The organism is Pseudomaricurvus alkylphenolicus (genome assembly GCF_011683955.1).
Classification (GTDB): domain Bacteria; phylum Pseudomonadota; class Gammaproteobacteria; order Pseudomonadales; family Cellvibrionaceae; genus Pseudomaricurvus; species Pseudomaricurvus alkylphenolicus.
Map to the genome: position 1 here is coordinate 57,113 of NZ_JAAQPI010000004.1, position 57,671 is coordinate 114,783.

Annotated in this window: 50 protein-coding genes (2 of these 50 running past the window's edge); 16 read left to right on the forward strand and 34 right to left on the reverse strand. The window is 54.7% G+C overall.

Translation table 11 applies throughout. From position 1 onward, the window contains the following. The 8 genes from HBA55_RS12135 to HBA55_RS12170 all read right to left on the reverse strand — a co-directional run. On the reverse strand, positions 1–256 hold the 5' portion of the coding sequence (locus HBA55_RS12135) for an AraC family transcriptional regulator (RefSeq protein ID WP_166991200.1). Its footprint begins 782 nt before the window's first position; only the first 256 of its 1,038 coding nucleotides appear in the window; its start codon is at positions 254–256; its stop codon lies beyond the left edge, outside the window. Positions 257–536: 280 nt separating this feature from the next. Beyond that, the gene (locus HBA55_RS12140) at positions 537–1,307 is read right to left on the reverse strand and encodes a transporter substrate-binding domain-containing protein (RefSeq protein ID WP_166991203.1); all 771 of its coding nucleotides are present in this window, start codon (positions 1,305–1,307) and stop codon (positions 537–539) included. Then, positions 1,277–1,696, reverse strand: coding sequence for a nuclear transport factor 2 family protein (locus HBA55_RS12145; RefSeq protein WP_166991206.1), 420 nt, complete (start codon positions 1,694–1,696; stop codon positions 1,277–1,279). Before HBA55_RS12145 ends, HBA55_RS12140 begins: the two co-directional genes overlap by 31 nt. A gap of 82 nt (positions 1,697–1,778) precedes the next feature. Then, positions 1,779–2,306, reverse strand: coding sequence for an ester cyclase (locus HBA55_RS12150; protein WP_166991209.1), 528 nt, complete (start codon positions 2,304–2,306; stop codon positions 1,779–1,781). Between the two features lie 164 nt (positions 2,307–2,470). Beyond that, a complete protein-coding gene (locus tag HBA55_RS38030) occupies positions 2,471–3,175 on the reverse strand; it encodes a LuxR C-terminal-related transcriptional regulator (RefSeq protein WP_166991212.1) in 705 nt (234 codons plus the stop codon). An 84-nt stretch (positions 3,176–3,259) separates the two neighbouring features. Beyond that, positions 3,260–4,009, reverse strand: coding sequence for an SDR family NAD(P)-dependent oxidoreductase (locus HBA55_RS12160; RefSeq protein ID WP_206019766.1), 750 nt, complete (start codon positions 4,007–4,009; stop codon positions 3,260–3,262). Between the two features lie 5 nt (positions 4,010–4,014). After that, positions 4,015–5,295: a histidinol dehydrogenase gene (hisD, locus tag HBA55_RS12165; protein WP_166991215.1), complete on the reverse strand. Its 1,281-nt coding sequence runs from the start codon at positions 5,293–5,295 to the stop codon at positions 4,015–4,017. Positions 5,296–5,695: 400 nt separating this feature from the next. Further along, positions 5,696–6,772, reverse strand: a complete 1,077-nt coding sequence (locus HBA55_RS12170; protein WP_166991218.1) for a cupin domain-containing protein — start codon at positions 6,770–6,772, stop codon at positions 5,696–5,698. A 503-nt stretch (positions 6,773–7,275) separates the two neighbouring features. Between HBA55_RS12170 and HBA55_RS12175 the strand changes: the two genes are divergently transcribed. Together HBA55_RS12175 and HBA55_RS12180 are read left to right on the forward strand one after the other, a co-directional pair. After that, positions 7,276–8,367, forward strand: a complete 1,092-nt coding sequence (locus HBA55_RS12175; protein WP_166991221.1) for an ester cyclase — start codon at positions 7,276–7,278, stop codon at positions 8,365–8,367. Between the two features lies 1 nt (position 8,368). Continuing rightward, positions 8,369–9,334 carry a nuclear transport factor 2 family protein gene (locus HBA55_RS12180; RefSeq protein ID WP_166991224.1) on the forward strand — a complete coding sequence of 322 codons (966 nt, stop codon included), beginning with the start codon at positions 8,369–8,371 and terminating at the stop codon, positions 9,332–9,334. A 206-nt stretch (positions 9,335–9,540) separates the two neighbouring features. On the opposite strand, the gene HBA55_RS12185 is transcribed toward HBA55_RS12180, so the two are convergent. Together HBA55_RS12185 and HBA55_RS12190 are read right to left on the reverse strand one after the other, a co-directional pair. Then, entirely contained in the window at positions 9,541–10,338 is a 798-nt protein-coding gene (locus tag HBA55_RS12185) for an HpcH/HpaI aldolase family protein (protein ID WP_166991227.1), read from the reverse strand. A gap of 111 nt (positions 10,339–10,449) precedes the next feature. After that, complete coding sequence (locus tag HBA55_RS12190; protein ID WP_206019768.1) at positions 10,450–11,565, reverse strand: LacI family DNA-binding transcriptional regulator; 1,116 nt, start codon at positions 11,563–11,565, stop codon at positions 10,450–10,452. 403 nt (positions 11,566–11,968) lie between these two features. Between HBA55_RS12190 and HBA55_RS12195 the strand changes: the two genes are divergently transcribed. Next, entirely contained in the window at positions 11,969–14,257 is a 2,289-nt protein-coding gene (locus HBA55_RS12195; protein WP_166991230.1) for a TonB-dependent receptor, read from the forward strand. Between the two features lie 205 nt (positions 14,258–14,462). Next, positions 14,463–15,482 carry an ester cyclase gene (locus tag HBA55_RS12200; RefSeq protein WP_166991233.1) on the forward strand — a complete coding sequence of 340 codons (1,020 nt, stop codon included), beginning with the start codon at positions 14,463–14,465 and terminating at the stop codon, positions 15,480–15,482. Here the strand turns inward: HBA55_RS12200 and HBA55_RS12205 are convergent. The 7 genes from HBA55_RS12205 to HBA55_RS12235 all read right to left on the reverse strand — a co-directional run bounded on the left by HBA55_RS12205 (position 15,463) and on the right by HBA55_RS12235 (position 22,343). Next, complete coding sequence (locus HBA55_RS12205; protein ID WP_166991235.1) at positions 15,463–16,377, reverse strand: helix-turn-helix domain-containing protein; 915 nt, start codon at positions 16,375–16,377, stop codon at positions 15,463–15,465. The genes HBA55_RS12200 and HBA55_RS12205 overlap by 20 nt on opposite strands. A gap of 18 nt (positions 16,378–16,395) precedes the next feature. Beyond that, the gene (locus HBA55_RS12210) at positions 16,396–17,484 is read right to left on the reverse strand and encodes an ester cyclase (RefSeq protein WP_166991238.1); all 1,089 of its coding nucleotides are present in this window, start codon (positions 17,482–17,484) and stop codon (positions 16,396–16,398) included. 39 nt (positions 17,485–17,523) lie between these two features. After that, positions 17,524–19,182, reverse strand: a complete 1,659-nt coding sequence (locus HBA55_RS12215) for a sodium:solute symporter family transporter (protein ID WP_166991240.1) — start codon at positions 19,180–19,182, stop codon at positions 17,524–17,526. 98 nt (positions 19,183–19,280) lie between these two features. Continuing rightward, on the reverse strand, positions 19,281–19,991 hold the full coding sequence (locus tag HBA55_RS12220) for an alpha/beta fold hydrolase (RefSeq protein WP_166991243.1): 711 nt from the start codon (positions 19,989–19,991) through the stop codon (positions 19,281–19,283). Positions 19,992–20,360: 369 nt separating this feature from the next. Further along, positions 20,361–20,879, reverse strand: a complete 519-nt coding sequence (locus HBA55_RS12225; RefSeq protein ID WP_166991246.1) for a MaoC family dehydratase — start codon at positions 20,877–20,879, stop codon at positions 20,361–20,363. Then, positions 20,876–21,316: a MaoC family dehydratase gene (locus tag HBA55_RS12230; protein WP_166991249.1), complete on the reverse strand. Its 441-nt coding sequence runs from the start codon at positions 21,314–21,316 to the stop codon at positions 20,876–20,878. Before HBA55_RS12230 ends, HBA55_RS12225 begins: the two co-directional genes overlap by 4 nt. 70 nt (positions 21,317–21,386) lie before the next feature. After that, positions 21,387–22,343 carry a LysR family transcriptional regulator gene (locus HBA55_RS12235; protein ID WP_166991252.1) on the reverse strand — a complete coding sequence of 319 codons (957 nt, stop codon included), beginning with the start codon at positions 22,341–22,343 and terminating at the stop codon, positions 21,387–21,389. A 153-nt stretch (positions 22,344–22,496) separates the two neighbouring features. On the opposite strand from HBA55_RS12235, the gene HBA55_RS12240 reads away from it, so the two are divergent. From HBA55_RS12240 to HBA55_RS12260, 5 genes are all read left to right on the forward strand, one after another. Beyond that, the gene (locus HBA55_RS12240) at positions 22,497–23,318 is read left to right on the forward strand and encodes a class II aldolase/adducin family protein (protein ID WP_166991255.1); all 822 of its coding nucleotides are present in this window, start codon (positions 22,497–22,499) and stop codon (positions 23,316–23,318) included. Positions 23,319–23,341: 23 nt separating this feature from the next. Further along, positions 23,342–24,283: a bile acid:sodium symporter family protein gene (locus tag HBA55_RS12245; RefSeq protein ID WP_166991258.1), complete on the forward strand. Its 942-nt coding sequence runs from the start codon at positions 23,342–23,344 to the stop codon at positions 24,281–24,283. A gap of 12 nt (positions 24,284–24,295) precedes the next feature. After that, positions 24,296–26,704, forward strand: coding sequence for a TonB-dependent receptor (locus HBA55_RS12250; RefSeq protein WP_166991261.1), 2,409 nt, complete (start codon positions 24,296–24,298; stop codon positions 26,702–26,704). A 626-nt stretch (positions 26,705–27,330) separates the two neighbouring features. Then, a complete protein-coding gene (locus HBA55_RS12255) occupies positions 27,331–27,492 on the forward strand; it encodes a hypothetical protein (protein ID WP_166991263.1) in 162 nt (53 codons plus the stop codon). Positions 27,493–27,730: 238 nt separating this feature from the next. Continuing rightward, positions 27,731–28,627: a PEP-CTERM sorting domain-containing protein gene (locus tag HBA55_RS12260; RefSeq protein WP_166991266.1), complete on the forward strand. Its 897-nt coding sequence runs from the start codon at positions 27,731–27,733 to the stop codon at positions 28,625–28,627. A 55-nt stretch (positions 28,628–28,682) separates the two neighbouring features. Here the strand turns inward: HBA55_RS12260 and HBA55_RS12265 are convergent, their stop codons facing one another. Beyond that, complete coding sequence (locus HBA55_RS12265; protein ID WP_166991269.1) at positions 28,683–29,075, reverse strand: Fis family transcriptional regulator; 393 nt, start codon at positions 29,073–29,075, stop codon at positions 28,683–28,685. 321 nt (positions 29,076–29,396) lie between these two features. Between HBA55_RS12265 and HBA55_RS12270 the strand changes: the two genes are divergently transcribed. Beyond that, positions 29,397–30,437: an ABC transporter substrate-binding protein gene (locus tag HBA55_RS12270; protein WP_166991272.1), complete on the forward strand. Its 1,041-nt coding sequence runs from the start codon at positions 29,397–29,399 to the stop codon at positions 30,435–30,437. Positions 30,438–30,448: 11 nt separating this feature from the next. On the opposite strand, the gene HBA55_RS12275 is transcribed toward HBA55_RS12270, so the two are convergent. After that, the gene (locus HBA55_RS12275) at positions 30,449–31,570 is read right to left on the reverse strand and encodes a citrate/2-methylcitrate synthase (protein ID WP_166991275.1); all 1,122 of its coding nucleotides are present in this window, start codon (positions 31,568–31,570) and stop codon (positions 30,449–30,451) included. A gap of 149 nt (positions 31,571–31,719) precedes the next feature. Between HBA55_RS12275 and HBA55_RS12280 the strand changes: the two genes are divergently transcribed. Together HBA55_RS12280 and HBA55_RS12285 are read left to right on the forward strand one after the other, a co-directional pair. Further along, positions 31,720–32,604: a LysR family transcriptional regulator gene (locus HBA55_RS12280; protein ID WP_166991279.1), complete on the forward strand. Its 885-nt coding sequence runs from the start codon at positions 31,720–31,722 to the stop codon at positions 32,602–32,604. Between the two features lie 209 nt (positions 32,605–32,813). Next, positions 32,814–35,864, forward strand: coding sequence for a ligand-binding sensor domain-containing diguanylate cyclase (locus HBA55_RS12285; RefSeq protein WP_166991282.1), 3,051 nt, complete (start codon positions 32,814–32,816; stop codon positions 35,862–35,864). A 27-nt stretch (positions 35,865–35,891) separates the two neighbouring features. Here the strand turns inward: HBA55_RS12285 and HBA55_RS12290 are convergent, their stop codons facing one another. The 8 genes from HBA55_RS12290 to HBA55_RS12325 form a co-directional block, all read right to left on the reverse strand. After that, entirely contained in the window at positions 35,892–38,099 is a 2,208-nt protein-coding gene (locus HBA55_RS12290; RefSeq protein ID WP_166991287.1) for a TonB-dependent receptor plug domain-containing protein, read from the reverse strand. A 54-nt stretch (positions 38,100–38,153) separates the two neighbouring features. Then, positions 38,154–38,939 carry a class I SAM-dependent methyltransferase gene (locus tag HBA55_RS12295; RefSeq protein ID WP_166991292.1) on the reverse strand — a complete coding sequence of 262 codons (786 nt, stop codon included), beginning with the start codon at positions 38,937–38,939 and terminating at the stop codon, positions 38,154–38,156. Next, on the reverse strand, positions 38,936–40,273 hold the full coding sequence (locus HBA55_RS12300) for a metal-dependent hydrolase family protein (RefSeq protein WP_338109405.1): 1,338 nt from the start codon (positions 40,271–40,273) through the stop codon (positions 38,936–38,938). The genes HBA55_RS12295 and HBA55_RS12300 overlap by 4 nt, the downstream gene beginning before the upstream one ends. Positions 40,274–40,345: 72 nt before the next feature. Further along, positions 40,346–41,128, reverse strand: coding sequence for a helix-turn-helix transcriptional regulator (locus HBA55_RS12305; protein WP_166991295.1), 783 nt, complete (start codon positions 41,126–41,128; stop codon positions 40,346–40,348). Between the two features lie 124 nt (positions 41,129–41,252). After that, positions 41,253–43,424: a TonB-dependent receptor gene (locus tag HBA55_RS12310; RefSeq protein ID WP_166991298.1), complete on the reverse strand. Its 2,172-nt coding sequence runs from the start codon at positions 43,422–43,424 to the stop codon at positions 41,253–41,255. A 17-nt stretch (positions 43,425–43,441) separates the two neighbouring features. Beyond that, positions 43,442–44,836, reverse strand: coding sequence for an amidase family protein (locus HBA55_RS12315; protein WP_166991301.1), 1,395 nt, complete (start codon positions 44,834–44,836; stop codon positions 43,442–43,444). A gap of 121 nt (positions 44,837–44,957) precedes the next feature. Then, positions 44,958–45,758: an acyl-CoA thioesterase gene (locus tag HBA55_RS12320; RefSeq protein WP_166991304.1), complete on the reverse strand. Its 801-nt coding sequence runs from the start codon at positions 45,756–45,758 to the stop codon at positions 44,958–44,960. Between the two features lie 118 nt (positions 45,759–45,876). After that, positions 45,877–46,359, reverse strand: coding sequence for an Lrp/AsnC family transcriptional regulator (locus HBA55_RS12325; protein ID WP_166991307.1), 483 nt, complete (start codon positions 46,357–46,359; stop codon positions 45,877–45,879). Positions 46,360–46,500: 141 nt separating this feature from the next. Between HBA55_RS12325 and HBA55_RS12330 the strand changes: the two genes are divergently transcribed. The 4 genes from HBA55_RS12330 to HBA55_RS12345 all read left to right on the forward strand — a co-directional run bounded on the left by HBA55_RS12330 (position 46,501) and on the right by HBA55_RS12345 (position 50,470). Beyond that, positions 46,501–47,676 carry a PrnB family protein gene (locus HBA55_RS12330; RefSeq protein ID WP_166991310.1) on the forward strand — a complete coding sequence of 392 codons (1,176 nt, stop codon included), beginning with the start codon at positions 46,501–46,503 and terminating at the stop codon, positions 47,674–47,676. A gap of 88 nt (positions 47,677–47,764) precedes the next feature. Further along, the gene (locus tag HBA55_RS12335; protein ID WP_166991313.1) at positions 47,765–48,868 is read left to right on the forward strand and encodes an aminotransferase class V-fold PLP-dependent enzyme; all 1,104 of its coding nucleotides are present in this window, start codon (positions 47,765–47,767) and stop codon (positions 48,866–48,868) included. Between the two features lie 111 nt (positions 48,869–48,979). After that, on the forward strand, positions 48,980–49,570 hold the full coding sequence (locus tag HBA55_RS12340; protein WP_166991316.1) for a nitroreductase family protein: 591 nt from the start codon (positions 48,980–48,982) through the stop codon (positions 49,568–49,570). A 45-nt stretch (positions 49,571–49,615) separates the two neighbouring features. Next, positions 49,616–50,470: a pirin family protein gene (locus tag HBA55_RS12345; RefSeq protein ID WP_166991318.1), complete on the forward strand. Its 855-nt coding sequence runs from the start codon at positions 49,616–49,618 to the stop codon at positions 50,468–50,470. Positions 50,471–50,571: 101 nt separating this feature from the next. On the opposite strand, the gene HBA55_RS12350 is transcribed toward HBA55_RS12345, so the two are convergent. The 7 genes from HBA55_RS12350 to HBA55_RS12380 all read right to left on the reverse strand — a co-directional run. After that, on the reverse strand, positions 50,572–51,918 hold the full coding sequence (locus HBA55_RS12350; RefSeq protein ID WP_166991321.1) for a 3-oxoacid CoA-transferase: 1,347 nt from the start codon (positions 51,916–51,918) through the stop codon (positions 50,572–50,574). A gap of 17 nt (positions 51,919–51,935) precedes the next feature. Beyond that, positions 51,936–53,018 carry a maleylacetate reductase gene (locus HBA55_RS12355; RefSeq protein WP_166991325.1) on the reverse strand — a complete coding sequence of 361 codons (1,083 nt, stop codon included), beginning with the start codon at positions 53,016–53,018 and terminating at the stop codon, positions 51,936–51,938. 15 nt (positions 53,019–53,033) lie between these two features. After that, on the reverse strand, positions 53,034–53,411 hold the full coding sequence (locus HBA55_RS12360) for a Rieske (2Fe-2S) protein (protein WP_166991328.1): 378 nt from the start codon (positions 53,409–53,411) through the stop codon (positions 53,034–53,036). Next, entirely contained in the window at positions 53,408–54,517 is a 1,110-nt protein-coding gene (locus HBA55_RS12365) for a hypothetical protein (RefSeq protein WP_166991331.1), read from the reverse strand. The genes HBA55_RS12360 and HBA55_RS12365 overlap by 4 nt, the downstream gene beginning before the upstream one ends. Next, a complete protein-coding gene (locus tag HBA55_RS12370) occupies positions 54,514–55,362 on the reverse strand; it encodes an intradiol ring-cleavage dioxygenase (RefSeq protein WP_166991334.1) in 849 nt (282 codons plus the stop codon). Before HBA55_RS12370 ends, HBA55_RS12365 begins: the two co-directional genes overlap by 4 nt. 28 nt (positions 55,363–55,390) lie before the next feature. Continuing rightward, positions 55,391–56,860 (reverse strand): aldehyde dehydrogenase family protein, encoded by a 1,470-nt coding sequence (locus tag HBA55_RS12375; protein ID WP_206019770.1) that lies wholly within the window; start codon positions 56,858–56,860, stop codon positions 55,391–55,393. An 81-nt stretch (positions 56,861–56,941) separates the two neighbouring features. After that, positions 56,942–57,671, reverse strand: partial view of a hydroxyquinol 1,2-dioxygenase gene (locus HBA55_RS12380; protein WP_166991336.1) — the 3' portion only. It continues 302 nt past the right edge of the window; 730 of the gene's 1,032 nt are visible here — the last part of the coding sequence; the start codon falls outside the window, past its right edge — the gene reads right to left on this strand; its stop codon occupies positions 56,942–56,944.

Genomic DNA, 57,671 nt, shown 5'->3' on the forward strand with positions numbered 1-57,671 from the left:
GGCCCAGGGCATTAAACGCGGTGTCGTGAATCTGGGAACCGACCCGAATGCCCAGCAATGGATCCCTGGTTACCTGCATCGCGGCGCGCCACAAGGCGCTGCTGCATTTGCCGGGTACGCGTCCATAAGAATCCGCCAGCAGAGCGCGGGTTATTTCGGCCTGCTCTAACAGGGGTGCGACGTCATAACCGCTTCTTTCGAGGTAGAGTACCAGAGACCGAACGTAGCAGCTGCTGACGGTAAGATGCTGTTTCATCAACGGTGCCCCCGGATTAACACTGTCATTTACGATATCCCTCTAAGTATCGGGTGAAGTCTGGTTTTTCTCCACTGCGGATGCGGAGGCATCCAGACTCAGATGCGCGCTACCCATATCCAAGTGCTCCAACCACCGGACCAATATTGATCTCAACTCAATATAATCGGTATTTGTGCCTAACAAGGAATAGAATTTCCCGATCATAGGCCAATTGAAATATGACTTCAAGGTAGGAATAGGAGTTTATTGAGCTTAACTCAATTAGTGCTTTAGAAATTTAATTGAAGGGGTACTCAAACCCCCAACGCTGGTACAGTTGCCTGACGGACTTACCGCCCTTGATCTCCGCCATCCGCTCATCCCACAACTTCCGCAGCGCCCTGCCACGAGCATTGCTGCCAAAAGCGGGATAGAGCTTTAGCTGCAGGAGCTCGCGACTTACCAGCCCCACCGCCTCCTCCCTGTTCTCAGCGAGAGTCGCGGTCATATCAAATTGATCGTCGAGAAAGAAGTCAATACGCCCGCGATGCAGCATTCTCAACATGCTCTTGCGTGTGCGCAACTCTACCTTTCTGATGGGAACATCGATATAGCGGTCGTAGGTATACCCCTTGATCCAGGCGACTTTCTTGTTGGCCAATGACGACAGCCCATCAAAACCCTCCAACCTGGATTCCAGGAACATGGCGCTCACTACGTCAAAATCAAAGTGATGCTCCGGGTAGATGGCGAACCGCTGCTCGTTCATGTAGGAGCCCAGCCAGGCGTCCGAGCGGCCGCGCTGAACGTGATGCACCGAGGCATCGTAAGGAAGAATTTGGGTATTTACCCGAATACCAACAGGCTCATAGACCAGACGAAACAACTCCCAGTAAAGGCCGGTGCCGTCACTGCGGGTGGCATCCTTCCAGGCTTCGCTGACCAGGTTGATGGAGTTGATTTGAAGGTTATGCGCCGCCTGCTGCTGTGCGGCGGCATCGACCAGCGGCCAGCACAGCAGCCAAAGCCAAAGGGGGACTAGGCCCAGCCCAGCTCGTTGAGAGTCCACGGGGCGTTCCACACTTTAACCATACGGCATACTTTACCACTGTCATCGAGTGTCAACAGGTACACATAGTGAGCGCGCGCAGTTTTGCCCGTTGGCGGTACCGGCCCGCCTTCACCGTTGTGGGTACCGGTAAAGGTGCCAAAGAACATGGCGGTGCGGGTGGATTCATCATAGGAAGAGGCATTGATCTCATAACTGCAGCCGGCCAGCGGACCGGAACCCAACCCTGCCATCCACTCGCAGTAGGCTTCTACGGTGCTGATATCCGTCAGCGGTTCGCATTGAGACTCAAAGGTTGCCCCGTCGGCAACATATTCTCGGCACCCTTCCCATCCCCTTAGACTTTCGCAAGCGTGGAAAAACGCGCTCGCCGTTGCAAATGCATCCATTGAATTGGCCTCCAGAGACCTGTTTGGTTGTTATCGCCAACGGCGACATCAGTTCAAAGATTAGTCTATGAAACGCCCGTTATCACTCTCCGTTTTGAACCGGCATTTTGCCGGAATCATTGCGCTCCCAGCCAAATCCATTAAAGGGGTCCACACCCAGCTGCTGCATCACATAGGGGAAGTCCACCATCACCCAGTTGTCGACAATTTTGCCGTCACGCACCTTCCAGAAATCCATGTATCGGATCTCCACGCGTTTGTGAGTGGGCTCAATGCCCATAAAGGTGCCTGAGTGCACCGCCTCCTGGCGTCCAAAAGCCGCACACCATTCCCCCTGGGTAATGCGCGCTTCGTCGATGCAGACCTTGTCGGAAAACGCCGCCTGAAACGGCCGCTGCCAATTGTCCTGAAACTCCTTTAGACCCTGTTTAAAACCGCAACCCGCATTGCCCATCCAACGGAAGCTTTCGGAAAAGAATCTCCCCATGTTATCGATGTCGTGGTCGTTCAGCCCATCCACCATTGCATCAATGGCATTGAGAGTATGCTCGGTCTTGCTCAGATCGTTGTCTTTGGTCAGATAACCTTGTTCGGGTCGGGCGCCTGCCATGCTTTGCTCCTCTCATTGAATCAGTGTTTTATCAGTTCTCAGCTTAGATCCTCCTGGTGATGACCAGTAGGGAGAATGCCCACCGGTTTATGTGTTTTTGCACCTTTAGCTGGCGCTCACCCATAAACCGGGCCGAAACGAGAGAAGCAATAATGCGATGGGCTTTAGCTGATGTCCGGCAAGACCCTGGACAGCAGCTCGGCGCGGGAACTGACGGAAGCCTTGCGGAACACGTGCTGGAGATGAGTTTTTACGGTGGCCATGGACAGGTTAAGTTCACTGGACAGCTGTTTGTTGGTGGCACCGGTCATCAGCAGCTCCAACACATCCAGCTCCCGGCGGGTAAAGCCGTATTTGTCTTTCAGGGATTGGCGCTGCCCCACGCGCTTTGGCAGGTACACAAGATTGAGCGAATATTCCAGAAACGGTTGCAACCCCCTTAGCAAAACCAACTCCTGCTCACTGAAGGGCTCCATGGATTCCTGTCGCAGGCAGCTTAGCACCGCAATGACCCTGCCCTCCTGCCGCAAAAACATATCCGCTACATAGCGGTGATCCCTGGGCTGCATAAAGTCCTGAAAATAGACCGTTTGGCGAAGCTGATGAAACGGCATCAAAGAATCGATGGTGACCACCCGATCTTGAGTTCCGTGAAATTTGCGGGGGTCGAGGGGATCGAGCGTCTTAAAGCGATCCTGGTATTCCCGTTCCATCTCTGCATCCATGTTATACAGCGCAACCCCCTGCTCACGCAGATCAGGATCGAGCAGATAAAAAACAGCGGAAGTGACGGGAATCAACTCGTAAATAAGCTTTAGGGCTTGCTGCTGGAATTGATCGGGAAAGGCGGAATGCTGGTTGGCGGTCACTGGTGTTCACTCAGGATCTGAAATCCTGGTCAGTATAGCGAACCGCCACCGGGAAGATATAGGAGGTTTAGATGAGTATCGGACTCAGGTCAGCGGCCGACCTCCATCCACCGGAAACACACATCCTGTGTTAAAGGTCATTGTCGTCGCCAGCGCGATCACTGCGTTAGCCACATCCTCGGCCTGGGCGATGCGCTTCAGTGGTGTTTTGTCTTTCTGCTCCTGCAGGTAAGCCGGGTCTGCGCGCTTGGCGTATTCGCCATCCACCCAACCCGGCGCCACCGCCACAACTCGAATGGCAGGCGCCAGGGCACGCGCCAAAGACATTGTCATCGAATTCACCGCTGCTTTGGAGGCGCAATAGGCAACGTTGCTGCCCACGGCGGTGGTACCGGCAATAGAGGAAATATTGACAACCAATCCGTCTTCGCTGCTTTCCAGCTGTGATCGGAACGCCCGTACGCAGGCGAAGGCACCCCGAACGTTGGTGGCAAAGATCTGGTCGATAACCTCATCGTCCAGCGCGTCCAGATCGTCGTGGGGCACAACGCGGGTCATCCCGGCGTTATTGATGAGTATATCCAGACCGCCAAAACTCTCGGCCACCTCTTTGGCAAGGTCCTGCAATGCAGCGCTGTCGAGAACAGGCGCCAGACGTGCGATATGACCGTCGCCGGGCAGCTCATCACACAGCGCCTGAGCCTTGTCACGACTGCTGTTGTAACCGGCGATAACACGAACGCCCTGCTGTGCCAACGCCCTGGCAATGGCTGAACCGATACCGCCCGCGGCACCCGTGATCAACGCCACCTTACCTTGCAAAGAGGTGCTCATAGCCTTTAGTCCTTCTTGTAACGTCTAACCCGGATATCCGCCTGTGCTTTGTGCCCTGCAAAGCCTTCCAGCGCGCAGAGCCTTGAGCAGTATTCACCGATCTCTACCGTGGCCTCCGGCGATACCTTCTGGTAGGTGCAGGTCTTGATAAACTTGCCCACCCAAAGACCGCCGGTGTAGCGAGCGGCCTTGTTGGTCGGCAGGGTGTGGTTGGTACCGATGACCTTATCGCCGTAGGAAACATTGGTTTCCTGGCCCAGGAACAGGGCGCCGTAGTTAGTCATGTTGTTGAGGAAGTAATCCGGATCCTCTGTCATCACCTGAACGTGCTCGGAAGCAATGTCGTCTGCCACCTGCACCATTTCTTCGTAGCTGTCGCAAACAATCACCTGGCCGTAGTCGGCCCAGGCCTTTCCGGCAATCTCTGCCGTTGGCAGGGTTTGCAGCTGGCGCTCGATTTCTACCATGGTGTCTTTTGCCAATTGCTCACTGTTGGTCAGCAGAATGGCCGGAGAGTTGGGACCATGTTCCGCCTGCCCCAACAGGTCGGTCGCGGCCAGCTCTGCATCGCAACCAATTTCGTCGGCAATCACCAGAGTTTCAGTGGGACCTGCCAGCAGATCGATACCGACCCGGCCAAACAACTGGCGCTTGGCTTCTGCCACAAACGCGTTACCCGGACCAACGATCATGTCGACACCGGCAATAGTCTCGGTGCCCAGCGCCATGGCGCCAACGGCCTGCACACCACCGAAGCAGTAAATTTCATCGGCACCGGCCAGCGCCATGGTAGCCACGATGGCCGGATTGGGCTCGCCATTGAACGGCGGTGCACAGGCAATCACACGGGGCACACCCGCCACCTTTGCCGTCGCCACACTCATATGGGCAGAGGCAACCAGCGGGTACTTGCCGCCGGGAATGTAGCAACCCACACTGTTCATGGGCAGGTTCTTATGGCCGAGAATCACGCCTGGACGGGTTTCCACTTCCACATCGAGCATGGATTCGCGCTGGATGCGGGCGAAGTTCTTTACCTGCTCCTGAGCGAACTTAATGTCGTTCAGGGTTTCTTCGGAGAGGCTGTCGATGCAGGCCTGGATCTGCTCATCGGAAAGACGGAACGACTCAGGTGACCACTTGTCGAATTTTTCCGACAGTTCGCGCACTGCCACATCACCGCGCTCAGAAATATCCTTAAGGATATTCTCAACGGTTTCTCGCACTTGAGTGCTGGTCTGCAGCGCTACTTCTTCGGAAATACCTTGTTTCAGGATTCTGGCCATCGATTGCTTCTCCAATATCTCTCGGTTATTCACGTTGTTGGGTAAAAAATCGGGTGCAGACAGGATCTGGGACCCGGAAACAGTTTTGCGTATAAGATTTTGGTACACACTTATTGAATTCGAATGCAACCTGTCTCGAAAAAAATGCGGCATTCCGAAACTAGCGGAGATGCCGCAAAAAACGATCAAGGAAGATTACAGACAATCACACAACATGGACTAGGAGTTAACCATGAATTGCATTCGGATTCATTATTTGTCAAACCAACACGACTGTCAAGCAAAGCGTCTATTGCCGAACTGCAAAAAAACTAATACACGCCTAAGACCGGCTTATAACAGGATGCCCGGCATACGCCGGGCATAACGAGGGTGTACAGTAACCCTGGACTGTCTGACTTCAGACACTCACCCCAAGCGAATCACCAACCTCGGGCGCCCAGCTGATGCCCGCGTGCAGATCACCACTGCTGGCAACATAGAGTACTCCGCGCTCATCGCCGATATTCTCTATACGTCGATACATGCCTGCAGGCACCGAAATGGTGTCTTCCGGGCCCACCTCAAACGATTCTTCCTCGCCATCGGCACCCATGGTGATCTTCCACTGACCTTCGCCCACTACCAATACTTGCTTCACATCGTATTTGTGACGCAGGAAGCCGTTGCCGGTTTCAGCAACAATGGCACCAAGACTGAACGAATGAGGATTAAGCACGCGAGCCTGAATCTCACCCAGCTCGTGACAACCCTCCCCGATCAGCGAATGATAGAGCTTCTTGCCGCCGTCGAGTGCGACATCGCGGAACGCTTCGGCATGCCCCTGAAACTGATCCACGTTGTAAACGCGAGCCTGCATTTCCGCGAGGCTGGTGCGGTTGTACTTCAGCAGCTCGGCTTCGCTCAATGGCTGCATCAAGTCCGACGCCTGCGGCATAACATCGCCGTTATTCACGTCCACCAGAGAGCTGTCGTGACGCAAATAAAATCCAAATTCCGCAGCACCCTCGATGACATCATTGGCCCAGGTCACAAAACCGGGATCGTCTTCGCCGAGAAACGACAACATAAAATTATCATCGCTGCCGACGCTCTCAAACGCGCGGAAGGTGCCGGTGGGAATGGAGATCACATCACCGGGCTTAAGGATGGCCTCACCATCCTTGCCATCGTAACCCCAGAAGAAGCGCCACTCGCCACGAAAAATAATAAAGACCTCTGCGGTCACGTGAGAGTGCAGCGAATTGATCTTGCCGGTTGGCAGAGAAACACCGCCTACATTAAAACCATGTGGCTCAACGATGTTAACCACCTGCTTTTCATTCTCAGCAACACCCGGCCCGATGATGCAGTAATTCATTTTGCCTTCGCGGCCAGGCAGGCGGGTATCCACAAAGGCCTCCGCGCAGGGGACATAGTCGGCTTTTCGAACCACTCGCTCAGCCAGGGTATGCAGGGTGTTGCTCGCGCTTGTCATATGGATAACTCCATTAATATCTCTCTCAATCAATACACAGACAGTGCCTGCGGTTTCTAACGAAAACAAATCCCACACAGAAATGCAGCCGAAGTCTCAAATTTGGCAATCAAAGTGGAAAATGGCCACGAATTGCTCATCTGATTCAGCCTGAATTCATCTCAGTGAAACCGTATGATTATCTAATAAGCAATTGTTTTAGTTGAAATTTATTTTCAAATCCTGGTCTTGCTGGCGTTTTCTGCGCCAAAAAGACTTCGAATGCAAAACAGTCTATCCCCAGCAACTTGGGTTTGGCAAGCGTTTATTGTCTCCGGACCAACATTCAAGGTCGCCAAGCGGCTCATTGACTTCGAATGCAAACAATGACAAAGTCCATCCTGATGCACCCTTCGCGATGGGGCTGCTACGCTGTATTACATTCGGTGGAGTTACGAGGCAACCGGCAACCATGAGCTGGAACGCTCATCCACTGAAATCATCAAGAGAGAGTTGAAACGGCTATGACTTCAGAAACCAACGTTAAACCCCTGCCCGTCTCGCAGGTACACATGAAAGATATTTCCGAGCTGCTGGCGCCCGGGCCCGGTCGCCGTCAAAGCATGCAAGGGTTTGACGACGAGTTTGTGGATATTGTTGACTACATCCTGCGCATCACCCACCGTATCTGGGAAGAAAAGAACGTTGGTCTGGTCTACGACTATTACTCCCACAACTGCCCGATTCATACCCTGGCGGGTGAAAGCTATGGCGCTGAAGCGGCCGTGCAGGGCACCATTAAAAGCCTGAATGCGTTTCCCGACCGTATTCTGTACGGCGACAATGTGGTCTGGGGCGGCAATGACAAAGAGGCGTTCTACTCCTCCCACCGCATTACCAGCACGGTCACCAACACCGGCGACAGTGAGTTTGGATCAGCCACCGGCAAGAAGGCCACCTTTGTCACCATCGCTGACTGTGTGGTGAAAGAAAATCGTATCGTGGAAGAATGGCTGATGCGGGACAATCTCAGTGTCGCTCTGCAGCTTGGTTTTAATCCTCACGATGTCGCCCGCGCTCAGGCCGAAGCGGATCGACAAAAAAGTGAACACTTTCACGACTGGCGCCTGGGCGAAATGGACAGAGTTCTGGCTCAGACCGCCCCCAAAGCCGTCGCGATTCCAGACAATCCCGCCGCAGATCCACAGGTGTATGCCGAAGCCGTTATGCAGGAAATCTGGAACCGCCGAATGTTTGGCAAGGTACGCGACGTTTATGCCCACAACGCCGTTTATAACGGTCCATCCGGACGCCATTTGCAGGGCCACGGCGAAATTATCGGCAATGTGGTTAACCTGCTGGCCGCGCTGCCGGATGCACGCATGAGTGTCGATCATGTGTGCGCCATTCCCTGTGGCGATGGAGGGACCGATATTGCCGTCCGCTGGACCCTGGCGGGCAACCATGAAGGCGGCGGCCTGTACGGAGCACCGACAGGGCGCCGGATTATGATTTTGGGCTCCAGCCACTGGCGTATCTTCGACGGCAAGATCCAGGAAGAGTGGACCGTGTTTGATGAACTGGCGGTATTGCGCCAGATTTACGGAGGCGGTTAATTTGAAGGCTGATTTGCAGCAGCCAATGCTGACGCTGGAAACACAGCTGCGAGAACAACAGGCGGTCGGCCGACTCTATGATACGGCCCTGCACAACGTGGTACTCCATCGGGATAGCGAAACCTTCTATGGACGCGAAGCGGTGGTCGCCGATTGGCTGACCGAATTGCACAGCTGCGGTGAACAACAGGTGCTGGAGAGCGAGGCGTTTTCCGCTCCAGCGCCTAACGCCAATGCGCAATTGGTAATGACCCACAGCCGGATTTCGGCGACGCATACTGGCGCAAGCGGTTGGCTGCCAAGGAGCACCGGGAAACCGATCAGCTATCGCAGCCAATCACTTTACCTGGTTGCCAATGAACGCATCGTCGAGCAATGGCGCTTTGAGGATCAACTCCATATTGCTCTTCAACTGGGGCTCGCCCCTGCCGACCTAGCCAAACGACTATCACCACTTAACGGCGGCCGTTGGCAATTGGGTGAAACGGCATCGGCTCAGGGGCAGACCGGCCCCCGAATCGCCGGCTTGCCCAAAGTTGACCACAGCGATGACATCGTCAGCCAGTGGGTCGATGCTTTCAATACTCATCGCTTGGATAGACTTGGTGAGCTTTATTGTCGGGATGCCGACTTGTCGGGTCCCGGTGGCCGGGAATTGATTGACCGAGCCGACATCACAAAGTTTTGGTTATCGCTGCAAGCGGCTATTCCGGACGGGCAACTGCTGACACAAAACATGGTGCGGGATACGGATAATGGGCGGATCGGATTGCTGTGGAGCCTGAGTGGATTTCATACCGGCCCCGGTTTAACCCCCACGCCTAGCGGCCAGCGCCTGAGACTTTCAGGGTTAACCCAGTGGCAACTCAATGATGGAGGGATTGCGAAAGAATGGACGCTGTTCAACGAGATTGATCTGTTGCGACAGATTCACTCCGGTTCCCGACAGACGCCAAACCGTTTATAGAAACAGCTAACCTCCGTATTCAATACTAGAAACCAAAAAAATACTGCCAACGCTTGTCGCCCTCTGAGCGGGCTGCTACAGGACTCCTTTCCCCCGTAGCAGCGCGCTCCGAGCGCGACCGATACGAAGCGCCAAATCCCTATCGCCCTCAAGCGGCAGCTACCGAGCGCAGTGCCAAATTGGCTTAGGCAAGCACTATCCTGCCTTCACCCCTTGGCAAACTCTTCAACCAACCTGTTCGCACCCTGCAGCATAAACGAGTGGTCAGAAGCCAGTAAGAATAAATTGGCGCCACGCTCACGCCATTGGGCGCAATCCTCGACGCGCGGCACAAACATGCCGACCGATTTACCCGCCGCCTTGCCAACAGCGCAAATGCGCTCAACCGCCTCAACCACCACAGCGTCATTAGGCGTCTCTGCGCCCAGCGCCACCGTCAGATCGATGCGGCCCACAAACAGGCAATCAATGCCATCTACGGCCGCAATTTCTTCAATGGCATCAACCGCCTCAACATCCTCAATTTGCGCAATCACTGAGGTCGCTGCCGCACTGTCTGCCAGGTGTGATTTCATCGATTTGGTGGTATACCCCGCGGCCCGTGTCGAGCCGGCGTAACCGCGGCCGCCACGACCAAATCGTGCCGCACGGGACAAGGCTTCTGCCTGGTCGGCGCAACACACATGCGGAATCACCACTCCGCTGGCACCGCAGTCCAATGCATTCAGCAATTGCGATTCCTCACTGGACGGCACTCTGACCAGGGACGGCTTGCCCGCTGCACGCATCGCCATCAGGCAGGCATCCAACTCCAACCGACCAAAGGGAGCGTGTTCGGCGTCCAGGCAAATGGCGTCAAGAGGGGTCATTGCCAACACTTCACACACAATTGCTGAGGGGGTTTTCAGAAAGGTGCCGATCAGAGGCTCGCCTTTTAGCAATCGCTGACGGAATTGGATGGCAGCGGATGTGGCATCTTGAGTTGGAACCGGGGCATCGGCCATGGCGGGCATTCTCCTGCAGATTCTTAGTGACTCCTATTTGAATGTACTTCGAATGCAAAATCAACCCATAAGACATCGCAGGAGCAGATTCGCCACCCCCGCTGTGATTTTCTATAGCTGCGCGGATTCTCCTTCCAGAAACACACCACTAAAGGTGCGCTTTTCCGGCGGCAATTCGGGGTTCTCCACCCGCTCCATCAGCATATTCACCGCCGCTTCGGCCATAATTTCCAGCGGTTGGTCAATGGTGGTCAAGCGGTAGCTGGCCCAGGCGCCGGTGGAGGTGCCATCAAAACCCACAACAGAGACATCTTCAGGAATCTTCAGCCCAAATTCGTGACGCGCCGCGTCCATACAACCAATGGCCATCACATCGTTAGCACAGAGTATCGCGTCGGGCGGCTTTCTTTTGCTCATCAGATGGCGAAATGCGATGCGACCACTGTCGTAACCATAGTCGCCCTCTTCCACCGGCACCTTGGTTACACCCAGCTCCTTTAAGCGATTCAGGGCACCTTGGGTTCGCTGATTGCTGACCACGGAATCCGCAGGGCCGCTGATAACCGCAAAATTACGATGCCCAGCGCCGTGCAGCTTATTCACCAGCAGACGCTCACCCTCTTCCTGATTACAACAGATTGCACTGACGGGGAAATCCTGGAACGAGCGGTTGTAGAACACCAGGGGAACCCCCCGCTCCTCAAAAAACGACACCTGCTCTTCGGACAGACGGGCCGCCGAGATCACACCATCCACCTGGTACTGCCAGACCTGGTCCAGCATTTTGTCCACGTCGCTTTCATGCTCCAGTGTAAACAACAGCACGTGTACATGGCGCTCATCAAAGCGTCGACTCAGCTGTACCAACAATTCAGGGTAGTTGAGGTTGGTCAGGTTATTGATGATCACCGCCACCATATTGGAGCGGCGGGTAATCAGGCTGCGAGCAATGGCATTGGGCTGGAAACCCAACTCTTTGGCCACCGTCATCACCTTGTCACGCATTTTCTTGGAAACGCTGGCGCCCGGCTTAAAACAGCGGGACACCGCCGACTGGGAAACACCGGCCACTCTAGCGACGTCGTAAGAGGTTACGCGCTTGCCGCTCTCCGTCATGCCCAGCTTGGGGCTTTTGGTGCCGCTTTTGCTGGCTCTGCCCCCGCGACGGGATTTTGCACTGGTTTTTGCACTGTTTTTAGCAGGCGGCTTGGCGGTGGATTCAGCCATTTTGACTCCTTGAATCAATATCCACTGAATCCTAATTCAAGCAACCCGGGTGTGCAAACCCTGTTGGCACCTAAGCCCCAAGCGGCAGATGATTTGTGCTTATTCCAACTCGTTAGAAGTGCTGGTTAAGCGCCTTGGAATACCTATATATAGACTCCGAAGACATTCACAATTCTTTTTAACTTACTGATATATATAATATTTTCAAACACATATACCACCAAAAGCTATAAAATTGCATTTTTTATTGCATCCGAAGTACAAATACGTCATAGTAATTTCCCGGTACGAGAGAACAAGTTTTCGACCAATGATTCCTGCTCCACGTCATAACGATCTAAGCTAATCAGTGGGGCGATCGCGGAATCCATCAAGATCCTTGGACAGCCAATTGGAGAGTCAAATGAACGTCACAGCCCTCAAACCCTTATGTCGCAGCATCGCCGCTCTGACAGCAGCGGCCGCCCTGATCCCCACCGCCTATGCCGCCGAAAGCAGTGGTTTTGATCTGGAAGAGATCATCGTTACCGCGCAGAAGCGTGAGCAAAATCTGCAGGATGTGGGAATTTCGGTTACCGCCCTCGACAGCACCGCGATGGAGCGGGCCGGTATTGAAGACATCAGCCGTATCGAACTGGTTACCCCAGGTGTAAGCTATGGCTACATCGGCTCCGACGCCAAGATTTCTATTCGCGGCGCCAACTCCAACAACACCTTTGCCGACAACTCTTCTATCGCCGGCTTTTTCGTTGACGGTGTTTACCGCCCTCGTGCCTCCCAGCAATCCCAGGCCTATTTTGACGTGGAGCGCATTGAAATTCTGAAGGGTCCTCAAGGTACCCTGTACGGCCGCAATACCTTTGCCGGCGCCATTAATCTGCACACCAATCGCCCCGATTTGGAAGAATTTGGCGGCGGCTTGAAGGCCAGTTATTCCCGTTTCAGCAAACTGACGACCGAGGGCTATATCAACGCGCCGGTCAGCGATAATTTCGGTTTGCGTTTTGCCTTTAACACCAAAGACAGTGACGGCTGGATTGAAAACAAAGGCGACGGCGAAGATCTCGGTCAGGATGAATCGCGCAACTTCCGCGTCTCTGCTCTGTGGGCGCCAAGTGACGCGGTTGAAGTGATGTTCCGCTATACCTCCATCAAAGAAGAAGGTATTACCGCCGGCATTTTTGCGGCGGAAGGTACTTGCCAGCCCATCAACGAAAGCGGCGTGACCGATGCCTATGGCTCTCTGGTCAATTGCGTTAACCCCTACCCCGAGACCAGTGGCAACTCCTTCTTTAACGAGCCCTGGGAAGTTTCCGCCGACGTGGATTCCAAGCGCGACAACGAAGAAGACAACGTCACGCTCGACATCAGCTGGGACATCAATGAAACCCTGAGCCTGCGCTCGATCACCTCTTACACCGACTGGGACAGCGCCTTTGATACTGATGGCGACTGGAGCAACCAGACCGGTTACGCCTATTATTGGGATGAGGAAGTTCAGTCCGTCACCCAGGAAATCCAGTTGATTTCGGACGGCGATGGCGCCCTGACCTGGACCGCAGGTCTCTACTACTCTGTTGACGATATCGGTTTCGGTTTCTCCCAGTTCCGCTCTGCTCCGTACAGCAACAGCACCTACGCAGACTGGCAGGACATTGAAACCACCACCGAGGGCGCCTTCTTCCAGGCGGAATACGACATCACCGACACCTTCCGTATTATTGCCGGCGTGCGCAATAACCAGGAAGAAAAAGATACCCGCACTTACGGCGCCTCTGCGGTTGACGCAGAGGGCAATCCACTGCCCGGTGTAAACGAAGATGGTACCGATGGTCGCCCGCGCGATATTTACCGCTACACCGTTCGCGAAGATCGCTCAGCCGTGCGTGAGTTTGATCTGGTAACCTGGAAGCTCGGCGGTGAGTGGGATGTGGCCGATAACGTGATGGCTTACGCCAGCGTGTCCACCGGCTTCTTGTCCGGTGGTGTGAACGCTGATGGCAGTGCCTTCGAACAGCAGGAATCCAAAGCCTACGAGATTGGTTTTAAGAGCCGCTGGGCGGACGACACCATCCAGTTGAATGTGTCCGCTTACCGTAACGAGTTTACCAACCTGACCACACAGCAGTTAATCCGTTTGGGCACTGGCGATATCACCATTACCGTCAACGGTGGCGAAATTGAAACCACCGGCCTGGAAGCCGAGTTTGTGTGGCTGCCGACCGAGAAGTGGCTGATCTCCGCCAACGCGTCCTTTATGGACAACGAGTATGGCAAGTTCGGCGCGGCCAACCCGTTTGTCGAGGCCAACGGCGAACCGCTGGGCTTTTTGGACCTGAATGGTGAAACCCCTCCCTGGTCACCTGACGTGACGCTGAGCCTCAGCATTGGTTATGACATTGATCTGGGTGATATGGGTCGCCTGACGCCCTTCCTGCAGACTTACTACAGTGATGAATTCAACACCGACGACGTGGTGACTTACAGCACCCAGGTGCAGGATTCTTACACTAAGACGGACTTCCGTTTGATCTGGACCTCTGCCGATGAGAACCTCAGTGCCGAGGCTTATGTCGAGAATATGGAAGACGAGGCGGTGCTGGCCAGAACCAACGTGGGCGGTTTTGATCTGGTGCAAACCAGTTATATGTACCCCCGTAATTACGGTGTCAAAGTTTCCTACAATTTCTGATCTTTCCTCAGGGAGTGCCCTAACAGACTATCGGGGCACTCCTGTTAAATGGGCGGCCATTGCTTATGGCTGCCCATCTTTTCTTCTTCTGTGGTCAAATACACATGCAGCGATGCATTTTCTCCATGGGATCACGACACCAGGCTAAGATAGTCTTATAGCTCACGGATAAGGTGTATCCAAGAATTTAGGGTTGAGTATTTCAATGAGCAAAAGCATCCACAATCTCAATAAAGAACGCCTGCAACAACTGCGCAGGGCACTCTACAATTTCGAACCGAGAATGGTACAGCGTGAACTGCAAAAGTGTTTCGCCACCGATGCCAAGGTGCAGCTGGCCTACCCATTCGAGAATCTGGAAGGCGCCGAGGGTTTGTTTGTGCAGGCCTATGAGCCACTGCATCAGGCGATCCCGGATCTGGAACGCCGCGATTATATTGTCATGGCCGGTAGCGCTGGTGACGGCACCGACTGGGTGGGCTGCGGTGGTTATTACACCGGCAGCTTTGAACAGTCCTGGCTGGATATTCCCGCCACCGGGCATCAGGTGGCGATGCGTTACCATGAGTTCTTTCGTATGGAACAAGGCCAGGTTGTCGAGGTGCAGGCGCTTTGGGATATTCCTGAGGTGATGATGCAGGCGGGCGCCTGGCCGATGGTACCCAGTCTGGGCCGTGAGTGGCATGTGCCGGGACCGGCGTCACAGGATGGATTGGTCACCTCGCCCTGGGACGCTGGGCAGGCCGATGCAAGCTTGAAGCTGGTCGGAGATATGCTGGCGTCTCTGGGTAACTATAAAGACGGCGGTGTGGAGGCCATGCAGCTGGAAAAATATTGGCATCCGCGCAGCAGTTGGTACGGTCCTTCGGGGATTGGCACGGGCCGTGGTATTCAGGGGTTCCGCAATTGGCATCAGATTCCGTTTTTGAATGCGATGCCGAATCGTGTTGGTTCTGTGGCCAAGGGGAAGGGGTATTTGTTCGGTGATGGGGATTATGTGGGTTTTACCGCCTGGCCCGGGATGCAGATGACGATCAGCGATGGGGGCTGGCTGGGGATTGCGCCGGCTAATCAGGAAGTGACCATGCGCAGTCTGGATTTCTGGCGCTGCGAGAATGGAATGATTCGGGAGAATTGGGTGTTGGTGGATTTGTTGGACGTGTATCGGCAGATTGGGGTGGATGTGTTTGCACGGATGCGGGAGTTTAATAAGGCTCGCCGCTAGCATTTGTAGGCAGACTTTTTCTAATCGTGCTTCGATATTGAGTGGGGCTGTACCCGGTTTCCGTACGAAAGGTTTTACTGAAGTGGAATTGGTCACAGAACCCCACCTGCTCGGCGATGTTAGCAATGGACTGCTCGCCATAGACCAACATGGACATGGCCTGTTCCATGCGTTTGTGATTGATGTATTTCAGCGGCGACTGGCCGGTAATCTGTTTGAAGAGACGGGAAAATCCGTTGCGGGATAAGGCACAGGCTTCGGCAAGTTCTTCTACTCTAAGGGGTTGATCAAGCTCCGTATCTATAGCTTTTAGTGCCGGTCCGATGCGGTGCATTTGCAAGAATCGGCGGCCGCTGTCTTCAAGGGGGGGTGACAGGGCCAGAATGTCGAAGCAAAGTTGAAGGGCGCTGCTTTGTTTGAGTATGAGCCACCGAAGAGTGTCGGCGCCAAACCCGTCAGCTTGGTTGAGCACAGCCAGACTGTCGGTGAGCGTGTCGATGGTGCCGAAGAGTTGTTGTGACCGTTCGGCAGAAAAACGCATGGGTACCTGGAAGAACGACAGCACGTCCAGGTTGTGAAAAAGGCTGAAGTGTATATGCAGGCCGGCCGCCACTGTATGCTGGTTGACGAGCAGCCGATGTTTGACCCCGGCGGGTATAAGCAACACTTCCCCTGCGCCGACTTTTTCTGTGTCGGCGTTTTCCAGCTCGCAGCCGTATTCACCTGTTTGAACATTCAGTATGACCGCGAAGGGCAGTACCCGCCATTCAGTATCAATGCAGTTGTCGCTGTACTGAGTCCACCAGTGGATGTTGCATTGCAGAGATTGTTGAATGCGTTCCAGCAGCGCCTTATCGGGCGCCGCTGCGGTGAGTGTATTCAGCCTTGACGTCATTGCACTCACCAACTTTGCTCAGGTGGTCCCAAGCGGGTTAACGATTCCAGTCGTACGTTGCAAAATATCCAGCCCCTGTTGCTTCAACCAATAGGGCAAATCGATCAACACCCAATTCTCGGCGAGCTTGTCGCCTTCTCTGCGATAGATATCGACGACGCGCATGTCAGCTTTGACGTCGCTGGCCGGAAGCCCCAGGAATCCTCCGGTTGGCGTATTACTGAGATTGGGCCAGCCGAAGAAGCCGGCGTAGTTGCCTTCGGCAAAGCGGGCGACGTGGCCGTTAAAGGTTTTACCACCCAGCCCGGTACGGAAGGGTCGCTGGTGTTGTGCCTGAAAGCCTTCGATACCAAAAGTTGCGCCGATACCTGCCGGGCCGTACCAGAGCATGTCTTCGCGCCAGGTGCGGGCCAGGTATTGCGGCGGGCAGAAGTCCTGGCCGCTCAAATTGAGTTGGTTTAGATCGTCAATCATGCGGTTAAGCAATTCTTGAGTGGCGACGCCTTCTTCCGGGTTCTGGTCTACAAACAGCATACCGTCGTGGGTACGGGGGCCGGGATAAACGAATGATGCACCGGTCTGTACGGGCAATGGGTTGATACCCAGTTGGTGCATCACGTCGATGATGTCGCAGAAGAATCCGCTGCGTACGATCTTGCCGTCCCGCACGCAGTTAAAGTCCGCGTAGCGAAGGAACGTCAATTTTCCGGAGGCCGGCAGTCCCAGCCAGTCTTGAGACAGAACGCCGGCAAAGTGACCCATACTGACCACCCAGACGTCACCGCTGGCGGTTTGATGAGCCGCCTGATCAATGTCCGCCGGCCAGGGTTGCTCTTTGCCATCGACATGTTCGAACACGTCATTGTAACCGGCAAAGAACACGTCTTCACGGCGTTGCATCGGCGACCAACTGCGCAACAGTGGTTGCCAAAAGACTTCGGAAACGGCACTGATTGAGTGCTGCTCCTCGAAGGGATAGACGCCATGCCACTGAATTGAGTCGCTGATATAGCGACCCAGAATATCCTCGACAGTGTCGGGGGTTGCGGATTCCAACTCTCGGTAGAACTCCCGCACCAGTGCCTTGGCGTGTTGAAACTGACTCATTACCTCTCCTATCTAAGATTTTTTACGCTGTTGTGCCAATTAGCCCAAGGTTCCGAACCAGGCCAGGAAACCCAGCGTGCACGCGAACAGCAGCGGCAGTGTCCAAACGACGGGTTCCACTTTGCCCGGTACCACATACCAGCCTTCTGACATCATGGGCTTGCCTTCGCGTTCAAACGCGAGAATCTGTCCCGGCACGCTGTGTTCGTGCCAGTCCTGCTGAAAACCGTCCAAAACCACACTGGCGATCCACGCGGCCGCGATATTGATGCCCCCGGCAATCACCACAAACCAGGGCCAGGCAATCTCGGGGCGCTCCGCACCCATAGCCAACCAGATTCCGTCAACGGCAGGGGCAATGGGGTCCAGCGGTGCAAAAAACATGAGGCCGACTAATCCCGCCACCACGCCAATCAACAAACCCCGCTCAGAGGTGTGTTTGGAGAAAAAGCCCATACCGAACATTGCCAGCTTCGCACCCACCAGATAGGAACCAACCTTGGAGATGACCTCAAGTATAGACCCGGTACTGCTGGCAAACTCGATCGCGATAGGAATAATGGCCAGCCCCCACAGCACGGTGAATACCCGTGACGCCCCCAGATAGTGTTTTTCGTTGGCATCTTTATGAAAGAATTTTTGGTAAAAATCGGTTACCGACACCGTCGACAGCGAGTTAAATGCCGACGATGTGGTGGACATGGATGCGGAGAGAATCGCCGCACCAATAATTCCCAGCAAGCCCGGAATCGCCAGCGCGTTGGCGAACACAAGGATAATTTCGTTAGGCTGTTTGAACGGCTTGCCTTCGTAATAAACGTAGAGCAGGGCACCGATCAGGAAAAATGAAAAATACAAAAAGAACGCAGCGTAACCCATCACCATATAAGACTTTTTCGCCTCACCAATATTCTTGGCGGCCAGCGCACGTTGCACCATAAACTGATTCGCGCCGTATACCGTTATGTGATATAGCGTCATGGCGAAAACGCCCGCCCAAATCGTTGGCGCTATCGATGGGTCCCAGTCCAGATTAATCGGATTGAGCTTTCCGTGTTGGTCCAAAAAGGTCAAAGCCTGCGGCAAGGCACCGATTTCCCCCAGCAAAGCCACCATGATAATTCCGGCGCCGATAATCAAAATGATGCCTTGCAACACATCCGTCCAGATAACCGCGTTCATACCACCCAGCATGGTGTAAGCCACCACAATTGTGGTCATCAACACAATCGCGAAGGTCGTACTCAACCCCGTGACAAACGTCACCACCACCGCGGTGGCAGTCATAATCGACGCCGCCCCCAGCGCCATGGTCACCATAAACAAAATACCCATCACCGCACGGGAGGCAATACCAAAACGGCGTTCCAGATAATCGTAGATCGACGCAACGCCGCTGTTATAAAAGAACGGGATAAAAAACACGATACAGGCGAACACCACCAGCGAATAATTGATATGAATCGCCAACGCCGCCATGCCATCGCCATATGCCCACGCAGGTCCACCCAAAAACGACAAGGCACTCACATAAGTCGCCACCACCGAAATACCGATGGCCCACCAGGGAGAACTGCGATCACCCAGATAATAGTCCTCCGATGTCGACACCCGGCGGCTCATATACCAACCCAGCCCCAGGTTCGCGATCAAATACGCAAACACCACCGACCAGTTCAGAAGACCAAATTCAGCCATCCCACTCTCCCCTTCTATCATCTTGGCGGCTTACCGCCTTGTCGTTATTACTGTGTAGTAGTGAAAAACTGTGGTGTCGAAAAACACCATAAACAGCATCAACCTGAATTCGAATGCAGCCAATGGCGCATCGCCTCGGTAACCGCCTCCGGCTTCTCCATGGTCGCAATGTGCCCACAACCTTCCACCACCACCAGAGACGCTCCCGGTATCAAATCCGCCATTTCCTCATGGCGATCAACCGGACAAATCACATCCTCAGCACCGCACAACACCAGCGTCGGACACCTTACCGACGCCAGTCCCGGTCGGCTGTCCGGTCGCTGCACCACAGCATCAATCTGATTGCGGAACACCTCCAGACCACCGTCCACGGCCATATCCACAATAGTCTGAATCAAAACCTGATCATTGCTTTGAGACTGCGCCAGATACAAGGGAATCAACTTCTGCCGCAGCAAAAGCTCCAGACCCTCTGAAGTGGCAATCTGCCATTGCTCCGCCTTGGCAGCCATGCCCTCCTCGCTATCAGCCCGGGCATTGGTATCCAACAACGCCAAATGGCTGATCCGGTGCGGAGCCCGGCGATACAACTCCAACGCCAGAATACCGCCGAAAGACAGCCCCGACAGCGCAAAACAAGGCGGCGCCTCGGCCAGAATCCGCTCCGCCAGAGCCCCCAGACTGGGCTCAGAGCCCACATCCACCACCACCGGCTCCGCCACATCCGCCAAATGCTCCACCTGATGAGCCCACAAGCGCTCATCACACAAGGTACCCGGCAACAGCAACAAAGGAATTTTGGCCACAAATCACTCCACATCAAAAAACGAAAAAATCAACAGCAACCAACTCATGCTGCCATTTTTTGACTTCGAATGCAAACAACAGGCAAATACCTTTTACATATTCATGATTCACAGCGAATTACCTATATCGCCCTTACAGGCAAAACCAACAATGAGGCAACACCCTACAAGAGCAACAGAAGTCAAGCGGCTGGGGGTTTCGCTTTCAGCGCATTAAAGAGCGCGCCGAACGAGTAAAAGAGACCGGCGCAGCCGGGCTCTTTTGGGAGAGAGGGCACCCCGGAGGGGCGCGCGACAGCGCTGAAAGCGGAACCCCCAGCTGCGGTAGTGGCACCAAACCTGGAGCCCGCTGCTACAGAGAAAAGGCCACTAACGAATTACCGCACCGGTTCCTTCCCCCCCCTCAGGCCGCCGCTCCGCCAAAATATCAATCACAAAACTGAACACCAGCTCGCCATACTGATTAAACGCCTCATTGCGGCTGCGAATCACCCCCCACTTTCCTCGCACCACCTGATCCGTCTTTTCAACAATCTCATAAGTAAACGTCAACGTATGCCCGGGCCGCACCGGCTTAATCCAGCGCAAATCCTGAAAACCCACACCCGCCCCATTACGGCGACCGTCCTTCACCCCAGTGGCATAGCGCTCCATATAAGTGACCATCATCTTCATCCAGATCGCACAAATATGCCAACCAGAGGCCACCAACCCCCGAAACGCAGAATCCCTCGCCAACTCCGGATCCACATGAAAAGGCTGGGGGTCATACTTATTGCCGAAATCGATAATCTCTTTTTCACCAAACGTGTGAGTCCCAAACACGTGAAACTCACCGACCGGAATATCCTCAAACCAACGGGTACGAATATAGGGCGTCTTATTCATTTGCGGGCCACCATCATCGTCGACGTCATCTCTATCACCGTCTTATCCTCCTGATTGCATACCGCCACCTCCAACTCCATCAAACCCATGGCGGGATTGCTTTTGGATTCACGGCATTCACTCACCTTGAAGGTGCCCTTGAGCGTATCCTCCGCAAACACCGGTTTGCGCCAACGCAACTCCGGCACACCGGGAGATCCCATCGACGCCAACCCTTCCCGTTTAAAGGTATCGGCCATCAACCGCATCATCAGCGCGCAGATATGCCAGCCGCTGGCGCACAATCCGCCAAAAATCGAATCATCGGCCGCCTGGCTGTTCAGATGAAAAGGCTGAGGATCAAACTCAGCGGCAAACTCCAGGATTTCCTCCCGGCTGATGGTAATACTGGCCGTCTCGAACGTCCGGCCTGGACTGATGTCTTCCCAGTAAATCATAAGCTAAACCCTGCTTGGCGAAGATACAGGCACTTTAAGTAGAGTGCCGTCTCGATTCAACCCACATTAATCAACGTTTATCCTCAGCCTGCAACCACGCCAGGGCACTGGAACTCATCGTCAGCTCCTCAATTTGACTGAGCGCGGAAACCACCCGCTGGCGAAACCAGCGATTGGCCGGATCCCGATCGTGACGCTGATGCCAATACATATGCAACTCCACCTCAGGCACCTCGAAGGGCAACTCCGCCATAGTAATCGGCAAGAAGGGCAACTGCTGCGCAACATAGCCTCGCGGCATGATCGACAACTTATCCGTTTGCGTCAGCACCTTGAGTGCACTGGCATAACTGCGACAACGCATCACCACATTACGCCGCACACCCCGCCCGGCCAGAGCCCGGTCCACCCACTCCATATCATCCTGCAGCGGTGTTACCAGAACCTGCGGCCAGGACAACAATCGCTGCTCCTCGTTCTGCCCTTGAAAATAGGGGTGGTCCTTGCGGCCCACTACCGCCAGTCGCTCCCGAAACAACTTCAGGTGATGAATCTGCTCAGGCAGCGATTGCAAAAGCTCGATGCACACATCCACCTCTCCCTGATGCAATTGGTCCAACACCTCCCTGGGAGAAGAACCCACTGACACCACCCCACACAGGGGAGCGGTATTTTCCAGTTCCATCATTAAGGGTGCCGACAATACCGTCTCCATGGCGTCACGCTGACTGAGGCGAAAGATCTGCTGATGGTTAGTGGGGTCAAAATGCTGTGCGGCCTCTACAGAGTGTCGCAGCTCCCGCAGGCCCCGCTTCACCGAAGCAATGATCCTCTCCGTCGTCGGCGTGGGCATCATCGAATGCCCCTGACGGGTAAACAGCGGGTCGTCATAGATATTCCTTAAACGCCCCAATGCATGACTAACCGCCGATTGGCTCAGAAACAGCGCTTCCGCAGCTCTGGAGGTGTTGCCCTGATCGTAGATCGCCTCCAGCACCGTCATCAGATTCAGATCCAGCTTACTCATCGGGTCACCCTCCGACCTTCCTTCAAACACTAACTATGCACGAAATTCATAATTTACCACGAATATAAATCATTGGAATCATTAATCCGGGCCAATTAGCATATTTTTCAAACAGATGTTCAACCAATCGGCCCCAGAGCGAAAGGACAACCCATGACCTCCAGCATCCAACAGGACCTGCAGCGCACTACCATCGGTAATCACAACGCCAATAGCACCCCCGGCATGTCACTGCCTCCGCAATCCTTTGCCTCGGCTACCGAGGAGCGCATCTATATCAAGCAGCGCCTCGCGGGTGCGTTCCGCATCTTTGGGCACCTGCAATTCGATGAGGGTGTTGCCGGCCATATCAGCGTACGCGACCCGGAACTTAGGGACCACTTCTGGGTTAACCCCGTGGGCATGCACTTCAGCCTGATCAAGGCTTCTGACCTGGTATTGGTTAACCATGACGGAGAAATCGTTGAAGGCAATGCACTGGTCAACACCGCTGCCTTTGCCATTCATTCGCGACTGCATGCTCACCGCCAGGACGTGAACGCCGTGGCCCATTCCCACTCACCCTACGGTCGCGCCTTCAGTGCATTGGGCAAGGAGTTGGCCCCCATTTCACAAGACGCCTGCATGTTCTATGGCAATCAGGCAGTCTATAAAACCTTCCAGGGCGTGGTGGAAGACACCACTGAAGGCGACGAGATCGCCACAGCCATGGGTGACAAACCCGCTGCCATTCTGCAAAACCACGGCATCCTCACCGTCGGAGCCTCAGTGGATACCGCCGTTGGATTGTTTATGGCGATGGAAAGCGCCTGTCGCAGTCAACTCTTGGCTGAAGCCGCTGGCACCCCCATCGAGGTGGATCTGGACACCGCGCTCAAGACCCGTGAGTACAACGCCACAGAACTGGTGAAGTGGGCCAACTTCCAGCCCATGTACCAGCTGATGTTGCACCGCGACCCCAGCTTCCTCGACTAAGGCATTGGCAGGTCTTAACCATTATGGATCTGGTCACTGATCTCCTGCCCATCATTCTTGCTGTCATCATGGCGGGCATGGGCATGACGTTGACGCCAGGCGATTTTGTTCGCCTGGTACAGCAACCCCGGAGTGTTTTAAGCATTCTCACCGCGCAAGTGGTGGGGTTGCCACTGCTTGGCATTGCCCTGGGAATCTGGCTGGACCTCTCACCGGCTCTGGCGGTGGGCCTGGTATTACTCTGCAGCTGCCCGGGCGGCACCACCTCAAATCTGTTTACCTTTCTGGCAAAGGGTAACCTCGCGCTCTCCATCACCTTGACCGCCAGTGCAGGTGTACTGGTCCTGGTATCCATTCCCCTATGGGTACACGCGGCCAGTGAGATATTCCAGCTTGATAGCGCCGCAGCCCAATTGCCTATGGGTGCAACCGTGCAGACGCTGTTCTTTATTACTCTGCTGCCCGTGATCTGCGGCATGTTGCTGCGCATCCACTGGCCTACCCTGGCCTATCGGCTGCAAGCCTACCTCAGCCGTGTCTCGCTGATGTTTATGGTTTGCCTGACCGCCGGGCTGGTGGCCGCAGAGTTGGAACAATTTAAAAATTACCTGGCACAAATCGGCATCGCGGTTGTGGCCTTAAACGCGCTGGCGGTGTTGCTGGGTCTGGCAACCGCGCTGCTGTTTCAACTGCCCACCAACCATTCCACCACCGCCATGCTGGAAGTCGGTATACAAAACTCCGCCATGGCCATCGTCATTGCCACCAGCCTGATCGGCAATACCGAGCTCGCGATTCCCGCCAGTGTTTACTCGTTAACGATGTACGCCTTTGGATTTGCCGTGGTGTTTTGGCGCCGGCGTTTTTCCAAAGACTCAAAGGCAACCGATAACAAGATCGCACTGCCGTCGCACGAATGCAGCAATTTCAACGCAACAACTTCAACGCAAAGCACCACCAGATAGAGAGAGATAACAATGAAAGCAACAACAATTGATAGCCGTCTGTTCCGCCAAACCCTGTTACCCGCCGCTCTGGTCGCATCAATAGCTGCGCCGGTTTCCGCCCAGGAGAACCAGGTGTGGGAGCTGGAAGAAATGATCGTCACGGCACAAAAACGCCCGCAGAGCTTACAGGATGTTCCCATCTCCGTCAGTGCCATCTCCGGCGACAAAATGGCCGAAGCCGGCTTGAATAATCTGGAAGGCCTGGCCACCTACGTGCCCAACTTCAGCATCAACCAGACCGGCATCAGCACCACCATCAGCATTCGCGGCATCAGCTCCGGAATTAACCAGGGTTTTGAACAGTCTGTCGGGATGTACGTGGACGGCATCTACCACGGTCGCGCCCAGCTGGCTCGTGCGCCACTGTTCGACCTGGAACGTGTTGAAGTGTTGCGCGGCCCCCAGGGAATCCTGTTCGGTAAGAACAGCATCGCCGGCGCCGTCTCCATGACCACTGCCAAACCCACCGACGAATTTGAAGCCTCGTTGACCGCCCTTTACGAACCGGATCACGGCGAAGTCGACTTGCGCGCCGTCGTCTCTGGCCCCTTGGGCAATAACCTATACGGTCGCCTCGCGGTGCTGGACCGCAGCATGGACGGCTACATGAGCAACAGCACTACCGGTGACGACGAACCGGATAAAGAAGAACAACTGATACGCGGTACCCTGGTGTGGGATATCACTCCCGACACCACCGCCACCCTTAAAGTGGAAAAAAGCACCTTTGACGTTAAGGGTCGCAACATCGAAGTCATGCACGACACTGCCAGTGAAACCGGTGCGGGATTGAGTACCGTGTACCCCTTCTTCTCGGGTGGCGTAGCGCTTGATGCCGATCAGGACTTCCGTCGCCAGGCCAACGGTGACTCCAGTAACAATGACACCGAAAATCTGGTGCTGACCCTGGAAACCCAGTGGGGTGAAAATACCATTACTTCCGTAACCGGCTACTCCGCTTACGAATATGACGAGTTATGTGATTGCGAATACACTGGTCTCAATACCTTTACCCTGGGCCTCGACGAAGAGTTCGATCAGTTCAGTCAGGAACTGCGTATCGTCTCCCCGGAAGGCAACACATTGGACTACATCGCAGGTGTCTTCTACCAACAGGCCGATCTTGAATTCCACGACGAGTTCCAGGTTCCCGAAGGCAGCGCTCTAACCGCTGTCAGCAGTACCCTGGCGGGCTACAACTCTCAGCGCGAGTTCGAACAAGACAGCGAACTCTGGGCCGCTTTTGCCCAGGTCACCTGGAACATCAACGAAACCCTGCGCCTGACGTTGGGCGGCCGCTACAGCAGCGAAACCAAAGAAGCCTCCCGCGACTTCTTTAGCAGCACCGCTGCCCCCAACCCCGTGCTGGTGGCCAACGTTACCGCTTTGGACTTCGCCGAAAATATTCTGCGCGCCGAGCCTCACTTTGTTGAAGACGAACGCGACGAGAACTCATTCACCCCGCTGGTCAATCTCCAGTACGACCTAAACGAAAATACCATGGTCTACGCCACCTGGACCACCGGCTACAAGTCCGGCGGCTTCGACGTGCGCAGCAACGCATCACCCGATCCCAGCATTGGCGTACCGGCGGCCATCACCTCCGCCACTGGCCAGCCACCCAGCCCCGTGGGCGTATTCGAATTTGAAGAAGAAGAAGCCTCCACCTTCGAACTCGGCACCAAAATGACCCTGGCTGACGGAGCCGCCGAACTCAACGTCGCTCTCTACCGCACCGAATTTGACGACCTTCAGGTCAGCATCTTCGACGGCGGCCTCGGCTTTAACGTCGGCAATGCCGCGCGCGCCAAAATCGAAGGCATCGAATTTGACGGCCGCTGGCGACTGACCGAAGCCCTGACACTCTCCGGCTCACTCGGTTACCTCGACTTCGAATTCGAAGACTACAAAAACGGTGAGTGCTACTTCCGCCAGGGCGAACTGGAACCCTCCACCGTCACCAATGCCGCACTCGACATGTGCAGTTTTGACGGTAAACGCCAGGCCTACACCCCCGAGTGGACCGGTAACCTCAGTGCCGACTACGCCACCAACCTGACCGACAGCCTTGAATTTCGCGCGGTGGTTGATTTGATCTACAGCGACAGCTATCTGACCTCGCCTTCGCTCGACCCTCGTACCGAGCAGGACAGCTACACCAAGATCAATGCACGCCTGTCACTGGGTAGCACCGACGGTAACTGGGAACTGGCACTGATTGGCAAGAACCTGACCGATGAATCCATCCTGACCTACTCGGCTGAAGTACCCACGTCATCGTTGCTGGTAAGTGCAGCGACCGGCGCGCAGGGTCTGGCTTATTATGGTTTCTATGATCGTCCTCGCAGTGTTGCTTTGCAGGCAACCCTGAGATTTTAAACTTTTGGCTACGATACGACAGGCGGCAAGGTGCCATAAGCTGCCGTTCGAATCGGCAGGGTTTTGCTCTCGCGTAGGTTGGATTAGCTCCGCTTCGCGGAGCGTAATCCAACGGTTCCACTGGAGCTGTTCGTTGGCTGCGGCCCGATTTTTAACACCCTGGGATGTTGCTGCAACAGGCAGTTTATAGGCGGCCGCCGCCAATTTAAACCTTCGGCGGATCGCCGGATTACGAAGCGCAAGGCGCTTCTAATCCGGCCTACATTCGTGCGGCCGTTGCGGACACTTGCAGTATCCAGCGCCTTTGCAAAAGAAGGCAAAAACGTGAAGCTAAGGGCCGCTTCGAAGGGAGCACAGAGGTCCAATTAAGAAACCAATTATCGATGACAAAGGGCCGATTCGGGGATAGCCATATGGGAGCATCTTCGCCATGGATGGCGAAGCAGAGCTACAGGGATGTATTCATGCGTCTCCCAGATGGCTATCCCCGAAGCGGACCGCAGCGAACTATAAAAGAAAACGGCTCCCTTTGAAGCGGCCCGCCACGATCTATCTAGCGCACGAACAGCACACCAAATCGAACCTGCGATGAGATCCAGCTTAGCTTAAACCTGAACTTGACGAATATGGCGTTTTATAATGTCAACCTGCGTTGTTTGAAAATTGCCTCGCAGGGCGGCAATCAGGACGTCTCCTATAGGGTGAGGCGCCTGACCAAAGACGCGGCCGATCTATTTAACGTTGAGGGCGGCACCATTGATGTTGGCGATGTGGCCGAACCCGCATAGCTTGCCCATTATGGTTGACTAAAGAAATGATGCTGGTCGATCTCCGTCAGCATGACCGGCGTCGAAAAAATTTACACAGTTCGAGCAGCTCTCCTTATGATTTCTGCCCAAGCAACTTAACCCTCTGTATCCATTGACTATTTGGTCACAAGAGAATCGCCGGCACATTAATTGCGTGAATTATAAGCAGGATGCACTTTATACAGGCAAGGGCCCCATTGGCCGGAGAGGACCAACCATGCAACTTCCCAAACTGCTTATTCAAATGTCTGTACTGTTCACCCTGGTGGCGATGAGCCTGTCGGTGAATGCTCAAGAACTGGACGCTAAAGTCACGCAGGATCCAGCTGCTGGACTGGCTATTTACGATTTTCATTTTCAGGGACCACCCCGAAACAGCCCTTATTTTTTCTTACCGCACATTTCCCCTCCGCCACTGCCAGGGAGCCTCATTCCCTGGACCGGAATCTTTCAGGATCCTGTCGGCGGCAACCCGATATTCTCATTTAATTTTCAGCTGCAATCGACATCCATAGGAGAGTTTATCCTGTCCGACGGAGCGCCGCCCCCTACGGGGCAGCCAAACATCGCACCTGGTGTTACCTGTTTGCTGCCTACTGCCTGCGACCCCATTGCTTTTATGTTGCCCATGAGATTTCAGCCGCTTCCTCTTGAAGACCCTGAGCCGTTTCCGGTTTTCATTGATGTTGAACTGACCCCTCTGCAGACTAACATAGCGGAATCAGGGGCGGGCATTGGGCTTGGCATTGTTGGCCAGCCACCTCTTCCAATCGATCCCTTTGCAGATCCTCTGCTGGTCGATCCATTATTGAACGATCCCGGGCTTTTGCTGCCTCTGCCGCTCGACCCGCTCGGAATTGCCCCCGTGCAGATACCCCTGCCACCAGATCCAAACTTACAGGGGATAGAACTGTCCCTGCAGGCGCTGGTTCTGGATCCGTTTCAGGGATTTGCGCCTGTCCTCACGTTCGATAATTTGCAGTCAGGACAGAATATTCAAATCGGAAATTCTCTGCATATCGAAACTTCTGCTGTTCCAGTACCGGCGACTCTATCACTTATGATGCTCGCTCTGGCAGGAATGATTTTTGTGAGAAGAAGACAACTTGAGTAAATGGTTTGGATTTATAGATTGGCTATGGTGGGTTTTCAACCGCAAAATATACATATCAACCTGGACGATTTCTCACCACAGCTCTGCCTTCGCGACTTGCCAGTCTCGCACTCCAATCACCCTGATGCTGTTGCTCGCAGTCCTCTTCATTATCGAAGAGAACCTGCTTCTCCAAGAATTTGAATTTAACCCCGATCTTTAACAACTTCGCCTGAATCAATTTCTTCATATCAGCAGCCTGTCCACCCGACACCGCTAGCTGCTCACTCGCGCGCTTATCAAACACACAAGTCACCAATAAACTGGCAGGAAAATTTGTATAATCCGCCTGGTGAGTCAGCCACTGAAATCCGGCAACCTTATCCAGCATCTCATCGCAGGCTTCCGTTAAGGCTACACGAAGACTATTCTCCAACCTCTTTTGAGTCTTGCTCTTTGGCCTGCCCATGCCCCAAACTCCTCTTCAAGATCCATATTCTCCTACGCACGCTAGCGGATTCTATACCAACCCGGCAGCCCCACAAAACCAGCCAGCTACCTTTATCGGCATATAAATTGCTATTGATTTCCGCTTGCTATTGCCGTTCAATGAGGAAACCGGTATCGGCAAGCAGGAGATTCAGTTAGAGCTTGCATGGCCGCTGGACGATTCCAGCAATAGGTTACCGCATCAACTGGTCAAATCGGAGTAAGCCTCCTTTTGCACAACGAAAGTAAATTCAGGACGTACATACTTCTACTCTTTGTCGTGTTAATTCCCTTGGAACTCATGGCGGCAAAACCCATGCGGGTGGTGTTTATCAATCCCGGCCACGCAGACATGAATAACCCCACTGGCCAGTTCTGGCCCGAGGCCAGTCGCTTTGCGAGTGCCGTCGCCGGCAACCTGAATATCAACCTGGAAATACTGCACGCCAATCGCGACCATATTCGCATGCGCAATATGGTCAGAGAGGTATTGGAGAGGGACACCAAACCTCACTACCTGTTATTGGTCAATGAGCGCTTTGCTCTCTCGCCCTTGTTTGAGGAAATTGACAAGGCGGAGATTCCCTTCTTTCTAGCTTTTAACCATTACAGCAAGCAACTGTCGAGAGCCCAACCACAACCCCGAGTGCAACACCGCTATTGGTTGGGCGCGCTGGTTCCCGACAATGTCTATGCTGGCTACCGACTCGCACAGATCCTGATCGAGAATTCGAATCGAACGCCGGCGCATATACTCGCCTACAGTGGCGATACTGTCACTTCTGCCTCACTGCTGCGGATTCGCGGTTTGCATCGGGCGCTGAGCGAATATCCGGATGCCCGACTGACTCGACTGGTCCCCGGCGAGTGGCGTTATGATATTCCCGAAAAACGCACCGGCGAATTTTTAAAGCGCTATCCAGACATTAATCGGATCTGGGCCGCCAACGGTGCCATGGGGCTCGGTGCGATAATGAGCACGGAAAAAAGCAATGCTATGTCACGGGTAAGAATTGCCAGTATTAACTGGGATGCCGAAGAAATCACCGCGCTGGAACAACGACGCTTGTATGCGTCGGTGGGTGGACACTTTATGACGGCGGGATGGAGTTTGATTATGCTGTATGACTATCATCACGGACGTGATTTCATCAATGATGGCGGCGCTTACCAGCAACGCAAGATCTTTGAAGCTCTGACCCGGGACACGATCAAAGACTATTTGCCGGTTGTTCGCACTCGGGATTGGGCGTCGCAGAGCTTTAAGTCTCTCACCAAAACGCACAACCCCGAACGGACAAAGTATCAGTTTAATCTAAGCACCTTGCTTGCGAATCAATAGCAAGCAGGGGTCTAAGCGCCGACATACTCTGCCTTGGGTCTGATCAGACGAGGCGCCTGCTGGAATTCCAGAAAGTGGGCAACGTATCCATACACTCTGGCCATTGCAAACAGCGCGGTAAAGAAGTCAGAAGGAACGCCCAGAGAATAAAACACAGCACCCTTGTAGAATTCCACATTGGCCCAGATCTCTTTGTCCTTTTTGGCGAATTCCTGCTGGCAGACCGCTTCCACTTCGCAGAGCACATCCACAAGTTGTTTCGCCTCACCGCTTTTGCACTGCTGTTGAGCCAGCGGCTTCAATACTTTCGCACGCGGGTCTACCGTGCGGTATTCGCGATGGCCCATGCCCATGATTTTGGTTTTCGATTGCAGACAGTCTTGAACATAGGCCTCCACATTATCGACGCTGCCGATGGAGTGTGCCATCTCCAGCGCCGCCTGGTCGGCACCGCCATGAAGGCTGCCGTAAAGCGCCCCTATGGAGGCCGCAATAACGGATTGCACCGGTGACTGAGTACTGGACACCACGCGACCGGCAAAGGTACCGGCATTAAAACCATGTTCCAACTGCAGGATCTGAGTCACCTCCAACAGGCGAATCTGGTCTGCGCTGGGAGCCTCGCCGCTGAACATCTGCAGAAAATTGCCATGTAGAGACTGGCCGTGAGGGTAGCTGATGACAGAACCTTGAGTTCTGAGTTGATGCCAATTGGCAATCAGGCTGGGAATTTTGGCTGCGATAATCAAACCGGCCACGGCCTGGGGATTGTCGCTGGGCAATTCGATGTTTTGGACAGTTGTCGCTGCCTGGGGCTCAAGAGAAAGTGCCGGCACCATGCTTTGCAACATCAGCATGGGATGAAGGTCACGAGGTAATTGCTGCAGTATTGCCAGCTCCGCTGGGTTGAGCTGCCCCTGTGTTACCAGCCAGGGCTCCAATTGCTGCCAGCGTGTGTCTGAGTCGTCGCTCTCTCCAAACAATACCCACCAGGCTACCTTTGCAAACGGCCAGTCCGTCAAGGTGGCTATATCCACACCCCGGTAGCTGAGTTCACCCTGCTCGCCATTGACGTGGGAGACCCGGGTCTCACCTACCACTACCCCTTCTAAGCCGATATTGATCGAGGTCATCTATTCTTCTCCTGCTGTCATTCGCGGGCCAGTCTAGCTGGCAATCTTCTATCACTATAGTTAAACTTTCTCATTGTTTGATTAGCTGTACTTATCGCCCCCGCAGGCGCCGAGTGACGGGGGTTTGACGAAATCAAGGGGGTGAATCCATGAGACTGGAGAACGCAGAAGTCCGAATTTTTCGAACTGTGGTGGAATCCGGCGGCTTCCGACGAGCCGCCGAAGTACTGAACTTGACCCAATCTGCGGTCAGCCAATCCGTCAAACAGTTGGAAAACAAGCTGGATGTGGAGCTTATACAGCGGGGGCCACCGGTAACGGTTACCGATGCCGGACGGCGACTTTTAAAATACGCTCACGACGCCCATCGGGAAGAGCAGAGCGTGCTGGAAGATATCGAACGGATACGCGAAGGTGAAGAAGAGCTGCTGTCCCTGGCTATGGACAGCCTGATCAATCGACTCTATGCGCCAGAGCTGTTTCCGCAATTTTGTCGGCGCTGGCCGAGGGTCAAGTTGAAAGTAGCGGAGATGCCGAGCCGAACTATTATCTATTCGGTATTGTCAGGTCAGTTCGAGTTGGGCCTCGGCCCCTTTCAGACCCGCATGGAGACCTTCGAGACTGTTCCCCTGTTTGAAGAAAAACGGGTGTTAGTGGTCAGCCCCAACTGCCCTTTGTTTGATGATATCCGCAGAGATCCGCAGAACGCGCTCAAGCGATTACCCATGATTGTTTCCTCTCTCGACGAACCGCAGCAACGCCCTGCCAGTTCCAAATTGCGCGACCGTTTTTCTACCGTTTGGGAAATATCCAGTCTGAATTTGCGGCTGAGTTTACTGGGACGGGGACTGGGAACCGGATATATCAGCGAAACGGCGCTGACTCAACTGCCCCAGTGTCGGGACCTGGTCTCATTGGAAGAGTTGAGTGGCGGCAGTATTTATCGTCAGGTGGGGATTTATTACAAAAAAGGCCGGGACTTGAGCCATACCGCCAGAGATATAGTGGAACTGTGTCGAGGGTATCGATTCTAGAATTTACCGAACAAGGACACCCAAGCTTGTCTTGAATCCCAGGTGAGCTTTTCTATACTGAAAGCCACACGCAACGAATATCCTCTTATTCGGTAAATGAACGAGGGAGGTGTTATAAATCGAGCCTCCCTTATTTCAATTTTGGTTATCAGGCGCTCAGGCGGCGAAATGGACATCCATCCCGGGAGCTGATCTACGCCGGAGAGTGCATGAGCCAAGGTAACTGTCCTCAACCCAGCTTTGCAGGACTGGCTCAAGTTCTGATACTCCTGCTACTATTTCGCATCCCTCTCAGCACTGCCGCGATTCCCACCGAGTTGCGCTTTGATCACCTGTCCATTGAGGACGGTCTTTCCCAAATTTCCATTACCAGCATTCTGCAGGACCAATATGGTTTTATGTGGTTCGGCACCCAGAATGGGCTCAATCGTTACGACGGCTATGAATTTCAGGTGTTCAAGCGGGACCGCCAACGCCCCGATGAAACGCTTACGGGTAATTTCATCCAGTGCCTCAGTGAAGACCCCTATGACGGCAACATCTGGATCGGCACATTTACAGGGGGTGTCAGTCGATTTAACCCCAAGGACGAGAGTTTCCGGAATTATCGACACGATCCGGATGATCAACACAGCCTCTCCAACAATATTGTGCGCTCAATTTATGTGGATCCATTGCACCAGGTTTGGGTGGGCGGTCGTGGCGGTCTCGATCGATTGGATCGAAGCAGTGATCGTTTTGAGCGCATTCAAATCTCAGAAGCTCAGAATATACATGTCAGAGATATCACGGGGGCGGATGACGGATCTATATGGATCGCCACCAACCTTGGCGTATTTTTCAAGGCACCGGGTACCGATGAATTCCTCCCGCTATCTCTCGGCACCCTGCCGCAGACTACCGAGATCAACACCCTATTGCGTGACCGTGATAATAATCTGTGGGTTGGCACAGAACGCAAAGGCTTGCTGAGAGTCAGTGCAAACGGGCAGGATGTCCGCCACTTCCGTCACAGGGAGGAGCGTCCGAACAGTCTGTCTCACAGCTCCATTATCGATCTGATGGAAGACCGGGATGGAAAGATCTGGGTGGGAACCAACGGTGGCCTGAACCTGTTGATGGAGGTCGACAGCGGCAGCTTCCTTCACTATAAGGTGGACAGCAGCAATCCTTTCAGTTTGTCTGAAAACCTGATCTCGTACCTGCATGAAGATCGGGCGGGCATTGTCTGGGTCGGAACCTGGGCAGCCGGCATTAACTATTTTGATTCGAGTAAAGTCCAGTTTGCCACTATCACCGCAGACGACGAACGGGGATCCACCGGACTTATTGCCGGTGAAGACGGGCGTATCTGGTTCGGCAGTTTCAGTGGCCTGCATTACCTCACTCAAGATTTCACGGCCGCCGCTGCCATCAAACATAACCCTGAAGTGGAGAACGCCGCTCTGCGCGACCGCCTTGGGGGAATTGACTATAGCGCCTATGAACCACTGATATGGGTTGCCACCCGACAAGGGCTCAGTCGCTACCGCATCGACGCCCCCTGGATTGAACCCGTTGCTCTGGAAAACACTCGGGTTTACTGGGTACTGGAGGATATGGATGGCAGTGTCTGGGCAGGCACCTATAGCAAGGGGCTTTATCGCCTGGACCGCGATAGCTTTGAAATTCTGCAGCACTACCCCATGTCTCATGTTGCCTATCTTTGGCAGGACACGCCCGGGGAGTTATGGGTGGCCACCACCAGTGGTCTCTACTGGCTCCAGACCCAATCCGGTGAAAAAGCCCATTATCAGCACCAGCAAGGTGTCGAGGATGGACTCAGTTACCGCACAGCCACCTGGATCTCCCGCGACAAACAGAAGCGCTACTGGGTAGGAACCCAGGGCGGAGGCTTCAGTCAGATGATTCTGGAAGACGATGATCCCCGCAAAGCACGCTTTCTTACTTACAATACGGCTAACGGACTGGAGGCCGATGCGGTCGGAGCTATTGTCGACGATGAACGCAACAATCTCTGGATCAGTACCACAGCCGGGGTCAGCAAGTTCAACGTCGCTGACCGAGAGTTCAGTAACTTCGGATACCCGGAGGGTGCCCTGCAAGGGGGATATTTTGTTGGCTCCGCAGCCAAAGACCGCTCCGGCAATATTTACTTTGGCGGCCCTGCGGGACTCACCGCGTTTGAACCGGCGTCCATCCAACTGAGTGATTACGCGCCGCCAGTCAGAATCACAGCCTTCAGAATGTTTAATCAGGAAGTGAACCTGACTCAAACCACGGGCTACTCGCTGCTGAATCGACCCATCTTTATGCAGGACAAGCTCCACCTGAACTATGAACAGTCTTTCTTTTCCTTTGATTTTGCAGCGCTGCACTTTTCGGCACCGGACAAAAACCGCTATGCCTATAAGCTCGAAGGATTTGATCGTGATTGGAACTATGTTAACGCTGACCGGCGCTTTGCCAGCTACACCAACCTCGACCCGGGTCATTATCGCTTTGCGGTAAGAGGGACCAACAAGGACGGCGTATGGAGTGATCACCAAGCCAGCCTGGAAATCATTGTCCATCCCCCCTGGTGGCAAACCTACTGGGCCAGAGGCATCGGAATAACTGCCGCTGTCATAGGGCTATATGCCCTTTATTACTGGCGTGTGCGAATGCTCAAGTATCGCTCGCTGGAACTGGCCAGGAAAGTATCCCTGCAAACCCGGGAATTGCGGGAGGCAAACCGAAGGTTGGAGGTGCTGTCCAATACCGACGACCTCACCGGGCTGTTCAATCGAAGGGCATTTCTGGAACAGGCTGAGCGGGAGTACGAACGCTTTCAACGCCACAACACGGTATTCAGCATTGTGCTGCTGGATGTGGACCACTTTAAAACCCTCAATGACACCCATGGCCACGCCTGTGGTGATTCAGTACTGGTTCATCTTGCCAACCTATTGCAAAGTGCACTGCGTACGGGAGATGTTCTGGCACGTTGGGGTGGTGAAGAGTTTATCGTGCTGCTGCCAAATACAGAACTGGAAGGCGGACGCAAGGCGGCAGAAAAAATGCGTGAGCTGCTGAACACCAACCCGTTTGCGTACGGCAATTTAACACTACCGGTTACTCTGACTGCTGGCGTAGCCTGCATACATCGCCAGGAGGATATCAATAATTGCATTCACCGTTCCGACAACGCCCTCTACCGAGGCAAGGCAAGCGGACGCGATCAAGTCTGCATTGAGCCGAATCCGACAGAAATCAGCTGAGGGGTAGCGAGTGAGTCAGTCCCGTCATCATCGTTCGTAGGCAAGTGAAAACATCACGCGTCGACCATGGGCCGGATAGTCCTCAGGAATACTACCGTTGCTCGGAAACTCATAAGTTTCGTCCAGGATGTTCTTCAGGTGAACGTTGAAGCGCCAAGGAGACAGACTGCGGTTCTGGAGTGTAAGATCCAGTGTTTGGTAATTGTCCAGTACCGGACGTGGATCACCCTCACTTCGATGGCGATCAATCACCGTTTGATACTGCGCATTCAGACCCCATTTCGGCTTAAAGCTCCAGCGAAAGCCCGCATCGATTTTGTGCCTGGGTACGAAGGGCTGCTGCACACCGCTGTTGCGCTCTACGGTATCCTGGTAACTATAACTCAGTGACAGTTTCATCTCGCTGACGGGCAAATAGCTCAGTTCCAATTCCAGTCCTTTGCCCTCCAGTTCAAGCGCATTCTGCGCCACACTGCCTCGGGTTTCAGGGTCGATGACGAATTCGATCATGTCATCAGCGAAAAAATGGTATAGGCTGAGACGGTAAAACTGCTGCTCCCCTTTTTGATAGCTAAAGGACAGTTCGGTCGTGTCTATAGTCTCCGCGTCAAGCGAGGGATTACCCACAGCCACTGGATTGTTCTTGGCTTCTAACTCACTGAATGCCGGTGCTCTAAAGGCTCTGGCATAGAGTAGCTTGGAGGTCAGTTCAGGGGTCATCTGCCAAACCAGACTGATTCTCGGATTAAGAGTACTTCCGAAATCTGAGAAGTGGTCGTACCGAAGACCGGTAGTCAGGGTCCAATGTCGCGAGACATTCCAGATATCCTGTACCAGGGCATAGCCCGCACGCCGGCGAACGTCATCAATATAAATATATTCTGTTCCTTCCACATCAGTCAGTGCACCATCGACTGAAAAGGGATTAGGTGCGTCGCCAAGTGTTGCTCGGTCGAGAATCCCTGGGCCGAAATTTTTGGTTTCAACGCTCTCCAGCTCTTCGGTGCGCCAGCCCAGCGCAACACGCCATTGATGGTCGACCATATGATCATAACTTATCGACAAATCGACACTGGTGGAGCGGTCATCAGAGCCGGGATTGCCAATGACTCCTTCAGGAAAAGATGTGACGCAGCCTTGCTGTGGAATATTGACGGATATACAGCCTTCTCCGTTGTGAGGTCGAAACAGATTGCCGTCATCCCCTATCGGTATCAGAGCTCCGGGCGGAAACAGACTGAATTTCGTGCGATCTCTGGTAAAGTATTGACTCACACTGAGTTGCAGCGGCCAGCCGGGTATCAGTGTTTCACTCTGGTAAGTCAAGCTGGCCGAAAGGCGGTCGTAATCGTCTTCTCCTTGCGGATCAATGACTTGAGCAGCACCCGCACCCACTCCCTTGTCACGAAAATGATAGCCGTCAATCTCCAGTGCCCAATGGGGGCTGTCAATATAAAAACCGTACGCCAGCGATTCCAGACGGTCTTCAAGAATTGCGGGAGTCCTGCTGGCCGTCGTCGAGAACGCTTGATCCAGTGTGGACTGCAAGTCGTGATTGATCACCCGCTCATCATCAGAATCGCGCTTGAAGTACTCCAGATATCCTCTGTATTCAACAGTCTGATGCAAGCTCGACCAGTTTCCCCAGATGCCTCTGGACTGATTGCTGCCCAATATAACGCCTGCGCCGGCTCCGGGGTCTGCACCAGGGGAGTGAGTGATAATATTGACCACTCCTGCAAAGGCATCGGCACCGTGAAGCGCCGAACCGGGGCCACGAATAATTTCGATTCGCTCTACACCCTTGAGAGTCAGGTGCGACAATTTATTCAGAGACATGGTATACAAAGACGACTGCAGGCGCCGTCCGTTCAGCATAAACAGCACCTGCGCGTTCTGGCCTGTATATATGCCACGAATGGCAAAAACAGGATTCATTCGATTCAGAGTTGAGGGCAGAACGTTGAATCCGGGAACCGTTTGCAGAACCTCCGGCAGGGTAATAGCACCCATTGCCTCTATATCCGCCGCCGTTATCACCGAAACCACCGAGGGGGCCTGTATAACGGTAACCGGGGTGACTGAGGCCACCTTGACCTCCAGCAACTCACCCAGTGACAGGGCAAACAGGTCCCGCCTGGCCGTTGCGTTTTCAGAGCTCACAGCTTCTACAGCACCCAAAGTGCCAAAACCACCTAGGATCAGCAGACCGGGAACCAGCACGGATTTAACCATGGGGATTCTCTACGCAAACATATATGGAAAAGGTAGCACCAAAATGTGCCGACGTCAGGTAGACGGGAGTCGGACCATCCGTTGCAGGAGAAGCTCCAGATTCAACCCAAGAGAGCGGACGGCAAAAGATCGCCTTTCCAGCTCCTGGTCAGGAGGAGGGGGTTGTCGTAATGCGTAAACCACGATGTTTTGGTTGCTGGGAATATCCGTTAAAATGGTATGTGAAAATGCACTGCGCACAGCCTGCAGCACCTTTAACATATCCTTTTCGCTGCCGGGGACCAGATTGATCGCCATTGCTCCCCTGGGGCTCAGGCTGCGATGGCAATGTCGATAAAAGTCTTCGTCGTAGAGACAATCAGGGTGTCTCCAGCCCTCGAAAATATCGCAGAAGATCAAGTCGTAATTCTGGTTGCTATGACGGATAAGATCAGCCGCATTCTCTACTACTACCGGCCAGCCCTTGGGCAGATGGAAGTATTGCCTGGCCACGGTCAATACATTGGTATCAGACTCCACCGAAGTACAGATGGCGGCTGGTAAATGTGTGTTAATAAAACGCTCATGTGTACCCCCACCAAGACCAAGATTAAGTATCCTCTGAGGTGTCGGATTAAAAATCAATGCCGCAAGCAAGGTTTGGGTAGAAGGCAGTAACGGCCGGGACGGATCTTCCAGATCCATCAGGCTCTGAAATGAACCGCCAACGGACTGCAACCAGCGGTAGCGCTGGAATTGGAAAACCGACAACTCGCCAATCTGGTGAATCGGCGACAGCTGGAGATCCCTGCGCTTTCGCAGGAAGGTATCCAGATCCCACATGCCCTCCTGGACGGTCACGGCTGCTTATACACCTTGCCATCCTTCATGACAAAGGAGACTTTGTTCATCAGCGAGATATCCTGCAACGGGTCACCGGGTACGGCCACCAGATCTGCCAGCAGACCAGCTTTTACTCTTCCCAATTGATTATCGATGCGCAGGACCTTTGCCGCTACCGAGGTCGCGGACTGGATCGCCTCCATCGCCGGCATGCCGGCCTCTGTCATATACTCGAATTCTTTGGCATTGAGACCGTGAGGAAAGACTCCGGCATCGGTCCCAAAGGCAATCTTGACACCTGCCTTGTACGCCTTGGCAAACGTAGATTGAATCTGCGGGCCGACTTTGCGGGCTTTGGGTTGTACCACCGCCGGATAGGAGTCCGCCTTTTCCGCCACCCACTTGCCGGCGGAGATGGTGGGAACATAGTAGGTGCCCTTGCGTTTCATCAACTTCATGATGTCTTTGGTCATGTAAGTGCCGTGCTCAACCGTATGCACACCGGCCTCGACCGCTCGCTTCATACCCTCGGCGCCGTGAGCGTGAACACCAACCACAAAGCTGTAATCCCGGGCGGCTTCCATAATGCCTTCTAACTCGTCCACCATAAATTGAGGATTGTCACCGCTTTTACCCAAGCTGAGCACGCCACCGGTAACCGTTAACTTGATCACGTCAGAACCGGCTTTATAGCGCTGGCGAATGGCCTTGCGCGCTTCTACCGGACCGTTGATAACGCCTTGAACGGGGCCAGGGTCGCCCAACAGATGGGAAAAGCGTTCACTGTAGCCATTAGTGCGGTCGGCATGTCCCCCGGTGGTGGCGATACTGTCACCGGCGGCGTACACCCTTGGCCCGTCAATGTAGCCGGCATTGATGGCGTCACGCAGATTTAAACCCACTGCTTGCCGGCTGCCCAGGTTACGCACCGTGGTAAAACCCGCCATCAGAGTCTTGCGGGCATAGCCTGTGGCGCGCAACGCGCGATCGGCTTTGTCAATAAACAGGGACTCTGTATAGGTCTTGGGGCCATATTGGGTATCAATATGGGTATGCAGATCCATCAGCCCGGGCATGAGTGTTTGGTCGCGAAGATCGATAAGTATTTGACCCGGAGCCGGGTCAATGTAGCCCTTTTCGATCTTGGTGATCGTATTGTTCTCGACGCTGACGGACAATTCTCTGCGCGCCTCGTCGGACTCGCCGTCAATCAGCATCCCGGCGTGAATCAGATATTTATCCGCTTGGGCGGCAGTGGCTGTCGAAAAGATAAAGCCAGGGGAACACAGAACTGTACAAACGATCAACAAATAGCGGCGTATCATGGTGCGACCCTCTCGAGGTTCATGCACCTAACATAGCCTATTTACGGACATCAGTCTTTAATAACTTCGCCCCAGCATGACAGCAAAATCTGCGTCAGGCTATTGACTGATCAAACTCGCCAATGCCGAACGGCTATGCACGCCGAGCTTTTGATAAATATTTTTGAGATGGGTACGAACCGTCGAAAAGGAGATACAGCACGCCAAGGCAATCTCTTTGTCAGAGCGGCCGTGAGCAATTTCCAAGGCAATTTCCGCCTCACGGCGTGTCAGTTGATGGCGCTCCATCAATAAAGACAACTTGTTGGAATTGTCTTCGGCCAATTCGATCCCCGCGGTGATCCCCGAGGCATCTTCCCTGGCGATCAGCCGCATATTTTTCATGGCGTTGCGAAAGTGGGGTTTGATCATCTCCAAAAGTTGCAGGTCTTCACGGCTGAAGTTCTCACGATGGCGTCCCCGCCACACACGGATGTCGCCGATATTGGTGTCGCCGTCATAGACATACAGATTAACCCCATAGTGCAGACCATCGCGCTGCAGGAAATCATTGTAGAACTCCGTCTGCATCAAGTCGCCTTGCGTCATAACTTCATTGACGGCCACCGGCCGACGGAAGCGCTGCAAACTGCCGGTAATGGGATCATGGAATTGATAATAAGAATCGTAGCGATCGAGATTTTCCGGATCCATGCCCACGAATACCCGGTCACAGAACCGACGTTGTTCGCTGCTCCAGACATAGGAGGCGAAGTAGTCGGCCTGCATCAGGTCAAGTATGCTCACCCCGGCCCGCTCACGCACTTCGACGCTATCCAGCCCGCCACTCAGGCTTTCGATAATACGCAGAATTTGTTGGTACTGCTTTTCCGATATGCTCATGGGTAATGCCTTTGTAGGCCAACCGCTACGGCCAGTCTAGTACTCTCGCTCCAAGCTGACAATGTTTGATTGAAGCCCGCCAATCCATAACGGCATGGTAAACGGCCCCGAATAAGCCAGAACGCTAGAAACGCCAATCGAGTGAAGCACCATAGGTCCGGGGGTCGCCGTAAACCGCCACCACACTGCTGGCGATGGTGTACATATGGGTAATGTATTCTTCGTCCGCCAGGTTTTTACCCCATAAAGACAGGCTCAATGAGTCCCCCGGCAGGTTCCAAGTCACGCGAGCATTGACGGTGTCAAATTCCGGCCGAACCGCCCAGGGTTCCAGCTCTTCGCGCTGCTCGTCGGTGTAGCTGTAATCGACACTCATGGAAAGATCACCACGATTTTGCAAGGACAGAATATATTCAACGCTGAGGCTGTACTTGTTTTCCGGCGTGCGAATCATGTCTTCACCAGACTGATTGGGGAAGGAGGCGTTAGGTACCGTCAGGTCGGTAAACTCGCTGTCCATGTAACCGTAGAAACCACTCACCATCAGGTTATCCATTGGTGCCCAGGTAAATTCAACCTCGAAACCGTTGACTTCCGCATCTCCGGCATTGAATGTCTGGAAGGTACCGAAACTGGCACCAGCGTCACGGGGTCCAAAGGATTGAATTTGCAGATCCTCATATTCAGTACGGAACAGAGCGGCGTTCAGGCGCAATACACCGCCAATTTCCGTCTTTAAACCGAGTTCATAAGAGAGGGCCTCTTCCTGGTCCAGTGGCTGGGTATCAGCTTGTGTTGTAGGTGCTGCGGCAAAGCCACCACTTTTAAACCCGGACGCCACAGAAAAATACACTTGACCACTTTCTCCGAATTCATAGGCCAGAGACGCCTTAGGTGTGAACGCGCTCCAACTCTCACTGACCTCGTTGTCGAACGTCTCATTGATCACTACAAAATTTCCGGCCGTGGAGTGGTTCTCAATTTCCTTCTCTTCGTAGGAATAACGTGCGCCCAGAGTTAACCTGAGGCTTTCAGACAGTGACCAGTTTAGCTGACCAAAAGCGGCATAACCGGTGGTTTCGTTCACCTGCCGATAGAGATCACTGCCGTCGAGACCGTCGGTGCAATCACTGCCCGGCGAAAGATCGAAACACTCAGTACGATCCGTTTCCTCGTTGAGAAACCAGAGACCCGCTACCGTGTTAAGCCCATCGCTCCAGTCCGCGACCCAGCGCAGCTCCTGAGAGAATTGTTGGGTTTCGTCAAGAATATCGTCAATCAGCGGCAATGCGCGGCTACCCGTAGAGTCCATATTCCAGTCCGACTCACTGTCACGATAACCGGTGATTGAGACCAACTCACCGTTTTCCAGACTCCAACTCAAACGGGCACTGACACCCCAGGCCTTTTGTTTGGCATAACCTTCTGTAGGACCTGCTACACAATCCGGATCGGCTCCCGGGCAATCTTCGAGATAAGGGCCGACCCAAACAGCTGGGTCCACATTGACACCGTCATCGTAGCCTGTGTCCACCGGAACGCGCCCCATATCCGCCACATCCAGGCGGTTGTAATCTGCCGACAGCAGCGCTTCGAACCCATCATCGCTATACAGTAACTGCCCTCGCACAGCAACGCGATCGTCGTCCTTTAGCTCCTGCCCGGTGATGACATTGTCTGCCCAGCCGTCGCGTTTACGATAGGAAACCGCGGCCTTTGCCGCCCAGTTGTCGCTGAGTGGACCGGTAACATAGCCCGCCAAAGTGGAAGCACTGTAGTTGCCGACCCCCGCATGCAGCTTCCCTTCAACTTCCTGGAGATTGGGTTTTTTGGAGACAACATTGATGGCACCGCCAATGGTGTTTTTGCCGTAGAGCGTTCCCTGGGGGCCACGCAACACTTCAATCCGCTCCAGGTCGAACATTTCGGGGTTGATATTGGAAACCCGCCCCAAATAAATATCATCCACGAAAACCGCGACAGAGTTGTCAGTACCCGCGCCATCATCGTTGGATGACGCCCCGCGCAGGCTGATCACGTTTTGCCCCGGTGAAAACGGTGCGAAGCTCAGTCCCGGCACATTGCTCGCGATACCGTCGATATTGTGCACGTCTTTTCGTTCGATCATGGCCGATGACATGGCAGAAACCGCGACGGGAATGTCCTGCAAATTTTCGGCGCGCCTCTGTGCTGTAACGACAATTTCCTCAAGCGAGAAACCTGCATCGTCGTTCGCCAACAACTGCGGGCTGGAAAGGCTTAACAACGCCATGGGAATCATTATTTTGGTTTTCATGGTCTCTTCCTCAAGAGTTATGGTTGCTGTAATAGTTCTTCGATTTTCAATCCAATCGCCAACAGACGGCGGTCTTGATGTTCTGCTCCGTCAATCTCCAACCCCACCGACAACCCCGCTTGGGTTTGACCACAGGGAATAGACAGACTGGGCGATCCCACCAATGAACTCAGCTCGGTGTTGCGAATATATGTGGGAAAGGTAGGTTGCTGTTGACCGCAGAACTCTACCGTTTCACCGCAGCTGGAAATGTCTGCAGCGGGCAGCGCAGTGGTGGGAAGTAATAAACCATCCAATCGATGTTCCCGCAGCAGAGTGCGATAGGTGTCGATAAGTTGCGTTCGACTGTTTAGCGCTGCCTGGTAAGTTTCTGTATTCACCAACTCGGGGTTATCCAACTCTTGCAGTACCGCTTTCACATCAGGGCTGGCCACTGTTGCTAACAAATATTCGAGCTCAATCCCGGTCTCAAACGATTGAAGATAATTATTCAACGCCGGTGCCAACTCGTTAAACACAATGGCAAAGCCACTGGCGGCCACCAACGATGGCAGTTCAGGAGCATCCAACTCCACCAGTGCCACGCCTGCGTTGCTCAGACGTTCACTTGCCTGTTCCATCACTGTTTGCAGGGAAGGATCCAGGGGTTGCCAAAACGCTTCTCTCACCACCCCCAATCGCAACTGCGACAGACGAACGTCCGGAAGGGAATGATCTTCACTGATAACCGCATCCATACGACTCAGATCCTCGACGCACATCCCCATGGGCCCCACAGTGTCCCGAGTCGGAGATACCGGAGTGACACCCTGTTGGGAGTAACGACCACTGCTGGGTCTGAATCCACAAATGCCATTTAATGCTGCCGGTATACGGACGGAACCTCCAGTGTCCGTCCCCAACCCGGCCATGGCGACACCGGCGGCAATGGCCGCAGCGGTACCACCGCTACTGCCTCCCGCAATCCTGCCTTCGTGACGACCATTCACCACAGCACCGTAAAATCCGTTCTTGCTGGTGATCCCCATGGCCAATTCGTGGAGGTTGGCTTTTCCTAGAATAATGGCACCCGCGTCGCGCAATCGTGCCACACAGTGCTGATCCTGGGCCGGAGCAAAATTCTTCAGGGCGGGCGTGCCGGCAGTATTGGTAAACCCCTGCACATGGATATTGTCTTTGACGACGATGGGCACGCCAAACAAAGGGTAGCGTTCAAAGTCGATCAAATGGTTGTGTTGGGCAAGCTCCTGATCCATTGCCCGAGCCTGCGCACGAGCGGCATCGAGATCCCATTGAATCAGGGTATTGGAGGCCTGCGCCCAGGGAAAATTAGCGGCCAGAGTGTCCAGACGCCTTGCGACCGTGGTTGAACCCTCGGTCAGGCGCTGGTGGTAATAACGGATGGATTCCATAACGGACTTCACCTTCGCAACTGCACATGAACACGCTGTTGATCAGCGTAGGGATCATGTTAGTGAGCGGGTGAGAATCCGGTAATCCCCAAAATTGTGGATATTTTGGGGATGAGGAGGACTAGCGGTAGAAACCCATTTGGTTGGTCACTGCCAACAGTTGTCCCTCGGGCGACCAGAGCAAACCACGCTGGTCGAAGACGCCGGACCGTACAATGCTGCCATCACCTTGCAACAGGAGAGGGCGACCGCTGACTTTGGCCAGATCTTCTGTGGTGGCAAACACATACAGGGAATAAGTAACGGTGGAACCACCTTTTGGCTCGGGACCCAACAACAGCGAACGGGGAGGGAAAACATCAGACAATGCCGCCAGCCCCTTGGCATCGAGGGGGCGTTGATCCCGTTCGCAGACCCAGCTGAGCGATTTGGGCGTTTCGTTGGGCATCATGGGTTTACCTTGGAGCGGACGCATGGCATAGCGATCAAACCATTTGGGAAATCCTTTGGTATCCAGTATCTCCAGCGCCTCCGGAGAACTCACTTCAGGAAAACTGACCGCATAATCCATCTCCGATTCCTTCCGGGACCCCCAGACCATTTCCACACTGCAAAGCACAGCGGCGTCGGCACCCTGTCCGGAGCGAACCTCAACACGCCAAAAGTCCGTACGCGCCCTTGCCCGCAGCAAACTCGCTTGGACGTACACATCTTTTAGCTGCACTCCCTCCGCAAAGTTGGCACTGATACTGATCAATTCGCCCCGCTGCTTGGGGTGATGACTGACCGCCTCCACGGCAACAGCCAGAACCCAGCCGCCAAACATGCTCATGACGTTGTAATAGTCATCGGCGGGCGGGCGGTGATAGAGGCCTTCTGCCAGCGGCGTAAGCTCTGTGGCGGCGTCAAGACTGAAAGACATAGATACAACTCATCGTTTTGGGTAGCAGGCACTGATTATCAGCGGCTTGTGGTCTCCTGCCTATGCCCAAATCAGCCAATATTCGAGCCATAGCTGACACAGGTGTCACAATTTGCCACTAACGGGGAATGGGTAAGCGGCTGCGGCTCATCACCTGGTTGAGGATGATGGTGGTATCGATCTTTGCCACCTGGGGAATGCCGGCGAGCTTTTCTTTGACGAACTTTTCGTAGCTGCTCAGATCTTCAGAAACCACCCTCAACAAATAATCATGTTCACCGGTAAGTACAAAACAGTCCATCACCTCCTCCAGCTCCTTCACCGCCTGCTCAAAAGCCGCCCCGTTCTCCAGGCTGTTGCGCTCCAGCTGGATAAACACAAAGGCAGAGATATGCAGACCGATCTTTTCCCGGTCCAATTCGGCCACGTACTGCTTGATAACCCCCTGCTCCTCCAAACGTCTGACCCGGCGCAGGCAGGGGGTTGGAGACAAATTCACCTGTTCCGCCAGGTCCGCGTTGCTGATACGGGCATTTGCCTGCAACAATTCGAGGATGCGGCGGTCAGTCTTGTCGGTCACTCTTGAGTCGCCATATGACATATTATGCTCACCAAATACAAAAATCGTTAAGAAAGCTCCAATATAAGACGCCAACATAGCAATATTTGACCAATTCGGCTAGCGAAAAACTCCTACAATAACCTCACAACATCAACAGCAACCCACCAGAGGTAAGAGGATATGAGCACCCCCCTGGCCCAGACGTTTGACCACTGGATTCGCACCGACTTCAAGGCCATGAATACCGAGCTGGACGAAATGTATTTCGCCCAGGAGGCTCGAGAGAACGTCGAAGGCGTTGGCGACAACATCAAGCAACAGCTGGTGGAGGAAGGTAAGTCCTACATCGCTCAATTGTTGAAAGAAGGCAATACAGACGAAGGCTTTGACAGCGGCTTTGAACTGCTCGGCAATGTCGGCTTCTATATGGCCGCCTGTCGCCGCCACGAGATCACCGAACCCTCTCGCGAAGCCAAGTCTCCGCTTGAAGAAGCCTCGGCACTGGCTATGCAACTGGGGGCCTCACTTGGCATGATTCCACGTTTTGCCTCTGCCCACCTGGAAACCCACAATCGCGCCCAGGACGGTCTCTACAAAACCTTTACCAGCCTGGAAGACGAAAAAATCTTTCTGGATTACAACACCCGCAGTGTATTCGCCTACATCCGCGCCTCTGAGGCTCTGTTGCACACCCTGCCCCTGGGTGTGTCACACCCGGTGACTTACGATCTGTTAAAAGCTGCCAAAAGCGCCTTACAGGATGTGGTCGACAACAACGCCATTCTGTTCGAGAAACTCGATATCGACCGCTTCTTTTACTGCGTACGCCCCTACTACAAACCCCATCGGGTTGGATTACACGAATACCGCGGTGCCAACGCCGGAGACTTTGCCGGCATCAACGTCATCGATCTGTTGTTAGGCGTCTGTCGTGCCGACGACCCCTACTACTCGCAATTGCTGGTCGACAAATTCCTGTTTATGCGCCCAGAAGACCAGCTGGTCCTGCGCGATTGCATGCGCCGCAAGAGCCTGCTCGATAGCTTTTTGGAAGTTTCTGACAGTGACGGCCAAAAACAATGGTTCCAGCAAAACGTTAAGCTGTTCCTGGAAGTCTGCGAAGCCCATGGCGAAACCGCCATTCAACATCACGAGCAACTGGTGGCCAAATTTATCGAGAAACCCGCAGACAGCAACGACCTGACCAACCGACCCGGCCTGACCGCCAGTGGTCCCCCGCTGCCCGTATTGCTGAAAGGCCTGCGCAAGCTATGCGACCTGCGCTCTGCAGCCGACCGGGACGATATCCCTACTCGCTACGCCGATATGCAAAAGCTGCGTAACTCGGTGCTGTGACTAATAATTAAAACTATCATTACAAAAGTGCGGCCCTGAACCGCACTTTTGTGCTTTTTGCCAAAGACACCCACTGACGGGACCAAAGATGACAGCAAACCTGTTTGTTCCAGCCGAAGGCATCTACCTGCTGAACCACTCCGTCGGCCGCATGCCGACCAGCGCCCGAGACCATGTCGGTGCACAATTCTTCGATGCCTGGGAAAACGGCACCCCCGATCCCTGGCCACTGTGGATGAACGCCCTGGGCGAATTTAACCAGGCCCTGGCTGAGTTATTTAATACTAACGCCGAACAGTTCTGTCCACAGACCAATATTTCCAGTGCCATCTCAAAAACACTGACAGCGCTGCCAAAACGGGATGGCAAAAACGTTATTCTGATGACAGAAAACGACTTCCCCTCTGTAGGCTTTACCCTCAAGCAAGCGGAGCGCCTGGGCTTTAGCGTGCGTTTTCTGCCAACCGAAGCTGACCCACAATTCGTAGATACCTGGGCCGATGCCTTACAGGACGACGTTGCCTGCGCGCTCGTCACTCATGTCCACTTCAATACCAGTCGTCAGATTCCGGTAACGGAGATTACACGCCTGACTCGTGATCGTGGCATTTTTTCGATTGTTGACATTGCTCAGTCCAGCGGCGCTGTACCCATTGATTTTCAACAATGGCAAGCCGATGTCGTCGTGGGTTCCTGCGTAAAATGGCTCTGCGGTGGCCCCGGCGCCGGCTTTATGTGGGTGGACGCCGATGTAGTCACCTGCCTGGAGCCTGCCGATGTCGGCTGGTTCTCTCACAAAGACCCATTTGAATTTGACATCCACAACTTTGAGTACGCAGACAACGCCTCTCGTTTTTGGGGAGGAACACCTTCGGTATTGCCCTACGTAGTCGCCACTAACAGCATTCGCCAAATGCACAGTATTGGCATCGCCAAAGTGCGTGAGCACAACCTGCGATTGACCCAGAAGGTGCTGGACAGTATTGAGCCGGAGTATTCCGTAACACCCGTTAAACCGGAGCTGCGCGGCGGCACTCTGGTGTTAAAGTTCCCGCGACAGGATCAGGTCAAGGCGGCGCTAGATGAAGCCGGGGTACTGTTTGATGTGAGGCCGTTGGGATTGCGGATGTCGCCGCATATCTATAACACTGAACAGGAAATCGATCGCGTTATTGAGTGCTTAAAGGCGTGACACCAGGATTGGAAAACTGACAGGTCCCCGCTCATTCACTTCACGTAGCGACATACGTATACATCGACTATGCTAAAAAGCCATTGACTGAACTTTTGGCAGGATAAAACCATGAGCGATGCCACTGACTTTTCACTGCGAGACCCCTTATCAGGCGTAGACCCACAGTTTCCAACCCGATGGTCACCGCGGGCATTCAAGAAGACACCGGTACCTGACAATGTACTGGCAAGGCTGATTGACGCCGCCCGGTTTGCGCCCTCGTGTTTCAATGAACAGCCTTGGCGTTTCTACACCTCTAATCAGCAGAACTTTGAGGAATTCCTGCACTTGCTGCTCGAAGGCAATCAATTATGGGCGAAAAACGCCGCTGTCATCGGCTTTTTGGTCGTCGAGCGACATTTCGCCCGCAATAATACCGAGAATCAACACGCACGATTCGATGCCGGTGCCGCCTGGATGAGCCTGTGCCTGCAGGCCCAAAGGGAGGGTCTCTGCAGCCATGGCATGGGGGGTATAAAGTACGATGAGATCGCCACCTATTTGCAACTGGATAACAATAGCCATGACGTTGTGATGGGTTTTGCTATCGGAGAAATTGGGGATAAAACGGATTTGCCTGAAGCCCTCGCTGAAAAGGAACAGCCCTCGCCCCGCAAGCCCCTTGACGAAATCTGGCCGAACCGGCACTCGGCGGGCTGACCGGGACCAAGGGTGCGAAATCTGGAACAAGATGAGGTGTGAAACATGGCTTACGCAATCAGCTCTGCCCGAAAGGACCTTGGCGGGTTTTCAGTTTCTCGAATTATCCCCAATCAGAATCAGTGCCGGGTCGGTCCGTTTGTATTTGTCGATCACATGGGGCCGGCTGAATTCCCGGCCGGCCGGGGCATAAACGTAAGGCCTCATCCCCACATCGGTCTTGCCACCATCAGCTACCTGATGGAGGGGAATATGTTACACCGCGACAGCCTTGGAACCATCCAGGAGATCAGCCCAGGCGATGTCAACTGGATGACGGCGGGAAAAGGCATCGTCCATTCGGAACGGGAAACCATCGAAACCCGTGGCAAGGATCACGTGCTCAACGGCCTGCAATGCTGGATCGCGCTGCCAGAAGACAAGAGCGATATGGAACCGAGTTTTTTGCACGTAAACCGCGCGCAGCTGCCTTATATCCATCGGGAAAAAGTCCTTATGCGTTTGATCGCGGGTGAGGCTTATAACTATACCTCGCCGGTCAAAACCTACTCCTCTATGTTCTATCTGGACGCGATTACCGAAGCCGGCGCCGTTGTCGAAAGACCTTGCGGTTTGTCGGAAACCGCCTGCTATGTCATTTCAGGCGAGGTAAAGATCGATTCCGAGAACTTTAAAGCAGGTCAATTTGTCATCTTGGAAGATGAGGAGACCATCGAAACTGTCAGCAACAGTCGTTACTTTCTCCTGGGTGGTAAGAAGCTGGAGAAGGAGCCGATTCTGCGTTGGAACTTCGTGGCTTATTCAATGGACAAGATACGGGAAGCGGAAGAACGCTGGCGCACTGGACAGTTTCCCAGAATTCCAGGGGACGACGTCGAGTTTATCCCGCTGCCTGAGTAGATCCCCAGTGCTACTGTTCGTGCGTAGCAGCGCGCTCTGAGCGCGACCGGACGCGGCACTTCATAAGTTAGTGCAAGCCCCGTCGCGGTCAGAGCGCGCTGCTACATCAGATCCAGATCAAATTCCGCTTCGGTGCATTCACGCACCTGTTCAACGCTGACACCTGGTAATAATCTAACCAACGTCATGCGCCCCCGCCGGAAGTGAAACACCGCCAGATCGGTAATCAACACATCCACCACGCCTTTCGCAGTCAACGGAAGATCACAACGACGTTTCACCTTGGTGTTACCCTGTTTGTCGGTGTGCAGCATGGTCACCACCAGTTTGTCGGCGCCCGAGGCCAGATCCATGGCGCCGCCGACACCGAGCAGCGGCTTTCCGGGCACCGCCCAGTTGGCAAGATTACCCTCCGCATCCACCTGCAAGCCACCCATGATGGCCACGTCCACGTGCCCGCCACGAATCATGGCAAACGAGGTGGTACTGTCAAAATAGCTGGCGCCCGGCAGCGCCGTCACCGGAATCTTGCCGGCGTTGACGGGATAGTCCATGGCGCCGCCACTTTCCGGTTCGGGGCCAACGCCGAGCATGCCGTTTTCCGTATGCATCACAATGCCCGTTTCCGGCCCGATAAGGTCGGCCACCAGGGTGGGTATGCCGATCCCCAGGTTGACCACGTCGCCGGGATTGAGCTCCTGCAAGGCCGCCCTGGCCATATGCATGCGTGTGCTGTCGACCTTTTTCAGACTGCTGGAGACCGAGGCCGAAGAGCCCAGATCTTCCTCGCGGGTGTGCGCCTGCACCAGGTAATCCACAAAACAGCCGGGGGTGTGAATGGCATTGGGATCCAGCTCACCCACCGCGACGATTTCCTCCACTTCCGCAATCACCAGGTCGGAAGCGGTGGCCGCGGCCTGGTTGAAATTGCTCTCGGTCATGCGGTATTGGAGATTGCCGGCGGTGTCGGCCTTCCAGGCGCGAACCAGTGATACCTGGCCTCGCAGCGGTGGGATAAAAACCATCTCCCTGCCATCGATAACACGGCTCTCGCGACCTTGCGCCAGTGCAGTACCGGCGGACGTTGGGGTAAAAAAGCCACCCAGCCCGGCGCCGCCCGCACGAATGGCCTCACCCAGTGTGCCCTGGGGCAGCAGTTCGACCTCAAGTTCGTTGCACTGAGCCGCCCTGACCGCTTCCGGATTGCTGGTAAAGTAAGAACCCACCGCCTTGCGCAGCTGGCCATTGCGCAGCAGTCGACCGCCGCCAAGGCCCGGCTCGCCCACATTGTTGCCAACGTAAGTCAGATCCCGGGTTTCGGTTTCCGCCAGCGCATGCAGCAGATGAACGGGATTACCGGTCATTCCGAAGCCGCCGGCAATGATGGTGTCTCCGTTGTTAATTAAAGCCGCAGCCTGTTCGAGACTGATCTGAGGAACACTTTTCATGGTTTTGACCCTGGCTGTCAGTGGTTGAATTGGGCGTATGGGGCACGGGGTTCAATACCCTCGTAGGCGTGCTCCAACAGATGGCGGATTTTGTCCCGCGTTACCGGTTCGGCATTGTCGAGCGGTTTTTCCGTGGCAATGGCGGCGGCTCGATCGAGATCCTGTTGGCGGAAGCCAATGGCCTTGAGCGAGGTCGGCGCACCCACCCGCCGAGCCAGCTGGAACAATGCCGCTGCCGCGTCCTCCGACTCCAGTGCTTGCGCTAGCTGTCGAGTGCCCCCGGGCACGGCGCGGGCGTTAAACGCGACTGAATAGGGCAATAGAATGGTGTGGGTTTCGGCGTGAGGCGTATTGAAACTGCCGCCGAAGGTGTGACACAAACGGTGATGCAGACTCGTCACTCCAGTGCCCAGAGACGCGCCGGCGAGCATGGCCCCGTACAGCGCTTCTGATCGAGCCTCCAGGTTCTGCGGCTGCTCCACCACCAGCGGCAAGCTGCGATTGAGCATTCGCACCGCCTCCAGAGCCATCATCGATACCATCGGGTTGGGATTGGTCGCCGTCACATTGACCACCGCCTGAGCCATGGCGTTGATGCCACTGGGACCGGCCACCCGCGCGGGCAACCCCAGCGTCAGGCGCGGATCGTAGAGCGTCAAACTGGGCACCACATTGTCGTCCCTGCCCGTGACTTTGCGCTCGTTTTCCGTAATGCCCCAGATATTGGTCATCTCCGATCCGGCGTAGGTGGTGGGTATGGCAATATTGGGCAGCTGATTTTTTAACGCCAGCGCCTTGCCCAGTCCCGTGGTGGAGCCGCCACCCAAAGACACACTGCAGTCGGCCTGCAGTTCATCGACGACCTGCTGCGCCTGAGCAACGGTCGTCGCCGGCACGTGCATCACCGCTTCACTGAACAGGCCCGCCGCTCGATTACCCAGCAGCTCGGCAATGGCCTGCCCCTGTTGCGCCTGTTGCGGTGTCGTCAGTACCAGGGCCCGGCGCAGCCCCAGCTGGTCCAGCTGTTGCGGCAGACGTTGCAGCGCATCAACCCCAAAGAGAATGTTCCATGGCAAAGCGTGATAATCAAAGTTCAGCATGATGTCAGGTTCTTATTAAGTGGGTTCAGCAGCAATCAGGATATCGCCGCGTTCATCGATTTGTATCTCGATTGGTGTCAAGGTATCGCCTTTGACCGGCCCGTCTTCACAGTGTCCATCGTCTATGCGGAAAACGGCGCAGTGAAACGCGCACATAATCTTGCGTTCTGGCAGCAGCACAAAGCGGTTGGGCTCGTTATTGAGCGGAATACCGAAATGGGGGCAGCGATTGAGCCAGACGCGGACAGCGTCTCCCTCGCGCATCAGCAGCAGCCGGAAAGCATCCTTGCCGCTGCCGAACATGGCTTCGCGCACCCTGCCCTCCTGTAACTCGGCAAGATTGGCCAGTCGCGTACCCGCGGCGGGCGCAAAACACATCTCTCTCCAGTTCATGATTCAGCCTGCTCCTCGGCGCTGGCAAAGGGCCAGAAGCCAAGAAAGTCCGCGTGCAAAACCAGCAGCGGAAAGGTCACCGCCAGCATCGCCGAGGCCAGCCACAGATCCAGCTGATACTCCGGCGCGCCACTGGCCAGCGGACCCACCACAAAGTCGCTGGCCCAGCCGTAGAAGTGATACAGACAGACGGACAGCAGCAGTGAAAGCGACAACAGCGTCAATCCTTTTAGCGGCTGCAGCAATGTCTGCACCGGAGCCGTCTGCATCATGATCAGCATCACAAACTGGCCGAAAATAATCGACGCGGGAACGCGCACCATATACACCACAGGATCCATCCCCTGTACCTGCACAAACCAAAACCAGGGCAGATAACTCAACCACAACACTAGCAGGGTGGTGAATGTGCCAAACAGCGGTTGTTTTAACGTCACCGATGTGAAACTCAGTAAACTCGTCAGCGGCCAGAAATCCAGCAGCACCAAGGCCAGCATCACCACCAGGGCCGTCAGGGCAAAGGACAACACATGCCAGGCATTAAACCAGCCCTGCGGATCCAGCGCTGGAGCGTAGAACGGCGCCGCCTGCAGAAATCCGAAGTCGAACAGCAACAGATACAAGCCGTAAGACAAACCGTAGGTGAGCAACCAGACGCCGATGCCAATCGCCCCCTTGGATTCGGTGAACGCCGTCAGCGGCCAGCACTGCATAACAATCACCAGCCAAAAGGCGATAACCACACTGAAGATGGTAAACATCACGGCAAACGGCGTCGGTGGCATGCTGCCGCCACCGACCACAGCGATAATCAGGGGCGAAATCAGCAGCCCCGCCAGCACCATCAAACCCAGCAATGCCAGGCCTTTGAAGGGTTGCGACAGGCGGCCGATAAACGCCGGGTAGCGGGTCTCCCACACCAGCCCCAACACAATCTGCGCCGGCACCATGGCCACCAGTATCAAGGTCACCCAGGTACCAAAGGTTGCCGCGTCAAACTGGGCGCAGATGGCCAGCGCCAGCAGCATACAGACCGTGCTGGCAAGTATGCCCAGCCAGGGCTGTTTCAATGTCATGGATTGTTTCAACGTCAAGGGTTGGGTCATGATTGATCTCCCCGGGTTTGCGGCACCAGCACAAAATCGTGATCGACTCGGTAGCGCTCGTTGCCGGTGGAGGGCCGGTACTCCACCACCAGGGAGTCCTTGACCCCGAACACGGCGTCGGATTGCAGGTACTCGTCCCCTTCGGTAAACAACTGGGTAACCAGGGGCTGGTAGCCCTGTGCTGACACGATAAAGTGAATGTGCGCCGGCCTGTAGGGGTGCACCGCGGTGGCATTCAACAGTTTTCCCACCGGTCCGTCGGTGGGTATGGGATAGGAAACCGGCGCCACCGTGCGCAGTTCAAAGTTGCCTCGCTCATCGGTGTAGAAGCGCCCGCGCAAATTGAACTCGGGCTGCGTTTCATCCTGCACTTCGTAAAGTCCGTTGGGGGCCGTCTGCCAGACATCGAGACAGGCACCTGCCAGGGGTTCGCCCCAAAGATTCAACACCTGCCCGCGCAGCAGCACCGAATCGCCTTCGGTATCACCGCTGATGTCGCCGCTGTGCTCAAACTCCGGCGCTCCCTGACGATAGAAAGGCCCCAACACCGTCGACTCCGAAGCCCCCTCGGGGCGGCGGTGGTTGATGGCTTCCACCAGGATGGAGGCCCCCATGGTATCGGACCAGAGAATGGCTTCCTGGCGAACATCCGAGCAGGACTGTCCGATGTCCGTCAGAAACTGAATCGCTTCGAACCACTCCTCTTCGGTCGGTTCCAGCTCACGGATAAAACCGTGCAGGTGACGAATCAGCGCCGACATCACCTGTCGCAGGCGTGGATCGGGGGTATCGGCAAAGCGCGCGAGCGTGGCTTCGGTGATATTGCTTTCGGTCAAATTGCGCATGGCGCGACTCCTCTCGGGACAAGGTGGCTCAGCGGGGATAAAACGGCGGAATCTGTGCATCCACGTTGATCCACACGGACTTGGCTTCGGTGTAATCGTGCATGGCTTCGAAACCCATTTCGCGACCGTAGCCGGAACTGCCCACGCCCCCGAAGGGAGAACCCGGATTGACGCGCTTGTAGCAGTTCACCCACACCATGCCGTTGCGCATCTGGTCGGCAAAGCGGTGGGCGCGGGACAGATTCTGGGTCCAGAGACCGCCGCCAAGGCCATACTGGGTGCCGTTGGCGATGGCCAGAGCCTCCTCTTCATCCTTAAAGGTGGTCACCGCCACAAAGGGGCCGAACACCTCCTCCTGACAGACGCGATCTGAGGATTGAGCCCGCACCACCGTGGGCTCCACATAGCAGCCCCCACTGAGTGCTACATCGTCCGGCACCTTGCCGCCGAGCAGAATCTCACCGCCCTCCTGCCGGGCAATATCGCAATAGTTCAGTACCCGCTGCTGGTGTTGCTTTGATGTCAGCGGCCCCATCTCAGTGCTGGGGTCCGAGGGATCGCCCAGGCGAATGGACTGGGCCAGCGTCAGGAATCCGTCGAGAAATTCGTCGGCAATCGACTCCTGCAGAATCAGGCGTGACCCGGCAATGCAGGCTTGCCCCTGGTTGTGGAAGATGGCAAAGGCGCTGCCGCCGACCGCCGCCTTGATGTTGGCATCGTCGAACACGATATTGGCACCCTTGCCACCCAGTTCCAGTTGCACCCGTTTGAGATTGCCCGCCGATGCGCCGACGATTTTGCGACCCACGTCCGTCGACCCGGTAAACGCGATCTTTGCCACCTGGGGATGTTCGGCAAGATACTGACCGGCGGTATGCCCGTAGCCGGGCACGATATTGACCACACCGGGAGGAAAACCCACCTGCGCCATCAACTCGGCAATTTTCAACGTCGACAGGGGAGTCAGCTCCGCCGGTTTCAGTACCACGGTATTGCCCGCCGCCAGCGCCGGTCCCATCTTCCAACTGGTGAACATCAGCGGGAAATTCCAGGGCACCACCTGCCCCACCACGCCCAGGGGCTCGCGCTTGACGTAGTTAAGAAAGCCGGGTTCGACCGGAATTTCACTACCCTGGACCTTGTCCGCCATACCGCCAAAATAACGGAAGGTAAACGCCGTGCGGGGAACATCCAGATTGCGGCAGTCGCGCACAGGATGGCCCGTATCGCGGGATTCAATCTCCACCAGTTCATCGATATTGGCTTCAATGGCATCGGCGAGTTTCATCAGCAAATGCCCACGCTCGGCCGCCTGCATCCGGCTCCAGGCCGGAAAAGCGGCCTGGGCGGCGGCGACGGCCCGGTCAATATCGTTTTGTCGCGCCTCGGCAATCGACGTGATCAGACTGTTGTCGTGCGGGTTGAGTACATCGATGCGGCCACCGTCAATGGCATCGACAAACTCGCCGTTGATAAATAATTGATTCTGCACTGTCATGTTCTGCTCTCGGATTGATTTTCGGTTATCGCTTAAGTCCGGCTGCCAGCTGGGTCACAACTGGCAGCCGCGCAGGCAGGATTAAAACTCCACCGGATAAGGCGGCAGTTCGCCCCGGGCGTGCATATTGGGCAGCTCCGTGTTGGCGTTTTCCCACACCAGCAACATGGAGCGTTTTTTGGAAAAACCCTGGTGACGAATATCCGCCGGCATGGCCGCCACATCGCCGGCTTTCATATTCACCTTGGCTCGCATCTTGCCGCTCTCTTTGTCTTCCACCTCCCAATAGATTTCATCGCTGATCTGGATAAACCATTCCACCCGGTCATTGCCGTGTTTGATGGGCAGAATGTATTCCTCCGTAGTGGGGCAGTAGAGACTGTTCTTGCATATCGACGTCACCGACGGATTCCAGGTGACATCGGAGCGGGACAGATAGGCGAACATATTCAGCGCCGAAACCTCGTTTTCAAAGCCCGGTTCGGCGTGCACCTCGGGCTGCTCCTGGGTGACGTCCGCAAACGCGCGATTGATGGGGTAGCCGTTGTCATCGGAACGGATGGCGATGTCGCCGGGCAGTCCGGGATGGCGTTTGGCCACTTCCCGCTCCCGCTCAATGGCCGCCATATTGTTGCCGCGTTTGCCCCCGGCCCAGCTCTGGCCGGTTTCCTCCGGTGCCGCAAACGGATCAAAGCCCTCGTTGGTCCAGTCCGCCAGCATGGCCTTGAAGGTTTCCATCAACACCGGTGAGTCAAAGGTTTCCAGCAGATCCAGACCCTTCTCCCTGAATGCCGGGTTGAAACTGCCGGCG

Excerpts from the sequence above, each read along its gene's own strand:
- HBA55_RS12145 (WP_166991206.1), bottom strand. The coding sequence starts at position 1,696 with ATGGATGCATTTGCAACGGCGAGCGCGTTTTTCCACGCTTGCGAAAGT.
- HBA55_RS12150 (WP_166991209.1), bottom strand. The coding sequence starts at position 2,306 with ATGGCAGGCGCCCGACCCGAACAAGGTTATCTGACCAAAGACAACGAT.
- HBA55_RS12160 (WP_206019766.1), bottom strand. The coding sequence starts at position 4,009 with ATGAGCACCTCTTTGCAAGGTAAGGTGGCGTTGATCACGGGTGCCGCG.
- hisD (WP_166991215.1), bottom strand. The coding sequence starts at position 5,295 with ATGGCCAGAATCCTGAAACAAGGTATTTCCGAAGAAGTAGCGCTGCAG.
- HBA55_RS12170 (WP_166991218.1), bottom strand. The coding sequence starts at position 6,772 with ATGACAAGCGCGAGCAACACCCTGCATACCCTGGCTGAGCGAGTGGTT.
- HBA55_RS12175 (WP_166991221.1), top strand. The coding sequence starts at position 7,276 with ATGACTTCAGAAACCAACGTTAAACCCCTGCCCGTCTCGCAGGTACAC.
- HBA55_RS12185 (WP_166991227.1), bottom strand. The coding sequence starts at position 10,338 with ATGGCCGATGCCCCGGTTCCAACTCAAGATGCCACATCCGCTGCCATC.
- HBA55_RS12190 (WP_206019768.1), bottom strand. The coding sequence starts at position 11,565 with ATGGCTGAATCCACCGCCAAGCCGCCTGCTAAAAACAGTGCAAAAACC.
- HBA55_RS12195 (WP_166991230.1), top strand. The coding sequence starts at position 11,969 with ATGAACGTCACAGCCCTCAAACCCTTATGTCGCAGCATCGCCGCTCTG.
- HBA55_RS12200 (WP_166991233.1), top strand. The coding sequence starts at position 14,463 with ATGAGCAAAAGCATCCACAATCTCAATAAAGAACGCCTGCAACAACTG.
- HBA55_RS12205 (WP_166991235.1), bottom strand. The coding sequence starts at position 16,377 with ATGACGTCAAGGCTGAATACACTCACCGCAGCGGCGCCCGATAAGGCG.
- HBA55_RS12210 (WP_166991238.1), bottom strand. The coding sequence starts at position 17,484 with ATGAGTCAGTTTCAACACGCCAAGGCACTGGTGCGGGAGTTCTACCGA.
- HBA55_RS12215 (WP_166991240.1), bottom strand. The coding sequence starts at position 19,182 with ATGGCTGAATTTGGTCTTCTGAACTGGTCGGTGGTGTTTGCGTATTTG.
- HBA55_RS12225 (WP_166991246.1), bottom strand. The coding sequence starts at position 20,879 with ATGAATAAGACGCCCTATATTCGTACCCGTTGGTTTGAGGATATTCCG.
- HBA55_RS12230 (WP_166991249.1), bottom strand. The coding sequence starts at position 21,316 with ATGATTTACTGGGAAGACATCAGTCCAGGCCGGACGTTCGAGACGGCC.
- HBA55_RS12235 (WP_166991252.1), bottom strand. The coding sequence starts at position 22,343 with ATGAGTAAGCTGGATCTGAATCTGATGACGGTGCTGGAGGCGATCTAC.
- HBA55_RS12240 (WP_166991255.1), top strand. The coding sequence starts at position 22,497 with ATGACCTCCAGCATCCAACAGGACCTGCAGCGCACTACCATCGGTAAT.
- HBA55_RS12245 (WP_166991258.1), top strand. The coding sequence starts at position 23,342 with ATGGATCTGGTCACTGATCTCCTGCCCATCATTCTTGCTGTCATCATG.
- HBA55_RS12250 (WP_166991261.1), top strand. The coding sequence starts at position 24,296 with ATGAAAGCAACAACAATTGATAGCCGTCTGTTCCGCCAAACCCTGTTA.
- HBA55_RS12255 (WP_166991263.1), top strand. The coding sequence starts at position 27,331 with ATGGCGTTTTATAATGTCAACCTGCGTTGTTTGAAAATTGCCTCGCAG.
- HBA55_RS12260 (WP_166991266.1), top strand. The coding sequence starts at position 27,731 with ATGCAACTTCCCAAACTGCTTATTCAAATGTCTGTACTGTTCACCCTG.
- HBA55_RS12265 (WP_166991269.1), bottom strand. The coding sequence starts at position 29,075 with ATGGGCAGGCCAAAGAGCAAGACTCAAAAGAGGTTGGAGAATAGTCTT.
- HBA55_RS12270 (WP_166991272.1), top strand. The coding sequence starts at position 29,397 with ATGGCGGCAAAACCCATGCGGGTGGTGTTTATCAATCCCGGCCACGCA.
- HBA55_RS12275 (WP_166991275.1), bottom strand. The coding sequence starts at position 31,570 with ATGACCTCGATCAATATCGGCTTAGAAGGGGTAGTGGTAGGTGAGACC.
- HBA55_RS12280 (WP_166991279.1), top strand. The coding sequence starts at position 31,720 with ATGAGACTGGAGAACGCAGAAGTCCGAATTTTTCGAACTGTGGTGGAA.
- HBA55_RS12285 (WP_166991282.1), top strand. The coding sequence starts at position 32,814 with ATGAGCCAAGGTAACTGTCCTCAACCCAGCTTTGCAGGACTGGCTCAA.
- HBA55_RS12290 (WP_166991287.1), bottom strand. The coding sequence starts at position 38,099 with ATGGTTAAATCCGTGCTGGTTCCCGGTCTGCTGATCCTAGGTGGTTTT.
- HBA55_RS12305 (WP_166991295.1), bottom strand. The coding sequence starts at position 41,128 with ATGAGCATATCGGAAAAGCAGTACCAACAAATTCTGCGTATTATCGAA.
- HBA55_RS12310 (WP_166991298.1), bottom strand. The coding sequence starts at position 43,424 with ATGAAAACCAAAATAATGATTCCCATGGCGTTGTTAAGCCTTTCCAGC.
- HBA55_RS12315 (WP_166991301.1), bottom strand. The coding sequence starts at position 44,836 with ATGGAATCCATCCGTTATTACCACCAGCGCCTGACCGAGGGTTCAACC.
- HBA55_RS12320 (WP_166991304.1), bottom strand. The coding sequence starts at position 45,758 with ATGTCTTTCAGTCTTGACGCCGCCACAGAGCTTACGCCGCTGGCAGAA.
- HBA55_RS12325 (WP_166991307.1), bottom strand. The coding sequence starts at position 46,359 with ATGTCATATGGCGACTCAAGAGTGACCGACAAGACTGACCGCCGCATC.
- HBA55_RS12330 (WP_166991310.1), top strand. The coding sequence starts at position 46,501 with ATGAGCACCCCCCTGGCCCAGACGTTTGACCACTGGATTCGCACCGAC.
- HBA55_RS12335 (WP_166991313.1), top strand. The coding sequence starts at position 47,765 with ATGACAGCAAACCTGTTTGTTCCAGCCGAAGGCATCTACCTGCTGAAC.
- HBA55_RS12340 (WP_166991316.1), top strand. The coding sequence starts at position 48,980 with ATGAGCGATGCCACTGACTTTTCACTGCGAGACCCCTTATCAGGCGTA.
- HBA55_RS12345 (WP_166991318.1), top strand. The coding sequence starts at position 49,616 with ATGGCTTACGCAATCAGCTCTGCCCGAAAGGACCTTGGCGGGTTTTCA.
- HBA55_RS12350 (WP_166991321.1), bottom strand. The coding sequence starts at position 51,918 with ATGAAAAGTGTTCCTCAGATCAGTCTCGAACAGGCTGCGGCTTTAATT.
- HBA55_RS12355 (WP_166991325.1), bottom strand. The coding sequence starts at position 53,018 with ATGCTGAACTTTGATTATCACGCTTTGCCATGGAACATTCTCTTTGGG.
- HBA55_RS12360 (WP_166991328.1), bottom strand. The coding sequence starts at position 53,411 with ATGAACTGGAGAGAGATGTGTTTTGCGCCCGCCGCGGGTACGCGACTG.
- HBA55_RS12365 (WP_166991331.1), bottom strand. The coding sequence starts at position 54,517 with ATGACCCAACCCTTGACGTTGAAACAATCCATGACATTGAAACAGCCC.
- HBA55_RS12370 (WP_166991334.1), bottom strand. The coding sequence starts at position 55,362 with ATGCGCAATTTGACCGAAAGCAATATCACCGAAGCCACGCTCGCGCGC.
- HBA55_RS12375 (WP_206019770.1), bottom strand. The coding sequence starts at position 56,860 with ATGACAGTGCAGAATCAATTATTTATCAACGGCGAGTTTGTCGATGCC.